The organism is Telluria sp. LT2P34 (genome assembly GCF_059685915.1).
Map to the genome: position 1 here is coordinate 167,686 of NZ_JCASIN010000001.1, position 54,911 is coordinate 222,596.

At 65.7% G+C, this 54,911-nt stretch carries 56 protein-coding genes and 1 pseudogene (2 of these 57 only partly in view); 33 read left to right on the top strand and 24 right to left on the bottom strand.

Translation table 11 applies throughout. The features are described from left to right. A protein-coding gene (locus AC56KZ_RS00780; protein ID WP_497160229.1) for a hydrolase 2, exosortase A system-associated crosses the window boundary here: on the bottom strand, nucleotides 1-753 show its 5' portion. The gene continues 114 nt to the left of window position 1, outside the view; 753 of the gene's 867 nt are visible here — the first part of the coding sequence; it begins with the start codon at nucleotides 751-753; its stop codon lies off the left edge, out of view. A 236-nt stretch (nucleotides 754-989) separates the two neighbouring features. Here AC56KZ_RS00780 and AC56KZ_RS00785 point away from each other — a divergent pair, with 236 nt between their 5' ends. Continuing rightward, nucleotides 990-2,570, top strand: coding sequence for an AMP-binding protein (locus tag AC56KZ_RS00785; RefSeq protein ID WP_497160230.1), 1,581 nt, complete (start codon nucleotides 990-992; stop codon nucleotides 2,568-2,570). Continuing rightward, the gene (locus AC56KZ_RS00790) at nucleotides 2,567-4,399 is read left to right on the top strand and encodes an asparagine synthase-related protein (RefSeq protein WP_497160231.1); all 1,833 of its coding nucleotides are present in this window, start codon (nucleotides 2,567-2,569) and stop codon (nucleotides 4,397-4,399) included. The genes AC56KZ_RS00785 and AC56KZ_RS00790 overlap by 4 nt, the downstream gene beginning before the upstream one ends. Nucleotides 4,400-4,416: 17 nt before the next feature. Here the strand turns inward: AC56KZ_RS00790 and AC56KZ_RS00795 are convergent, their stop codons facing one another. Further along, entirely contained in the window at nucleotides 4,417-5,619 is a 1,203-nt protein-coding gene (locus AC56KZ_RS00795; protein ID WP_497160232.1) for a glycosyltransferase, read from the bottom strand. 350 nt (nucleotides 5,620-5,969) lie between these two features. Here AC56KZ_RS00795 and AC56KZ_RS00800 point away from each other — a divergent pair, with 350 nt between their 5' ends. The 3 genes from AC56KZ_RS00800 (at nucleotide 5,970) to AC56KZ_RS00810 (ending at nucleotide 9,041) form a co-directional block, all read left to right on the top strand. Further along, entirely contained in the window at nucleotides 5,970-6,782 is an 813-nt protein-coding gene (locus AC56KZ_RS00800; RefSeq protein WP_497160233.1) for an N-acyl amino acid synthase FeeM domain-containing protein, read from the top strand. Continuing rightward, entirely contained in the window at nucleotides 6,779-8,437 is a 1,659-nt protein-coding gene (locus AC56KZ_RS00805) for an FAD-binding oxidoreductase (RefSeq protein WP_497160234.1), read from the top strand. The genes AC56KZ_RS00800 and AC56KZ_RS00805 overlap by 4 nt, the downstream gene beginning before the upstream one ends. A gap of 103 nt (nucleotides 8,438-8,540) precedes the next feature. Beyond that, nucleotides 8,541-9,041, top strand: a complete 501-nt coding sequence (locus AC56KZ_RS00810) for a pyridoxamine 5'-phosphate oxidase family protein (RefSeq protein ID WP_497160235.1) — start codon at nucleotides 8,541-8,543, stop codon at nucleotides 9,039-9,041. Between the two features lie 4 nt (nucleotides 9,042-9,045). Here AC56KZ_RS00810 and AC56KZ_RS00815 read toward each other — a convergent pair whose 3' ends face one another. Together AC56KZ_RS00815 and AC56KZ_RS00820 are read right to left on the bottom strand one after the other, a co-directional pair. Next, entirely contained in the window at nucleotides 9,046-9,399 is a 354-nt protein-coding gene (locus tag AC56KZ_RS00815; RefSeq protein WP_497160236.1) for a hypothetical protein, read from the bottom strand. A gap of 40 nt (nucleotides 9,400-9,439) precedes the next feature. After that, the gene (locus AC56KZ_RS00820) at nucleotides 9,440-9,883 is read right to left on the bottom strand and encodes a DUF411 domain-containing protein (protein ID WP_497160237.1); all 444 of its coding nucleotides are present in this window, start codon (nucleotides 9,881-9,883) and stop codon (nucleotides 9,440-9,442) included. Between the two features lie 49 nt (nucleotides 9,884-9,932). Here AC56KZ_RS00820 and AC56KZ_RS00825 point away from each other — a divergent pair, with 49 nt between their 5' ends. Both AC56KZ_RS00825 and bcaP read left to right on the top strand, forming a co-directional pair. After that, nucleotides 9,933-10,310: a DUF2784 domain-containing protein gene (locus AC56KZ_RS00825; RefSeq protein ID WP_497160238.1), complete on the top strand. Its 378-nt coding sequence runs from the start codon at nucleotides 9,933-9,935 to the stop codon at nucleotides 10,308-10,310. 255 nt (nucleotides 10,311-10,565) lie between these two features. Next, complete coding sequence (gene bcaP / locus AC56KZ_RS00830) at nucleotides 10,566-11,966, top strand: branched-chain amino acid transporter BcaP (RefSeq protein WP_497160239.1); 1,401 nt, start codon at nucleotides 10,566-10,568, stop codon at nucleotides 11,964-11,966. A 93-nt stretch (nucleotides 11,967-12,059) separates the two neighbouring features. On the opposite strand, the gene AC56KZ_RS00835 is transcribed toward bcaP, so the two are convergent. Then, on the bottom strand, nucleotides 12,060-12,653 hold the full coding sequence (locus AC56KZ_RS00835) for an isochorismatase family protein (RefSeq protein WP_497160240.1): 594 nt from the start codon (nucleotides 12,651-12,653) through the stop codon (nucleotides 12,060-12,062). 112 nt (nucleotides 12,654-12,765) lie between these two features. Between AC56KZ_RS00835 and AC56KZ_RS00840 the strand changes: the two genes are divergently transcribed. Continuing rightward, nucleotides 12,766-13,929, top strand: a complete 1,164-nt coding sequence (locus tag AC56KZ_RS00840; protein ID WP_497160241.1) for a tyrosine-type recombinase/integrase — start codon at nucleotides 12,766-12,768, stop codon at nucleotides 13,927-13,929. Between the two features lie 281 nt (nucleotides 13,930-14,210). Beyond that, on the top strand, nucleotides 14,211-14,810 hold the full coding sequence (gene wrbA, locus AC56KZ_RS00845; RefSeq protein ID WP_497160242.1) for an NAD(P)H:quinone oxidoreductase: 600 nt from the start codon (nucleotides 14,211-14,213) through the stop codon (nucleotides 14,808-14,810). Between the two features lie 6 nt (nucleotides 14,811-14,816). Here wrbA and AC56KZ_RS00850 read toward each other — a convergent pair whose 3' ends face one another. After that, nucleotides 14,817-16,091 carry an MFS transporter gene (locus tag AC56KZ_RS00850; protein WP_497160243.1) on the bottom strand — a complete coding sequence of 425 codons (1,275 nt, stop codon included), beginning with the start codon at nucleotides 16,089-16,091 and terminating at the stop codon, nucleotides 14,817-14,819. Nucleotides 16,092-17,268: 1,177 nt separating this feature from the next. Between AC56KZ_RS00850 and AC56KZ_RS00855 the strand changes: the two genes are divergently transcribed. The 11 genes from AC56KZ_RS00855 to AC56KZ_RS00905 all read left to right on the top strand — a co-directional run bounded on the left by AC56KZ_RS00855 (nucleotide 17,269) and on the right by AC56KZ_RS00905 (nucleotide 26,166). Then, the gene (locus tag AC56KZ_RS00855) at nucleotides 17,269-18,480 is read left to right on the top strand and encodes a cation:proton antiporter (RefSeq protein WP_497160244.1); all 1,212 of its coding nucleotides are present in this window, start codon (nucleotides 17,269-17,271) and stop codon (nucleotides 18,478-18,480) included. Between the two features lie 53 nt (nucleotides 18,481-18,533). Then, entirely contained in the window at nucleotides 18,534-18,956 is a 423-nt protein-coding gene (locus tag AC56KZ_RS00860) for a hypothetical protein (protein ID WP_497160245.1), read from the top strand. Between the two features lie 99 nt (nucleotides 18,957-19,055). Then, a complete protein-coding gene (locus tag AC56KZ_RS00865) occupies nucleotides 19,056-19,370 on the top strand; it encodes a hypothetical protein (RefSeq protein WP_497160246.1) in 315 nt (104 codons plus the stop codon). 12 nt (nucleotides 19,371-19,382) lie between these two features. Beyond that, on the top strand, nucleotides 19,383-20,792 hold the full coding sequence (locus tag AC56KZ_RS00870) for a TolC family protein (RefSeq protein WP_497160247.1): 1,410 nt from the start codon (nucleotides 19,383-19,385) through the stop codon (nucleotides 20,790-20,792). A gap of 16 nt (nucleotides 20,793-20,808) precedes the next feature. Further along, entirely contained in the window at nucleotides 20,809-22,200 is a 1,392-nt protein-coding gene (locus AC56KZ_RS00875; RefSeq protein ID WP_497160248.1) for a multicopper oxidase family protein, read from the top strand. A gap of 52 nt (nucleotides 22,201-22,252) precedes the next feature. Continuing rightward, entirely contained in the window at nucleotides 22,253-22,606 is a 354-nt protein-coding gene (locus AC56KZ_RS00880; RefSeq protein ID WP_497160249.1) for a copper-binding protein, read from the top strand. Nucleotides 22,607-22,631: 25 nt separating this feature from the next. Continuing rightward, nucleotides 22,632-22,997, top strand: a complete 366-nt coding sequence (locus tag AC56KZ_RS00885; protein ID WP_497160250.1) for a copper resistance protein CopC — start codon at nucleotides 22,632-22,634, stop codon at nucleotides 22,995-22,997. Nucleotide 22,998: 1 nt separating this feature from the next. Continuing rightward, nucleotides 22,999-23,940, top strand: a complete 942-nt coding sequence (locus AC56KZ_RS00890) for a CopD family protein (RefSeq protein ID WP_497160251.1) — start codon at nucleotides 22,999-23,001, stop codon at nucleotides 23,938-23,940. A gap of 26 nt (nucleotides 23,941-23,966) precedes the next feature. Continuing rightward, nucleotides 23,967-24,410: a YybH family protein gene (locus AC56KZ_RS00895; protein ID WP_497160252.1), complete on the top strand. Its 444-nt coding sequence runs from the start codon at nucleotides 23,967-23,969 to the stop codon at nucleotides 24,408-24,410. 206 nt (nucleotides 24,411-24,616) lie between these two features. Continuing rightward, nucleotides 24,617-25,609: a tyrosine-type recombinase/integrase gene (locus AC56KZ_RS00900; protein WP_497160253.1), complete on the top strand. Its 993-nt coding sequence runs from the start codon at nucleotides 24,617-24,619 to the stop codon at nucleotides 25,607-25,609. A 119-nt stretch (nucleotides 25,610-25,728) separates the two neighbouring features. Further along, a complete protein-coding gene (locus AC56KZ_RS00905; RefSeq protein ID WP_497160254.1) occupies nucleotides 25,729-26,166 on the top strand; it encodes a universal stress protein in 438 nt (145 codons plus the stop codon). 86 nt (nucleotides 26,167-26,252) lie between these two features. Here AC56KZ_RS00905 and AC56KZ_RS00910 read toward each other — a convergent pair whose 3' ends face one another. The 10 genes from AC56KZ_RS00910 to mltG form a co-directional block, all read right to left on the bottom strand. Next, on the bottom strand, nucleotides 26,253-26,477 hold the full coding sequence (locus AC56KZ_RS00910; RefSeq protein ID WP_497160255.1) for a DUF6139 family protein: 225 nt from the start codon (nucleotides 26,475-26,477) through the stop codon (nucleotides 26,253-26,255). Nucleotides 26,478-26,605: 128 nt separating this feature from the next. Further along, nucleotides 26,606-26,806: a hypothetical protein gene (locus tag AC56KZ_RS00915; protein WP_497160256.1), complete on the bottom strand. Its 201-nt coding sequence runs from the start codon at nucleotides 26,804-26,806 to the stop codon at nucleotides 26,606-26,608. Nucleotides 26,807-26,962: 156 nt separating this feature from the next. Continuing rightward, complete coding sequence (locus AC56KZ_RS00920) at nucleotides 26,963-27,901, bottom strand: class I SAM-dependent methyltransferase (RefSeq protein WP_497160257.1); 939 nt, start codon at nucleotides 27,899-27,901, stop codon at nucleotides 26,963-26,965. Nucleotides 27,902-28,050: 149 nt separating this feature from the next. Continuing rightward, on the bottom strand, nucleotides 28,051-28,767 hold the full coding sequence (locus AC56KZ_RS00925; RefSeq protein ID WP_497160258.1) for an ankyrin repeat domain-containing protein: 717 nt from the start codon (nucleotides 28,765-28,767) through the stop codon (nucleotides 28,051-28,053). Between the two features lies 1 nt (nucleotide 28,768). After that, a complete protein-coding gene (locus AC56KZ_RS00930; RefSeq protein WP_497160259.1) occupies nucleotides 28,769-29,551 on the bottom strand; it encodes a TatD family hydrolase in 783 nt (260 codons plus the stop codon). A gap of 36 nt (nucleotides 29,552-29,587) precedes the next feature. Continuing rightward, a complete protein-coding gene (locus AC56KZ_RS00935) occupies nucleotides 29,588-30,106 on the bottom strand; it encodes a GNAT family N-acetyltransferase (RefSeq protein ID WP_497160260.1) in 519 nt (172 codons plus the stop codon). Between the two features lie 22 nt (nucleotides 30,107-30,128). After that, entirely contained in the window at nucleotides 30,129-30,506 is a 378-nt protein-coding gene (locus AC56KZ_RS00940) for a PilZ domain-containing protein (protein ID WP_497160261.1), read from the bottom strand. A gap of 16 nt (nucleotides 30,507-30,522) precedes the next feature. Continuing rightward, complete coding sequence (locus tag AC56KZ_RS00945; protein WP_497160262.1) at nucleotides 30,523-31,575, bottom strand: DNA polymerase III subunit delta'; 1,053 nt, start codon at nucleotides 31,573-31,575, stop codon at nucleotides 30,523-30,525. After that, the gene (tmk, locus tag AC56KZ_RS00950) at nucleotides 31,575-32,189 is read right to left on the bottom strand and encodes a dTMP kinase (RefSeq protein WP_497161192.1); all 615 of its coding nucleotides are present in this window, start codon (nucleotides 32,187-32,189) and stop codon (nucleotides 31,575-31,577) included. The genes AC56KZ_RS00945 and tmk overlap by 1 nt, the downstream gene beginning before the upstream one ends. 5 nt (nucleotides 32,190-32,194) lie before the next feature. After that, a complete protein-coding gene (mltG, locus tag AC56KZ_RS00955) occupies nucleotides 32,195-33,208 on the bottom strand; it encodes an endolytic transglycosylase MltG (protein WP_497160263.1) in 1,014 nt (337 codons plus the stop codon). Nucleotides 33,209-33,307: 99 nt separating this feature from the next. Here mltG and ygfZ point away from each other — a divergent pair, with 99 nt between their 5' ends. The 4 genes from ygfZ (at nucleotide 33,308) to AC56KZ_RS00975 (ending at nucleotide 35,638) form a co-directional block, all read left to right on the top strand. Continuing rightward, a complete protein-coding gene (ygfZ, locus tag AC56KZ_RS00960) occupies nucleotides 33,308-34,378 on the top strand; it encodes a CAF17-like 4Fe-4S cluster assembly/insertion protein YgfZ (RefSeq protein WP_497160264.1) in 1,071 nt (356 codons plus the stop codon). Nucleotide 34,379: 1 nt separating this feature from the next. Further along, the gene (locus tag AC56KZ_RS00965; protein ID WP_497160265.1) at nucleotides 34,380-34,682 is read left to right on the top strand and encodes a DUF4936 family protein; all 303 of its coding nucleotides are present in this window, start codon (nucleotides 34,380-34,382) and stop codon (nucleotides 34,680-34,682) included. Further along, nucleotides 34,673-35,416: an NRDE family protein gene (locus tag AC56KZ_RS00970; RefSeq protein WP_497160266.1), complete on the top strand. Its 744-nt coding sequence runs from the start codon at nucleotides 34,673-34,675 to the stop codon at nucleotides 35,414-35,416. The genes AC56KZ_RS00965 and AC56KZ_RS00970 overlap by 10 nt, the downstream gene beginning before the upstream one ends. 78 nt (nucleotides 35,417-35,494) lie before the next feature. Then, entirely contained in the window at nucleotides 35,495-35,638 is a 144-nt protein-coding gene (locus AC56KZ_RS00975) for a hypothetical protein (RefSeq protein ID WP_497160267.1), read from the top strand. A 14-nt stretch (nucleotides 35,639-35,652) separates the two neighbouring features. Here AC56KZ_RS00975 and AC56KZ_RS00980 read toward each other — a convergent pair whose 3' ends face one another. The 3 genes from AC56KZ_RS00980 to AC56KZ_RS00990 are packed head-to-tail and all read right to left on the bottom strand — an operon-like array spanning nucleotide 35,653 to nucleotide 37,679. Continuing rightward, nucleotides 35,653-36,549: an SDR family oxidoreductase gene (locus tag AC56KZ_RS00980; RefSeq protein WP_497160268.1), complete on the bottom strand. Its 897-nt coding sequence runs from the start codon at nucleotides 36,547-36,549 to the stop codon at nucleotides 35,653-35,655. Between the two features lie 19 nt (nucleotides 36,550-36,568). Next, nucleotides 36,569-37,351, bottom strand: coding sequence for an SDR family oxidoreductase (locus AC56KZ_RS00985; RefSeq protein ID WP_497160269.1), 783 nt, complete (start codon nucleotides 37,349-37,351; stop codon nucleotides 36,569-36,571). A 25-nt stretch (nucleotides 37,352-37,376) separates the two neighbouring features. Beyond that, complete coding sequence (locus AC56KZ_RS00990) at nucleotides 37,377-37,679, bottom strand: Dabb family protein (RefSeq protein WP_497160270.1); 303 nt, start codon at nucleotides 37,677-37,679, stop codon at nucleotides 37,377-37,379. Between the two features lie 271 nt (nucleotides 37,680-37,950). Here AC56KZ_RS00990 and AC56KZ_RS00995 point away from each other — a divergent pair, with 271 nt between their 5' ends. Continuing rightward, nucleotides 37,951-39,651, top strand: coding sequence for an MFS transporter (locus tag AC56KZ_RS00995; RefSeq protein WP_497160271.1), 1,701 nt, complete (start codon nucleotides 37,951-37,953; stop codon nucleotides 39,649-39,651). A 313-nt stretch (nucleotides 39,652-39,964) separates the two neighbouring features. Next, complete coding sequence (locus AC56KZ_RS01000) at nucleotides 39,965-40,696, top strand: phosphatase PAP2 family protein (protein ID WP_497160272.1); 732 nt, start codon at nucleotides 39,965-39,967, stop codon at nucleotides 40,694-40,696. A gap of 18 nt (nucleotides 40,697-40,714) precedes the next feature. Here the strand turns inward: AC56KZ_RS01000 and AC56KZ_RS01005 are convergent, their stop codons facing one another. Continuing rightward, the gene (locus AC56KZ_RS01005) at nucleotides 40,715-41,338 is read right to left on the bottom strand and encodes a helix-turn-helix transcriptional regulator (RefSeq protein WP_497160273.1); all 624 of its coding nucleotides are present in this window, start codon (nucleotides 41,336-41,338) and stop codon (nucleotides 40,715-40,717) included. Between the two features lie 250 nt (nucleotides 41,339-41,588). Then, on the bottom strand, nucleotides 41,589-43,676 hold the full coding sequence (locus AC56KZ_RS01010; RefSeq protein ID WP_497160274.1) for a 3-hydroxyacyl-CoA dehydrogenase NAD-binding domain-containing protein: 2,088 nt from the start codon (nucleotides 43,674-43,676) through the stop codon (nucleotides 41,589-41,591). A 124-nt stretch (nucleotides 43,677-43,800) separates the two neighbouring features. Between AC56KZ_RS01010 and AC56KZ_RS01015 the strand changes: the two genes are divergently transcribed. Then, the gene (locus AC56KZ_RS01015; RefSeq protein WP_497160275.1) at nucleotides 43,801-44,559 is read left to right on the top strand and encodes a hypothetical protein; all 759 of its coding nucleotides are present in this window, start codon (nucleotides 43,801-43,803) and stop codon (nucleotides 44,557-44,559) included. On the opposite strand, the pseudogene AC56KZ_RS01020 reads toward AC56KZ_RS01015, so the two are convergent. Beyond that, nucleotides 44,556-46,208 (bottom strand): annotated as a pseudogene (locus AC56KZ_RS01020) (3-(methylthio)propionyl-CoA ligase). The gene AC56KZ_RS01015 and the pseudogene AC56KZ_RS01020 sit on opposite strands and share 4 nt — an antisense overlap. Before the next feature lie 209 nt (nucleotides 46,209-46,417). Between AC56KZ_RS01020 and AC56KZ_RS01025 the strand changes: the two are divergent. The 6 genes from AC56KZ_RS01025 (at nucleotide 46,418) to AC56KZ_RS01050 (ending at nucleotide 51,164) form a co-directional block, all read left to right on the top strand. After that, nucleotides 46,418-47,908, top strand: a complete 1,491-nt coding sequence (locus tag AC56KZ_RS01025) for a protein adenylyltransferase SelO (protein WP_497160276.1) — start codon at nucleotides 46,418-46,420, stop codon at nucleotides 47,906-47,908. A gap of 21 nt (nucleotides 47,909-47,929) precedes the next feature. After that, entirely contained in the window at nucleotides 47,930-48,331 is a 402-nt protein-coding gene (gene msrB / locus AC56KZ_RS01030) for a peptide-methionine (R)-S-oxide reductase MsrB (RefSeq protein ID WP_497160277.1), read from the top strand. A 128-nt stretch (nucleotides 48,332-48,459) separates the two neighbouring features. After that, a complete protein-coding gene (locus tag AC56KZ_RS01035; RefSeq protein WP_497160278.1) occupies nucleotides 48,460-49,092 on the top strand; it encodes a septation protein A in 633 nt (210 codons plus the stop codon). After that, entirely contained in the window at nucleotides 49,089-49,391 is a 303-nt protein-coding gene (locus AC56KZ_RS01040) for a BolA family protein (RefSeq protein ID WP_497160279.1), read from the top strand. The genes AC56KZ_RS01035 and AC56KZ_RS01040 overlap by 4 nt, the downstream gene beginning before the upstream one ends. Before the next feature lie 108 nt (nucleotides 49,392-49,499). After that, nucleotides 49,500-50,291, top strand: a complete 792-nt coding sequence (locus AC56KZ_RS01045) for a peptidylprolyl isomerase (RefSeq protein ID WP_497160280.1) — start codon at nucleotides 49,500-49,502, stop codon at nucleotides 50,289-50,291. Nucleotides 50,292-50,384: 93 nt separating this feature from the next. After that, complete coding sequence (locus AC56KZ_RS01050) at nucleotides 50,385-51,164, top strand: peptidylprolyl isomerase (RefSeq protein WP_497160281.1); 780 nt, start codon at nucleotides 50,385-50,387, stop codon at nucleotides 51,162-51,164. Nucleotides 51,165-51,235: 71 nt separating this feature from the next. On the opposite strand, the gene AC56KZ_RS01055 is transcribed toward AC56KZ_RS01050, so the two are convergent. Together AC56KZ_RS01055 and purL are read right to left on the bottom strand one after the other, a co-directional pair. Then, nucleotides 51,236-52,090 (bottom strand): hypothetical protein, encoded by an 855-nt coding sequence (locus tag AC56KZ_RS01055; protein WP_497160282.1) that lies wholly within the window; start codon nucleotides 52,088-52,090, stop codon nucleotides 51,236-51,238. Nucleotides 52,091-52,264: 174 nt separating this feature from the next. Further along, on the bottom strand, nucleotides 52,265-54,911 hold the 3' portion of the coding sequence (gene purL, locus AC56KZ_RS01060; protein ID WP_497160283.1) for a phosphoribosylformylglycinamidine synthase. 1,382 nt of this gene lie beyond the right edge of the window; 2,647 of the gene's 4,029 nt are visible here — the last part of the coding sequence; its start codon lies off the right edge, out of view; its stop codon occupies nucleotides 52,265-52,267.

Here is a 54,911-nt window from a genome sequence, read left to right on the forward strand (position 1 = left end):
GACCTTCGATGCGGCCCAGTGCCCGGCCAGGCGCGCCGCGGTCGCCGCCGCCTTCGATGGCAAGGCCTGGCCGTGCGCGCTTGGTTGGGGAGCCGCGTGCGCGAACCAGTGCACGCTGCAGGGCGGCAGCACCAGGCTGGCGGCGTCGCAGGCATCGACCGCCTTGACCAGCGGCACCGCCACTTCATAGCCGCCGACCTCGATGACGCCGTGCACCGCCAGCTGGGCGCGCAGGGCGGCGGTGCTGCGCGGCGCGCCCGGCGCCGGGTCGCGCAACTGCGGCGACATGCGCAGGAATTCGTTGATGCAGGCGCGCCCGCTCATGAACGGCTGCCACAGCAGCACCGAGCGCGGACGCAGGCGGGCGGCGACGTCGAGCGCCAGCAGGCCGCCCAGGCGCATGCCCCACAGCGTCAAGGGGCCGCTGTCGCGTTCGGCCAGCCAGTCGGCGGCCTGCTGCAGGTCGTCGTGCCAGATCTGCCAGCGCCCGGCGTTGAATTCGCCGCAACTGTCGCCGCAACCGAACAGGTCGATCTGCAGCACGGCATAGCCGAGCGCTGCAAAGGCGCGCGACTGCTGCGCCGCCATGCGCCGCGTGCGCTTGAGTTCTTCCGCGAAAGGGTGGACGTAGAGGATGGCGCCACGCGGGGCGACCTGGGGATTCGGCGCATGGTACAGGCTGAAGCGCGTGCCTGGCCTGGCGTCGAAGAAGAAGGGCTCCACGCGGGGCGTGGTCAGCAGCGGCGCATTCATGGACTGGCGTCTCCTGCACTCGTGTGGCTCGTCGCAACGGACTTTGCGAATCGAAGCCGGGGTGGGGCGGGGTGTCTCTGCGAAGATCGTGCATTCATGTCAATTTGACACGCGCACCTGTGCCGGACCTTGCGCACTGACAGGGCGAACGACCGGATAGTTATTGAGCAGGATCAATAGCCCGCTTGCAGTTTTTCTGAATCATAGATTTCTTTTGAGCATGATCGGAGAAAGCCATGGCCCAGTTGACCCACGAATTGGTGGACGAAGCGGCGGCGCGCACGCCCGCGGCCCTTGCCCTGCGCTATGGCGACGAACGCATCAGCTATGCTGGCCTGGCCAGCGCCGCGTCCAGGGTCGCCTCGGCCCTGCGCGGATTCGGCGCCGGCACCGGCGAGCGCGTGGCGCTGCTTCTCGACAACGGCCCGGCCTTCGTGACGGCGCTGCTGGGTGCGTCCGCCGCCGGCTGCGCGGTCGTGCCGATCGACCCGGCCACCAGTCCCGAGCGCTGCGCGGCGATCCTGCGCGACGCCGGCGCCGGCTTGCTGATCACCGGGGCCGCCGGCTTCGACGCCCTGCACCCCGTGATCAACGCTTGCCCGATGCTGCGCACTGTCGTCGTTCATGGGGCAGCGGTGCGCGCCGACGGGCCGCCGCGCACCCTCGCATGGGAAGCCTTTCTTTCTGTCCCGGGCCCGCAGGCCGCGGCCCCGGCGGCGGCCGCGCTGGCCGCGCTGTTGTACCCTGACGACGCCGGCGGCGCAGTGCGCGGCATGGCTTTGTCGCACCGCAATCTCGTGGCAGGTGCCCAGTCGACCGCCCGCTGCGCCGGCATAGTCAGCGGGGACCGCGTCCTCGCCGCGCTGGCGCTGCAGGGCGACTATGGCCTGAACGCCTTGCTCGCGGCCCTGGCCGCCGGTGCAACCGTCGTGCTCGACACTTGCGGCAGCGCCGGGCTGCCGGAGCGCCTGCTCGGGGACGGCGACGCGAGCGGCATCTTCGCGTCCCCGGCGAGCCTCGGGCAGCTCGCCGGCCTGCCGCCGCAATCGGCGCGCGTGCTCTCCTGCCTGCGCTACCTGGTCTGCGCCGGCGGCGCCCTGGAACGCCGGGCGCTCGAACGCCTGCGGAATAACTTGCCGCGCACCCGGATCCACCTGCTATACGACATCGGCGACGCCTGCCGTTCGACCAGCCTGATGCCGGCGATGCTGGACGAACGTCCCGGCTCGATCGGACGCGCCCTGCCGTATTCCGAGTGGCGCGTGCTGCGTCCGGACGGACGCGACTGCGCCGCCGGCGAAACGGGCGAGCTGGTGCGCTGCGGCGCCCTCGTCACGCTCGGCTACTGGAACGACCAGCAAGCCAATACCGAACATTTCCGCGCGCTGCCGGCCATGCCCGGGCTGGCGCAGCGCGAGACCGGCTATTATCCCGGCGTCGCCGCACGCAAGGATGCGGACGGCTTCCTGTACCTGGCCGACAACCGCGCCGACATCGTTACCCAGGGCCGCCGCGTCAGTCCGCGCGAAGTGGAAAAGATCGTGGTCGGCACCGGATTGGTGGCCGAAGCGGCGGCGGTCGGCGTCGCCCATCCGGTGCTGGGCCAGGTGATCGCCGTGCTGGCGACGCCGCGTCCGGGTGCACGGCTCGATTCGTCGATCCTGTTCGGCGCCTGCCAGGCGCGCCTGCCCCAGCACATGCTGCCGGCCATGGTCGACGTGCGCCGCGCGCCGCTGCCGCGTGCGCGCGACGGCCAGATCGACCGTGCGCTGCTGGCCGGCGAACTGGCGCCCCTGTTCGCCGAGGCGAGGCCATGACTGGCCTGTGCGGATGGTTCTCCAGCGAGCCGCCGGCCTTGCCGCTGGCGGAGATGGCGGCCCCGCTCAAGGGCGCCGGGCCACTCCTCACGGGCATGCACGGCCTGGGCGCGGCCGCCGTCTCGGCCACCATCGCCGGCGCCGCCAGCGACGCTTCCCTGTATGCGCGCGATGGTCTCTTGATCGCGCACTGGGGCGAGCGCACTGAGCTAACCGCGGAACTTGCGCGCTTGTGGCGCCTGCACGGCGCCCAGGCCTGTGCCGCGCTGTCCGGCCATTTTGCCTTCGCCATCCTCGACGAGCGGCGCGCCGAAGCGCTGCTGGCGGTCGACCGCTGCGCCACCCGGCCCCTGTTCTACCAGGCGGTCGGCCGTAGCATGGTGTTCGCCAGCAGGGTGGAAGTGCTGGCGCGCCACCCCGGCGCTGGACAGGACCCTGACCCCCAGGCCGTCTTCGACTATCTGTATTCAAATGCGATTCACGGCCCGCGCAGCATGCATGCCGGCGTACGCCGCCTGGCGCCGGGCGAATCCCTGCACCTGCGCGGCGCGCGCACCGAAAGAACCCACTACTGGCGCATGCGCTATACCGAGCATGCGTCGAGCAATGCGCCGCACAGCGCATTGCTCGACGCGCTGTCGTGCGCGGCCGACGCCGGCCCGAATCAGCACCAGAGCGGCCTGCTGCTCGCCGGCGGGGCCGCTAGTGCCTTGCTTGCCGCCCAGCTGGGGCAGGCGGACCAGGGGCCGGTCGCCACTTTTACGGTCGGCTTCGGCGTTGGAGCGGGCGCCATGCTCAAGCGGGCGCGCGCAACCGCCGCCCGGCTCGGCAGCCGGCACCGCGACACCGTGATCGATGCCGACGATGTCGCCGACGCGCTCGCTCCGCTGGCGCTGGCCTGCGACGCGCCCTGCGGCGATCCGGGAGCGGTGGCGATGCTGTTCGCGGCCCGCATGGCGCGCGAGGATGGGGTACGGCGGCTGGCCTGCGCCATCGGCGCGGCCCAGTTGTTCGGCCGCGGCCGCCATGCCGGCCTGGCGCGCCCCGGTCGCTACGAACGCCTGCCCGGCGCGCTGCGCCAGCTGCTGATCGAGCCGCTCCTGTTCGGCGCCGGCGCCAGGCTGCCGGGCGCTTTCGAACGCCTGCGCGGGCGCATCGAACTGTCGATGGCGGCGGCGCCCCAGCGTCTGCGCCGCGGCAATGCGCTGCTGGCGCACGGCGCGGCGGCCGTTTTCGAGCCGGGCTTCCTGGCCCAGGTCGACCCCGAGGCGCCGGCTGCCGTGCAGGAGCGCAGCTGGTGGCTGGCGCAGGCGCGCAGCAGCGTGAACCGCGCGATTGACCTGGAGCTGCAAGGAGACTTGCCCTGTCGGCTGCTGCCCGCCTTCACCGCCGCCTGCGCCGCCAACGGGGTCGCCGCAAGCTTTCCTTACCTGCACGATGCGGTGGTGGCGATGTCGGCGCGCCTGGCGCCGCGCTGCAAGACCGAAAAGGGCGTGCGCGAACTGTTCGGGCGCGCCATGCGCGAGCTGGGCTGCAAGCTGCCGCTGTCTTCTCAGACTGCGCCGCCGCTGCCCTTTGGCGCCTGGCTGCAGGGCGATGCCCGCCTGCGCGCGCTCGCCTACGACAGCCTGGCCGCGTTTGCCGGGCGCGGCATCGTGCGCCGCGAATTCATCGACCTGCTGCTGGCGCGCCGCCTGCCCGAAGACCCGGCCCTGCACGGCCAGCTCGTCTGGCAGCTGATGATGCTCGAGGCATGGTTCGCGCGGCGCCGCCGCGCGAACGCTTGCGCCCTCGAAGGCGCGGCGCGGGAAGCGGTGCTGCCGGTTTAGGGCGGCGTGATCTGCATTCAGCTGGCGGCGAGCGCGTCGTAGACCGCCAGATGGCTGCGCGCCATTGCCGGCAGACTGTGGTGGGCGATCACCTGGCCGCGTGCGCGGGCGCCGTGGCGCGCGCCCATCTCGGGAATCCGGCAGTAGTCGGCAATCGCGGCGGCCATGACGTCGGGCGACATCGGCGGCACCAGGATGCCCGTCAGCCCGGGCTGCACCAGTTCCTTGTGCACTCCGACCGAGGTGGCCACCACGGGCAGCCCGGTGGCCATCGCTTCGAGCAGCACATTGCCGCTGCCTTCGGCCAGGGCCGGCAGCACCATCAGGTCCATTGCGCGCAGCAGCCGCGCGCTGTCGGCGCGCTCGCCCGGCAGCCAGGCCCGGTGCGCGGCCCCGGCGCGGTCCAGCATGGCCTGGCATTCGGCGCGCATCGGGCCGTCGCCGATGATCATCAGGCGCAGGCGGGCGTGCGCCGGGTGCTGCGAGGAGATCAGGCGCAGGAAGGATTCAACCAGGGTCATGTCGTTGTTGGCGTCGTCCATGCGGCCGACGCAACCGATCACGAAGGCGTCGTCGCGCATGAAGCCGTCCGGGCCGACCGCCGCGTGGGGCCCGAGACGCGGGTGGAACTCCAGGCTGTCCACGCCATGCGCGATGTGCGACACGCGCGAAGGTTCGGCGCCGACCTGCTCGATCAGCCAGCGCTCCCGTTCGGCGCTGGAAGCGATGTAGTGGCCCACCAGCGGGCGCAGCAGGCGGCGCCAGTCAGGCCGCAGCAGGCCATCGGCGCCCGGCCGCTGCGCACGAGGCGGGTTCGGCGGCTCGTGCGGATCGCGCCCGTACTCGCCATGCACGCGCAGCCTGATTCCGGCCAGCGCCGCCGCCAGTTGCCCCGCGAGTCCGCCGAAATTGCGGGTATGGACCAGGTCCGGGCGCAGGCTGCGCAGCGCGCTCACCATGCGCAGGAAGTGGCCGGGATCGGCGCCCTCGCGCTTGTGCAGGTCGATTACTTCGACCCCGCGCTCGCGCAAGTGCGCGTGATAGATGCTGTGCTCGCGCAGGCAAAGCACGGCATGCCGATAGCGCGCCGCCGGCGTATGGTCGATCAGGTCGAGCAGGGCCGAGCCGGTGCCGGCCGCGTCGAGCCGGGTGACCACGTGGGCCACGAGCCGCGCTTCGTCGGGCGACGCCTTGAGGGGGGGAGGGGGGCGATTACCCATGGCTGCTGGAGCGAAGGAACAGCATTGCAGGGTCTCCGGTAAAAGCCTGGCCGCGGCCCGCTTGAAACGGCCGTGCGGAGATTATATGGCTGCAAGGCTGCCGGTCTCGGCAACACGATTGGACCCTTGATACCTGTCAAACGGGGCATTTTTGCGCGGGGCGATACGGGCCGGCCCGCTTTTCCGAATCGCTCAATGCTTGTGACAAATTTCTCTACAGCTTGATCCAGATCCAGATCGACCACATCTGCGCGCCGGGCAGGGAACCCTGCTACTGCTGACCTTGTCTGACTGCCAGCTTGACCGTTTTCGCCAATGACGGCGGGACGCCATCGAAGAAGGAGACAAGTATGCTGGTAGACGACATGCCGATCGCAAGCTTCCGAACCCCGCCCGGACAGGGCGCCGGCGAGGGGCGCCCGCTTTTCCAGCCCGGCCCGGCCGTGGCGCGGGCCGCCCTTGCGGTCGAATCCCCATCGCAGCTGTTCAATGTCCGCCTGGCGATCTCGGCCGAGCGGCATGCGGACGCCGGGGTGCTGTTGCGGCGCATGTACGCCTGGCGCGGCTATGCGGTGGAGGCCAATGCGCGCGAAGAAGACGACAAGGTCACCCTGTACGCCGAAACCGGCGGCAAGCTGGTCGGCACCATGAGCCTCTGCCTCGACCGTCACGGCCTGCTGCCGGCCGACGAACATTTCGGCGACCGCCTGGACATCCTGCGCCGCGAAGGCCGCCGCCTGTGCGAGCCTTCGCGCCTGGCGATCGACAAGGGCATGTCGAAACGCGTCTTCGCCTCGCTGATCCATATCTCCTACCTGTACGCGCACAAGCTGCATGGCTTCACAGACTACGTCATCGAAGTCAATCCGCGCCACGTGGGCTTCTACCGCCACATGCTGGGCTTTGCCGATTTCGGCGGCGAGCGCGAGTGCAGCCGGGTCGGCGCCCCGGCCGTGCTGCTGCGCCTGCCGCTCGACCACATGGGCGCGCAAATCGCGCGCTGGGGCGGCAGGCACGAGGACAGCGCTGACAGGCAGGGCAGCCAGCTGGGTGAACAGCCGGGCGGCGAGCGCTCGTTCTACCCGTATTTCTTCCCGCTGTGCGAGGAGCCCGCCATCACCGCGCGCCTGGCCGCGCTGTGCACGACGGGAGGACGGGCATGAGCAGCCTGAACGACTTGCAGCAGCCGGCACGTGCGGGCGAGGCGCTGGCGGCGATGGCGGCGGTGGTCGGCCCCGACTGGTTCGCAGGCGACGCCGCCACCCTCGAACGCTATGCCCGCAGCACCGCCGCGCGCCCGGTCCTGCCCCTGGCCGTTGTGCGTCCCGGGAATGCCGACGAAGTGGCGCAGCTGGCCCGGATCGCATCGAAGCACGCGCTGGCCATCTATCCGATCAGCACCGGCAAGAACTGGGGCTATGGCGACGCCTGCGCGGTCGGCGCCGGCCAGGTCATCCTCGACCTCTCGCGCATGAACCGGATCATCCAGGTCGATGCGGAACTGGCCTATGCCGTGATCGAACCGGGCGTGACCCAGGCCCAGCTCTCGGGCTACCTGCGCGAGCGCGGCTTCCCGCTCTGGGCCGACTGCACCGGCGCCGGCCCCGACACCAGCTATGTCGGCAACATCATGGAACGCGGCTTCGGCCATTCGCCCTACGGCAACCGGCTGCAGCATGTGGCCGGCATGGACATCGTGCTCGCCAGCGGCGAGCTGCTCAAGACCGGCTTCGGCCACTACCGCAACGCACGCACGGCCCACCTGTTTCCCTACGGGGTAGGACCCTTCCTCGACGGCCTGTTTACCCAGTCGAACATGGGCATCGTGGTCCGGCTCGGCATCTGGCTGATGCCGCAAGCGGAATGCACCAATCACTTCCTGTGCAGCGTGCCGCGCCACGCCGACATCGCCGCCGTCGTCGACGCATTGCGGCCGCTGCGGCTGGACGGCACGCTGCGCAGCATCCTGCATATCGGGAACGACTTGCGCGTCCTGTCCGGCGGCGGCGTCTTCCCGCGCGCCGAGGTCCCTGCCGGCGCCCGCCTGCCCGAAGCGCTGCGCGCAAGGATGTGCAGGCAGGCCGGGATAGCTCCCTGGACCGTGTCCGGCGCCTTGTCCGGCAGCCACGCCCAGGTGGCGGCCGCGCGCGCCGCCCTGCGCCGGGCGCTGCGCGGCAGCCCGGCCCGCGCCAGCTTCATCACCGAACGCAAGCTGCGCATCGGCGCGATCCTTGCGCGCGCCTGTGGCGAGAGCGGCATCAGCCGCCGCCTGCGCGCCAGGGTGGCGCTGGGCGAATCGCTGTTCGCGATGAACCGCGGCAGCCCCAGTGGGCGCTTTCTCGCCGGCGCTTACTGGCGCCGCCGCGGCGGACTGCCGCCGGACTTTGCGGCAGGCGCCGATCCGGCGCGCGACAATTGCGGCCTGCTGTGGGTGTCGCCGGTGCTGCCGCTGCGCGGCGCCGACCTGCTGGCGGTGCATGACCTGGCCCAGGGCGTGTTCTGGAAACACGGCTTCGACCTGTTCGCCACGTTCAGCATGGTCAACGAACGCGCGCTCGGCGGCGTGCTGACGGTCGCCTACGACAAGGACGATCCTGAGGAAACGGCGCGCGCCCGCGCCTGTCATGACGAGACCTTCGAGCGGACGCTGGAAGCCGGCTACATCCCTTACCGCGCCGGCAACCACGCGATGGGGCGGCTCGATCCCGATGGCGATACCTACTGGCGCACGGTGGCGCGCATCAAGGCGGCGCTCGATCCGGCCGGGATCCTGGCGCCGGGGCGCTACCAGCCAGAGGCCGCCGGGCGCGCGGAGTAATATGCCGGCGGGGAGGGCAGAGCGGAGTCAAGGTTCGTCCGCGCACGGAGCGGCGGGCCAATTCCCACTAGGATGGGGGCTTCATTGATTAAAAGGAAAACCCATGTCCACGAACGCTTCCGCACAAGTTACTGCACTGGCCGACAAGATCAGCTCAATGCGCTTCGCCATGTTCACCACCATCGACGAGCACGGCCACCTGATCAGCCATCCGATGACCAAGCAGGAAACGGACGAGCAGGGCGCGCTGTGGTTCTATACCTCGACCCACACTGCCTTGTGGCAGAACATCGTCGCCCAGCCCGAAGTCAACGTCAGCTTCGCCCAGCCCGACGACAGCCTGTGGGTGTCGATCAGCGGGCGGGCCGAGCGCGTGGTCGACCGCGCGCGTATCCGCGCCCTGTGGAACCCGATGGTGCAGGCCTGGTTCCCGCACGGCCCGGAAGACGAGCACGTGGTGCTGGTGCGCGTGATGCCGCACAGCGCCGAATACTGGGACTCGAACGACAGCAAGATGGTGCGCCTGTTCCAGATGGCCAAGGCGGCGGTGACCGGCACCACCCCGGACGTCGATCCGGGCGAGCACGGCCTGATCAAGCTGTAAACCCTCAGCGCGGCGGCAGGTCGCCTGTGGACTGGTTGGCGCCGCTCTCGCGGCTGCCGATGCCGGTTCCGGTGCCGCCGCCCTGTTCCTGCCGGGTATCCTGCGCACCCCTGGCGCCGGATTGGACGTCGCTGTCCGTATCGCCGGCCGGTCCGCTGGCGCTTTCATCCCCGTGCGCCGCTTCGAGGCCGTCCGGATTGTCGCCATGGCTGTGCGTCAGCTGGGCCCCGCCGTTGCCGCCGGTCTCGGCGAAGCTCTCGTGCGCCGGGGTAGCGCCGGCCTGGCCGCTGGTCGTGCCGCCGATCGCCGTTGCGCCAGGATCCTGCGCGCTACCTGGATTGTTCGTCGCTGCTGTCATGCTGTTCTCCCGAGGCGCACATCGCGTCCTTGTCAAATGTTCATTCGTAGCGCTTGAATACCGTCGTCTTGCCGCCCTTGTTCACCAGCAGCACCTCGTAGGTGTCCTTGCGCGGCCCCTCCATGCCGGGCGAGCCGGCCGGCATGGCCGGCACTGCCAGCCCGATGGCCTTGGGTTTGCTGGCCAGCAGGCGCTTGATGTCGGCCGCCGGCACATGGCCCTCCAGCGCATAGCCGCCGACGCGCGCGCTGTGGCAGGAACCGAGCTCCTTCGGTATGCCGAACTTTTGCCGATAGTCGCCAGGATCGGCCACGTCATGGGCCCTGACCGCGAAACCGCTTTCCTCGAGGTGCTTGACCCATCCCTTGCAACAGCCGCAACTGGCGGTCTTGTAGACATCGACGACCGGTTTGGCCGCCAAGGCGATGGCCGGCAATCCGATCAGACCGGCGGCGAGCAGGCTTAGAATACGTGGCTTGGACATGCGGGTTCCTCCCTCATTCGATCATCCATCTTACACCGGAGCGCCAAACATGCTCTACGCGCTGGCGTCCTCGCTGGTCTTGCTGGTCCACCTGGCCTTCGTCCTGTTCGTCGTCGCCGGCGCACTCCTGTCAGCGCGCTGGCCGCGCCTGGCGTGGCTGCACCTGCCCGCTGCCGCCTGGGGTGTCTATGTCGAATTGAGCGGGCGCGGCTGCCCGCTGACGGCGCTCGAAAACCTGCTGCGGCTGCGCGCAGGGCAGGGCGGGTATGCAGAGAGCTTCATCGAGCATTACATCCTGTGGCTGCTGTATCCGGGCGGGCTGACGCGCGATACCCAGTTCGTGCTGGCCGCTGTCGTCGTGGCGGTCAATCTGCTTCTCTACGCCTGGATATTCCTGCGGGCATCGCGGCGCCGCGCGAAGAGCTAAGACCCCTGGAAAGGCAGCGCTGGCAATCTTGCCCTACGGCGAGCTTGCTCAACCGGGGTTGACGGAGCAATAATGCGGATGTGCTGGCTTATTGTTACGATTTTTTTTGCGCCTGCGTAAATACGAGGGTGTCAATTCGAGGTAGCGATCGGCGCGGCGTTTGGACGGGAAAAGACAGCAAAGCGGGGAAAGTCGCCACCGAGACGCGGCGCCTTTCCTGGAGGAGAACGATAATGAAAAACAGGAGAACACGCAGTGAGTATTTTTAGGACGAAAAATCTCGATTCCATGGTCGCGGATGCCCGCGCGCCAGGCGGGTTGAAAAAGGTCCTCGGACCCATGGACCTGATCCTGATGGGTATCGGGGCAATTGTCGGCACGGGTATTTTCGTGCTGACCGGTACGGGTGCGGTCACCGCCGGCCCCGCGCTGACCCTTTCCTTCATCGTCGCTGCCGTGGCCTGTGGCTTCGCCGCGCTGTGCTACGCGGAATTCGCCTCGAGCGTGCCGGTGGCCGGCTCGATCTACACCTATTCCTACCTGACCTTGGGCGAACTGGTCGCCTGGATGATCGGCTGGGACCTGCTGCTCGAATACGGTCTCGCGACCTCGACGGTTGCGGTCGGCTGGTCCGGCTATTTCCAGTCGCTGCTCAAGGGCATCGGCGTGGTGCTGCCGGAAGCCCTGCGCGCAGCCCCGGGCGCCATCCCCGGCGTCAATTCGCTGTTCAACCTGCCGGCCTTTTTGATCATGATGGTCCTGACCTTCATGCTCTCGCTCGGCGTGCGCGAATCGGCCCGCATCAACAACATCATGGTGCTGATCAAGACCGGCGTCGTGCTGCTGTTCATCGCCGTCGGCGTCAACTACGTCAAGCCGGAAAACTGGCAGCCCTTCATGCCTTTCGGCGCCGGTAGCGTGATGAGCGCGGCCGCCCTGGTGTTCTTCGCCTTCATCGGTTTCGACGCCGTGACCTCGGCCGCGGAAGAAGTCAAGAATCCGGCAAAAGACCTGCCAATCGGTATCATCGGCTCGCTGGCCGTCTGCACCGTGCTGTATGTGGCGGTCTCGGCCATCATGACCGGCATCGTCCCGTTCATGAACTTCAAGGGCGTCGACCACCCGGTCTCGCTGGCGCTGCAGTATGCCGGCCAGGACTGGGTTGCCGCTTTTGTCGACATCGCCGCGATCCTCGGCATGAGCACCGTGATGCTGGTGATGGCCTACGGCCAGACCCGTATCCTGTACGCCATGTCGCGCGACGGCCTGCTGCCGGCCAAGCTCTCGACCATCCACCCGAAATACGGCACCCCGTACTTCGCGACCTGGCTGGTCGGCATCGTCTTCGGCCTGATCGCCGCCGTCGTGCCGCTTGGCGTGCTGGCCGAACTGGTCAACATCGGTACCCTGGCAGCGTTCTCGCTGGTCTCGGTCGCCGTGATCATCCTGCGCAAGACCCGTCCCGACCTGCCGCGCGCCTTCCGTTGCCCTGGCGTGCCGCTGGTGCCGATCCTGGCGATCATCTTCTGCCTGGCGCTGATGTCCTTCCTGAGCGCCACCACCTGGATCGCCTTCATCATCTGGCTGCTGCTCGGCCTGGTGATCTACTTCGTCTACGCACGCCACCATTCGAAACTGAACGGCACCAAAGCGTAATACCGATGCAAGCGTCCCGGCCGCGGCCGGGGCCTGCCCTGGTGCGAACCTGATCGACGGCATCCGCCGCGATCAGGTTTTTTTATGCGTGCTTCAGATGCCGGCGGCCAGCGCGTACAAGGATACGGAAACGGCGCCGCGCTCGGCCATCGCGGCCATTGCCCGTGCGCCGTCGCCCGGCTTCACTTCCACTGCGCGCATCGCTTCCGGAACGATCAGCACCTCGAAACCGTTCGCGCGCGCGTCCAGCACCGTGTTGAGCACACAGTAATCGGTCGCCAGCCCGCACACGGCCAGGCGTTGGATGCCGCGTGCGCGCAGCCGGCCGGCCAGTTCGGTCCCGTTGAAAGCGGAATAGGCGTCGACATCTGCCGTGTCCGCCTTGGAAACGACGACCGTATCCGGCGGCAGCCGCAGCGCTGCGGAAAACGCCGCCCCCTCGGTGCCGGCCACGCAATGCGGGAGCCAGGGACCGCTGCGCGCCGCGAACGAGCAGTGATCCACAGGATGCCAGTCGCGCGAAGCGTAGACCGGCAAGCCTTGCGCGGTAAACAGAGCGATCAAGCGGTTGATGGGTTCGAGAACCTCGTCACCGCCCGGCACACCGAGGCTGCCGCCAGGGAGGAAATCATTCTGAAGGTCGACGATGAGGAGGGCGTCGGACGGCGCCAGGGACAGGGAAGGCATGGGTGATCCTTGTGATGGAGCGCATAGCTTAGCATGGCGCAAAAGTGTTACCGCTCTGACCATGGTGCACATGCTATACTGTATAAACATACAGTAGTTCGCACCCTGGCCCATGACAAAATTCCTTCCCCTCGACCTCACGCCGGCGCTTCCGGACAGCGGCGCTGGCGCGCCGAGCGCGCGGCTCGACGTCAAGATGTTCCGCGTTGCCGACGATCCGATTACCGAAGCCCAGACCGACGTCGAAATCGCCCGCGAATTCATCGCCAATGGCGCCCTGAGCGCCAAGTCGATCGCCAATACGGAAAAGGAACTGTATCGCTTCCTTACCTGGTGCCGCGAAGAAGCCAAAAAATCGCTGGCCCAGCTGAACGTGGCCGACCTCAACGCCTACAAGGAATTCCTGCGCGACCCGCCGCCGGACTGGATCTCGAAAACCAAGTGGCCGCGCAGCGACGCCCGCTACCGTCCGTTCAGCGGCCCCTTGTCGGACCCGAGCCGGCGCCAGTCGATGATCGCCGTCAAGGGCCTGCTGGCCTTTGCCGAACAGACCGGCTACCTGCGCCGCAACCCGGGCGCGCTGGTGCGCAATGTGCGCGCGCCGCTGGCCAGCCGCATCACGCGCTACCTCACGCCGGAGGCCATCGCGCTGGCGGTCGCAACCGTCTCGCGCCGGCTGACCGACTCGCCGGCCTCGCTGCGGCGGCGCGAGCGCGACCGCTTCCTGCTGCTCGCTTTTGCCCACACCGGAGCGCGGCTCAACGAAATTGTCGGCGCCAGCATGGGATCGATCTATACGGAAGGGAATGGACGCTGGTGGATCGACGTGCTGGGGAAGGGCAACAAGCCGCGCCGTTTGCCGGTGCCCGACGAGATGCTCGACGCCTTCAAGCGCTACCGGCAAGCCTTTGGCCTGCCGGCGCAGTCAGTGCGTGCCGACCGCATGCCCCTCGTCCTGTCGAGCCGCAGCCGCAGCGTCAAGCGCCTGACCGACGAGGCCGCCGCGGAAGCCCTGAAAGGGGTCTTTGCCGAGGCGGCGTCCGCGGCCGCGGCGGCAGGGGAGGCCGACATCGCCGCCAGCCTGCGCCATGCGTCGGCGCACTGGCTACGCCACAGCATGCTCACCAACCATGCCAACAACGGCGTGCAGCTCAAGACACTCCAGGACACGGCGGGGCACGCCAACATTGCCACCACCGCAGCCTACCTGCACAAGACCGACCATGAACGGCACGACGAGATCATCGCCTCGGTCGACAAGAAGCGCGACAAATGAGGGATTTCAATCTTGCCCCCGAGGGTAGCGGGTTCGACACCCGGCACCCATAGTAAATCGTAACTAACCAACGCGGATTTTCACCAAACCAGACTGATTTGGAGCCGCCAACTACGGACAAGCTATCGCTATTCAAACCAGGCTTGCAGGAAAGAGGGCGCAAAGCGAATCTGTCCCGGACGAGTCGCCTGCCGGCTTGGGGGTAGGATAGTCACAGGCGCAAACGCACTGCCACCGCAGGCGGCTGCCTGTTGTTCATTTTCTTTTTCAAGGAGCGTCGCATGGCGAAGGTATTGGTGTTGTATTACTCAACCTATGGTCACGTCGAGCAGATGGCAAATGCCATCGCCGAGGGTGCAAGGACGGGCGGGGCGGAAGTAGTGGTCAAGCGGGTGCCGGAAACGGTGCCCGAGGCAATCGCCAGCAAGGCGCACTTCAAGCTGGACCAGCAGGCGCCGATCGCCACCGTCGACGAGTTGCCTGGCTACGACGCCATCGTCATCGGCGCGCCTACCCGCTACGGCCGCATGCCGTCGCAAATGGCGGCTTTCCTTGACCAGACCGGCGGCCTGTGGGCGAGCGGGGCCCTGAACGGCAAGGTCGGCGCCGCCTTTACCTCGACCGCCACCCAGCACGGCGGCCAGGAAACGACGCTGTTCTCGATCATCACGAATCTGCTGCACTTCGGCATGGTCGTGGTCGGCCTGCCGTACAGCTTCGCCGGCCAGATGACGCTCGATGAAATCACCGGCGCCAGTCCTTACGGCGCCAGCACGATTGCCGGCGGCAAGGGCGAACGCCAGCCCAGCCAGAACGAACTCGAGGGCGCCCGCCACCAGGGCCGGCTGGTCGCGGCGACGGCAGTCAAGCTGTTCGGTTGAATTTGTCTAGCGGTTCCCCGGTGACGGCTTCGCTGCCGTTCGACTCCGCAGTTCCCGGTCGACCTGCCTGACCAGGAAAATGCCGGCAATCGTGGTCGCCACCAGCACCCAGCCAACCCGGTCGAATCCCTCCAGCCTGCCGTCCGCACCGATGTGCACGAGCTGACCGGCGACGATCGCGGCCACGCCGCCGGACAGCTGCTGGATCGACGCGCTGATCGCATTGAAGGAGCCGCGCATCTGGGCTTCGGGGACGGAAGCGGACATCGCCTGATAGGGAATCATGCGCGAGAAGATACCGGCGAACATGACGACATTGACCAGGACCAGCACCGGCAGCGGTACCGGTCCCAGGTTGGTGTATACCAGGACCATGACGATGGTGATCGCGCTGCCGACTACAAAAACTTTCATTCGACCGAAGGCGTCGACCGCTTTGCCGATCAGCGGACCTGCCACGATCGTGCAGAGGCCGGTGAGCAGGTAAATCGTCGGCAGGTCGGTATTCGCCAGTCCCAGGTTGTTGACGATGAAAACGGTACTGAAGGGCATGATCATGAAGCCGCCCGTCGACAGCAGCACGGTTGCGGCAAACGCGGGCAGGTGACGGCGCGCCGTGATCGTGGCGACCAGGTGCCGTACCGGATGCACTTCGCTCGCCTGGTCGAGGTGGGCCGTCACCGGTTTCAGGCGCCAGGCCACCAGCAGGCCGCCGACGCCCCCCAGGGCCACCAGCAGGAAAAACGGGGCGTGCCAGTCCCAGCGGTTCGATGCGAACAGGGCGACGGGCAGGCCCAGCACCTGGCTGGCGGCAAACGCCGTCTGGATGATGCCCATCACACGGCCGCGCAAACCGGGGGCGTACAGGTCGGTGGCGATGGCCAGCACGACCGAGCCGATCACCCCGCCGAACAGTCCGGTGACGATCCGGGCGCAGAGGAGGGCGGTGAACGACTGGGCCAGCCCACACCACAAGGTGGCCGCAAGGAAGCCGACATAGAAGAACAGCAGCAGTTTCTTGCGGTCGAAGCGGTCGGCGAAACCGGCGGCGAGCAGGCCGCTCAGGCCAGCGCTGAACGCATAGGCCGAGACGATCAGGCCGAAGCGGGCGGGGGTGATGTCCAGTGCAGGAATGATCAGCGCACCAAGTGGCGCCATGATCATAAAGTCGAGGATCACGGCGAATTGCAGGAAGGCGAGCAGGCCGGCAACGACTTTCTGGTAGCCGCTGAAGTCCTTTGCCTCTGCCGGCTCGATCGTCAGTTTCTGTGAATCGGACATTCTTTTCCTTGATGAGTTACCGTTGAGCGCCTGGAACAGTGTTTGCAACAAATATGCAGTGTAGCCGCAGGGGAGCGCGCGGACAGTTCAAGACGACATTCGCGGCGCCGGTTGCCACGCCCGGACTGTGAACTCGACATTATGGTTACTATTGTCGAGTTGCTTTCGTACTGGCGGCGGCGGGGGTGGTGGGGGTCTGTCCAGGTCTCTTTCGGGACTTGTACGGTGATTTCTCGCTAGATGGTCGCGTACAAGCGTAATAGATCCGGAAATTGCGACGATTGCGGGCAGACCCTTGCTGCGCCTGTGGTCGGTTTCCGGAAACGGGTTCGAGCGCCCGTCCCTTTGCCTCAGATCGCGTCGGCGTCGATGACGGTGTCTCCCGAAACATCCTGGCGCCAGGCGCCGTTTCGAGGGCGAACCGACACACTGTACATGCTGCTGAGCGCGGGCAGTTGCCCACTGTGTGGTGCCCGAAGTCGCTCGGGTGCGTTGCAGAGCCTCATCGCGCCTTACAAGACAGCCTGCAGGCAGCCTGCGGCGAACGCCTGCGTCCTTGACGATGGGTCTGCATGGGGCGGCCGTTCCGGCCAGGCTTCTTCTGGAATCCCGGTCGGCGCGCCTTGCGGTGAACCGGCTCCCAACCCGAACGACCGGGCATTTCATTTAATCGACTTCCACCGAGAACAGTGCTTCTGGTCCGCTGATCCGTCGCAGTAGCGCGTACTGCGGACAAACTGCTGGATCCTGCCGGGCAGGTCCGGCAGCTGCCGCAACGGCCAATACGGCCAGGCGACTTCTGATGCGTTCGGGTGGCGCAGCGTAGGCGACGCCTGGACGATGCGGGACGCCTGGACCCGCTGGCGGCAGCCGTCTGGCGGGGCAGCCTGAGTTACCACAGAAGCTTTCATGAGCTAGCTAGAAAAATCGAGCGTCCTCACATACCGGCAGGGAAGCGCTGTTCCCGTCCAGAGCATACTAATTCAAATAGCGCATTTGACATAATATAGATTATGCGAAGTTATGGTTGTCGTGTACCAAGCGCCCTCACACTTTCTTTTTACTCCTAGATAAACACACTGGGCAACAAAAAGATCCGCCGAACGGGTAAAGTGGCGCCTGCCGGGACGGCATGCGAGCGCCTGGAAGATTGATACAGCAACAAGAGAAAGGCATCATGCATACTGCAATGGGAACGACGGAGATCTTTTTGATCGCCATGCTCGTCATTTTTACGCTTCCCTACCTGATCTGGCGGCTCGGGAATACCGATTACTGGGCGCCGCTGGTGGTGGTGCAGATCATTACCGGCGTGCTGCTCGGCCCCGGCATCCTCGGGCGCGCCTATCCCGAATACTATGACTTCGTGTTCAATCCACAGGTGATGGGCGCCCTGAACGGCATCGCCTGGTGGGCGGTGATGCTGTTCGTGATGATCGCCGGGATCGAACTCGATCTCAGGAAAGCCTGGGAGCACCGGCGCGAGAGCACGATCACCGCTTCGCTCGCGCTGGGCGTGCCGCTGCTGTTCGGCTGCGTCGCCGCGGTCGGGATGCTTGGCTACGCCGGCTGGAAAGGCGCCGACGCCGACAACTGGCAGTTCGTCCTGGGCGTCGGCATGGCCTGCGCCGTGACCGCCCTGCCGATCCTGATCCTCCTCATGGAAAAACTCGAGATCCTGCGCGAGCCGATCGGCCAGCGCGTGCTGCGCTATGCAAGCCTGGACGATATCGCGATCTGGGGCGTGCTGGCGCTGATCCTGCTGGACTGGACCCGCGTCGGGCGCCAGCTCGCCTTCATGCTGCTGTTCGTGGTGACCACGTTCGGCATGCGCCGGCTGATGCAGTGGCTCGAGGAGCGCGACCGCTGGTTCGTGGCGCCGATCTGGCTCGCCGCCTGCGCGCTGGCGGCCGATTGGGCCGGGCTGCACTTCATGGTCGGCGCCTTCCTGGCCGGCGCCGTCATGGATGCACACTGGTTCGACCAGAAGAAGCTCGACGGGCTACGCCACAACGTGCTGCTGGTGATGATGCCGGTGTACTTCCTGAGCACCGGCCTGCGTACCAACTGGGCGGTGGGGGGCGCGGCGGTATTCGTCGCGGCGGCGCTGCTGCTGGCGGCTTCGGTGGCGGGCAAGCTGGCCGGCGCCCATCTGGCGGGGCGCATCCTCGGCTGGGGCAAGGGCGAAGCGACCATCATCGGCTGGCTGTTGCAGACCAAGGCGCTCATCATGATCATCTTCGCCAACATCCTGCTCGACAAGGCCATCATTACCAGCGAGACCTTCACCGCCCTGCTCCTGATGGCGATCGGCAGCACGATGCTGACGGTGCCGGTGGTCTACCCCAAGCTGCGGCGCGCGGGGGAGCTGGTCTTCAAATCGAGTTAGCCGATTCGCCCGAATTACCGGGCGAAAAGCCTCATGATATACTCGCGCCGACCATGAACCGATCCCTCAAGACCTTCCTGCTCTGGCTGTTGATCGCCGTGCCGCCGCTGCATGCGGTCGCGGGCAGCCTCGGCATGGGTTGTGCACCGGTTCATCACCAGTTGCAGGCGCCGGCTTCCATGGCCGCTTCGCATCACGAACCCGTGGCTGACGCGCATGCGCACCATGCCGCCGAACATGCGGGCCATTCTGCCGAGCCGGCGTCCGACACGACGCCTGCCGACGCCGATCTCGACAAGCCCGGCTCCTGCAGCGCCTGCTCGTCCTTCTGCCTCGGCGCGGCCGCACCGCCGTCCACCGATCTCGCCCTTCCTTCATTCGACGGTTCCGATGCCGTCCTTGCTTCGCCTGCATTTTTCCTCGAGGGCTTCATCCAGGAGGGCCCCAAGCGCCCTCCCCGGCACCCATCCGCTTGATCGAAACCAGCGCTGACCCGGCTGATTGCAGCCGTTCGCCTTGCGCTGCATGAGCATCAGTGCGTACGCACGCCCGTTTCCGATTTTGAGGAATTGACAATGATAATCAAGCTTTGGGTCGCCACCTTTGGCGTCCTGCTCGCCATGCCCGCTTGCGCACTGGCCCAGCAATACCCTGCGCCCGACCCGGCCGATCCACGCGTCTCCGTGCCGGCGGCACGCTACGAATCCGTGTTCGCCAGCGAGTCCCAGGCCCGTCCGGAAGAAACCGCTCCCACGCCCGACAAGGCCTGGAAGAGCGCCAACGCCACCGTTGCCGCCGTTCCCGCGCATGCCGGACACGCGATGCAGGCAGCGGCGCCCGCTCCGAAGCCGGCTTCGACGCCGGCTGCCGACCACAGCAAGCATCATTAAGCCAGGGCACCCATGACAATCAAGCCATCCATTCCATCGCGGCGTGCCGTGGCGGCGGGCCTCGCGGTCCTGGCCCTGAGCGGCTGCGCCAGCTTCTCGAACGACGGCGGCCTCGATGCGGTCTCCGCCTTGACGGCCGAGAGAACCGGGCAGGACATCCGTTTCCTGAAGGGTCAGAGCGAACTGGCGCAGGCCGAGCTCGGCTCCATGCTGAAGCAGCCGCTCACGGCCGACCAGGCGGTGCGCATCGCCCTGCTCAACAACCGCGGCCTGCGCGCCGGGTTCGCGCAACTGGGCGTGGCGGAAGCTGACCTGGTGCAGGCTGGCCGCATGGCCAATCCCGGCTTCAGCTTCGGCCGCCTCTCGGGCGGCGGCGAAACCGAGATCGAGCGCAGCGTCATGTTCGACCTGGTCGGCCTGCTGACGATTCCCCTGCGCCGCGATATCGAAACGCGCCGTTTCGAGGGCGCCAAGCTCGCCGCGGCGACGCAAGCGGTTGGCCTGGCCGCCGACACCCGCAAGGCCTGGTTCACTGCCGTGGCGGCCGTGCAATCGGCGCGCTATGCCGAGCAAGTGCGCGACGCGGCCCAGGCCAGCGCCGAGCTGGCGCAGCGCATGGCCCGGGTCGGCAACCTCAGCGCCCTCGACCAGGCACGCGAGCAGGCTTTTTCGGCAGAATCGACGGCGCAGCTGGCACGCGCACGCCACAATGCGACGGCGGCGCGCGAGCAGCTGACCCGGCTGATGGGCGTGTGGGGAGCCAGTACGGCCTTCCAGCTGCCGGACAAGCTGCCGGAGCTGCCGGCCGCGCCGCGCGATGCGGCCGATATCGAGTCCACCGCGATGCAGCAGCGTCTCGACCTGCGCCTGGCCAAGCTCAATACCGAGGCCACCGCCCGGGCCCTGGGACTGACCAGGGCGACCGGCTTCGTCAACGTCCTCGACGCCGGCTATGCCAACGCGAGCAAGTCGGGCGCCCCGCGCGAGAACGGTTACGAGATCGAGCTGGTCCTGCCCATGTTTGATTGGGGCGGCGCCCGCACCGCAAAGGCCGAAGCGCTCTACATGCATTCGGTGCACCGCACCCATGACACCGCCATCAATGCCCGCTCGCAGGTGCGCGAAGCCTACTCCAGCTACCGCACCACCTATGACCTCGCCCGGCACTATCGCGACACAGTCGTGCCGATCCGCAAAAAGATCTCCGACGAGACCCTGTTGCGCTACAACGGCATGCTGATGAGCGTCTTCGAGCTGCTGGCCGACGCCCGCGCCCAGGTCACCAGCGTGAACGCTGCGATTGAAGCTCAGCGCGACTTCTGGATCGCTGAAACGGGCCTGCAGGCCGCCATCAGCGGCAGCGGAGGGTCGCCGGCCGTGCTCGCCCCGGCCTCGTCCGCCGAAGCGGCTCCCGAACATTAAGAATGAGGAATCAAGGATGAACACGCGTCGAAGTTTCGTAACAGGCGCCGCTGCACTGGTCGGCGCCTCCCTGGTGAGCCGTGCCGGCGCCGCCACGCTGCCCGAGGCGCCGATGACGGGCAGCGCGGCCACGCAGCCACCGCCGCCGCCGCCCAACGGCCGCCCGTACAACCCGGTCGTCACCCTGAACGGCTGGTCCCTGCCCTGGCGCATGAAGGATGGCATCAAGGAGTTTCACCTGGTCGCCGAGCCGGTGGTGCGCGAAATCGCGCCCGGCATGAAGGCCAACCTGTGGGGCTACAACGGCCAGAGCCCCGGCCCGACCATCGAAGTGGTCGAGGGCGACCGCGTCCGCATTTTCGTCACCAACCGCCTGCCCGAGCACACCAGCATCCACTGGCACGGCCAGCGCCTGCCGAACGGCATGGACGGCGTCACCGGCCTGACCCAGCCCGGCATCCAGCCCGGCAAGACCTTCGTGTATGAATTCGTGGCGCGGCGCCCCGGCACCTTCATGTACCACCCGCATGCCGACGAGATGGTGCAGATGGCGATGGGGATGATGGGCTTCTGGGTGACCCACCCGAAAAATCCGAAGCACCACGCGGTAGACCGCGACTTCGTGTTCCTGCTGAACGCCTATAACATCGAGCCCGGCAGCTACACGCCGAAGGTCAACGAAATGCTCGACTTTAATATCTGGACCTTCAACAGCCGCGTCTTCCCGGGGATCGACACGATGAACGTGCGCCAGGGCGACCGCGTGCGTATCCGCACCGGCAACCTGACGATGACCAACCACCCGATCCACCTGCACGGGCACGAGTTCGAAGTGACCGGTACCGACGGCGGCTGGACCCGGCCCGAATCGCGCTGGCCCGAAGTCACGACCGACGTCGCCGTGGGCCAGATGCGGGCGATCGAGTTCGTCGCCGACGAACCGGGCGACTGGGCTTTCCACTGCCACAAGTCGCACCACACCATGAACGCCATGGGCCACGAGGTCCCGACCCTGATCGGGGTCGATCATCGGGGCGTCGCCGAAAAAATCACCAAACTGATTCCGGACTATATGGTGATGGGCGACAAAGGCGGCTCGATGGGCGACATGGAAATGCCGCTCCCGGAAAACACCTTGCCGATGATGACCGGCCAGGGCCCCTTCGGCGGCGTCGAAATGGGCGGAATGTTCACGATCCTGAAGGTACGCAAGGACCAGAAACGCGGCGACTACACCGATCCCGGCTGGTACAAGCATCCACCAGGCAGCGTTGCCTGGGAGTGGAAGGGCGAAGCACCGCCTGCCGTGCGCAGCCAGGCAGCCGGCGGCCAGGCCATGCCCGCAGTGAAGCCTGCCGACATCGAGGTCACCGTCCGCAAGCCGACTGGCCACCAGGGTCATCATTAACTATAGTTACTGGTCAAAACCAGAATCAACACCAACCAAGGAAAACATCAGCATGAAGATATTGTCGACACTGGCCATTGGCATCGCACTGGCCGCCACCGCCTCGATTGCCAGCGCCCAGCAAGGGGCACACGATGCCCATTCAACACACGCCGCGCACGCCGCTCACCAGGCCACCGCGCCGGCCGAGCTGACCGAGGGCGAAGTCAAGAAGATCGACAAGGAAACCGGGAAGATCACGCTGCGTCACGGCGAACTGAAAAACCTCAACATGGCGGCGATGACGATGGTATTCCGGGTCAGGGACCCGGCCATGCTCGAGCAGGTACAGGTTGGCAGCAAGGTCAGGTTTGCAGCCGACCGCGTGGGCGGGGCCATCACGATCGTGCAGCTCCAGGCGCCCTGACACCCAGCTCCAACCGGAAAATCACATGAAAGCAAAAAACCTTGTTGCGGCCATCGTGGCCGCAGCCGCATGCCTGGCCGGCGCCCCGGTGCTGGCGCATACGAAGCTCGAGTCCTCGCTGCCGCAAGCAAATGCCGTGCTTGCCACGGCGCCGGCCCAGCTGCGCCTGCAGTTCAGCGATCCGCTCGAGCTGCCCTTCAGCAAGGTAAAACTGGTCGACGACAAGGGCGGCATCATTGCAGCGTCGAAGATCGCGGTGGACGCCGCCAATCCGAAAGTGCTCGTGGCCAGCGTCCCTGCCCTGCGCCCGGGAGCCTACCGCGTCCAGTGGAGCACGGTCACGCGCGATGGCCACAAGGTCAAGGGCGAGTTCGCCTTCCGGGTAAGGTGAGGTGGAGCCGGATCTCGCAGTCGCCCAGCGGGTCGCCGTCGTCGTCCTGAACCTGTCGGTGTCGGTGCTGGTCGGCGCCGGCGCCGCCACGCTCTGGCTGCGCGGGGCAGCTTCGCCCTGGGCGGCCGCCATGCTGCCGCGCCTGCGCCAGGCGATGCTGCTCTGCTTCTGGGCCGCGATGCCGGCCTATGCCGCGGTGCTCTGGCTCGAGGCGGCGTCGATGGCGGAAGTGCCCGTGGCCGAGGCCTTCCCCGCGGTCGCGTCGGTCATCACGGCAACCCACTACGGCAGCGCATGGATGCTCGGCGCCTGCGCCCTGCTCCTGGCCTGGGCCGCGACGGCGCTACGCGCGCGCGCGGCCGTCGGCAAACCGGCCGCGCTGCTGCCGCTGTTGGCGCTCGGTCTCTTCCTGTACAGCCGCAGCATCGTCAGCCACGCCGGCGCCGCGGGCAACTTCACCTGGATGGTTGCCGTCGATTGGCTGCACCTGGTACTGGTCAGCGTCTGGATCGGCGGCGTGCTCGTCGCCGGCCTGATCGTCCTGCGCATCATCCCCGCGGACCGGCAGCAGGACCAGGCCGACTGCGCGCGCTATGTCGCCGCGCTGTCAGGCTCGGCAACCGTCGCCCTGGCGGGCATCTTCGCTACCGGCGTCCTCAGCGCATGGCGCGCACTGGGCAGCCCGGACCAGGTGCTTGGCAACCCCTACGGAACGGTGTTGCTCGTCAAGATTGCCCTGGTGCTTTGCGCGGCGGCGCTTGGCGGCATCAACCGCTTCATGCTCATGCCTGCGCTGCTTGCCCGGCTGCGCGGAAGCGGGCAACACGAACAGGGCGCACCCACCCGGTTTGCGCTCGTACTGCAGCTGGAAGCGATCATCCTGGTCACCGTGATGATCGCCGCCGCCATCCTCAGCTCCACCCCACCCCCAACGGCGTACTGAGACACGTCAAACCAAAAGGAACAGCAATGAGAATCCAGTCGACCACGGCAGTCCTGCTCGCAACAGCGCTCTTCGCAACGTCGGGCGAGAGCCTTGCGGCCTCGCCGAAAGAAACCCTGGCAGCCTTCCATGCGGCGCTCGCCAGTGGCGACAAGGCCAGGGCAACGAGCCTGCTCGCCCCCGAGGTCGCGATCTACGAGGCGGGTCATGTGGAACGTTCGCGTGAGGAATACGCGGGACACCACCTCGGCGGCGACATCGAGTTTGCGAAGACCGCGACCCGCAAGGTCTTGAAGCAGACCGAGCGCATCGACGGCAAGACGGCCATCCTGTGGGAAGAAACCGAAACCACGGGTAGCGCGCGCGGAAAGCCGGTGCATGCCTTTGGAACCGAGACGGCGGTGCTGGAGAAGAACGGCGACAACTGGACGATCGTGCACGTGCACTGGTCCTCGCGCAAGGCGAAGTAATCCGGCCCCTGCCCTGTGGGCTGGCGCAAGCACGCGAGGGGGTTTGCCCCTTCGCGGGTGTCAGGCTTCGCTCTCTTTCCTGTCAGCCTGCTTGAGCATCGTTTGCCGTATCGAAGTCGTCGGCGTTTCATTTTTACTGTTGAATTAAACTTCGCGTTGGTTAGTTACGGTTTATAGTGGTGGCAAGGATCACAATGGAGTCCTTCATGAGCGAACTGACTGCGTGGGATGCCGACCCGGTTCAGGCATTCAAGCAATTCATCTTCACCACGGCCTTCGCGGAAACGGGACGGCGCTTGCGCGCCGATGGCTCGCTGCGCGTGCTCTCACCCGCATCGGCGAAGATCTATCTCTTCATGTGGGGAAACCTGGCGAGCTGGCTCAGGGAACAGGGACTCACCTTCTCCCGGGTCACCCAGGCCGACCTGGTGCGCTTCGTCAACCGCACCCACAAGGGCAAGCGTGTCCTGAACAGCAAGATCGCCCTGCGTTACCTGCGCCTGCTGGAGCGTTGCTACGAGCATCTGGAGGTGGCGCCGAATCCGGCGCAGCAGGCGATCCTGAACATCGACCGCGCTCACATGGCAAAAGACGATGCCGGGCGCAGCCTGTCCGAGGACCAGCTGGAGCGCTTTTTTGCCGCCCTGCCTGGGGAAGCTCCCGGGCGCCAGGGGAATATGCCATTCACCGGCTGGAAGCGCCGGCGGGATCGGGCCATGCAGGTCGTCATTGCGCTGGCCGGCCTGCGCGTCTCGGAAGCGGTTGGATTGCTGCTTGGCGAAGTCGGCCGGCAAGTCGGCATCGATGGTTCCGTGGTGCTGACGATCACCCCCGACGAGAAGCTCGACACCAGCCATGAGCACACGGTCACCCTGCCCCGCGAGGGTGTCGATGAGCTGTTCCCGTGGCTGCGGGAGCGCGCGAGCCTGGCGATTCCCGGCCAGTTCGTTTTCCCCGCCAACCTGGCCGGCGCCCGGATGACCCGGAAAACCGTCTATGTGCAGATGCGCGCCACCTTCGAGCGCGCCGGAATGGACCTGGCGCGTTCCGGCGGGCGCACCCTGCGCAACACCTTCGCGCGCCGCCAGCTCGACAGTGGCGCGAGTGCCGACGAGCTGAAAGACGTGCTGGGCCTGGCGCTTGAACGTTCGGCCGCCGACTACCAGGCCACCCGCGTCAAGCCAGACCCGACGAACTGAGCAGCTCCCGCGCGCGCCACTTTGACACGGATCAAACCTCCCTCAAGCTCGCGCCGCAGACTAAGCGCATGGATGACCATGCGCCGACACTGCTCGCGCGACGGACTGGAGGAGCCATCATGTTCAAACAGATTCTATTGCCCACTGACGGGTCGGAACTGTCGACCCGCGCAGTGCTCGCCGGCGTGAGTTTTGCAAAGGAAATCGGCGCCCAGGTGGTCGGCATGACCGCCCTGCCCGACTTCCACACCTTCAGCGCGAACGCCGACATGATCGAAAGCACCGAAGACGAGTATCTCGCGGACAGCGAAGCGCGCGGCAACAAGCAACTGGCAATCGTGGCCGATGCCGCCAGATCGGCCGGCGTCACCGCCACGACGGTCCTGGTACGTTCCGACCAGCCCTATGAAGCGATTCTCAGGGCGGCGCGCGAGCGCGGCTGCGATCTGATCATCATGGCCTCGCACGGCCGGCGCGGCGTCGCGGGCATGCTGCTGGGCAGCGAGACACAGAAGGTGCTGGTGCACAGTGCGATCCCGGTGCTGGTGTACCGCTGAGGCGATGTTCCGGACATGACAAGGCGCCAGAGCCCCTGGGGGCTCCAGCGACGAACAGACGCATGCGGGACGGAAATCCTGCGCTATTAATGCAGTGCCGTCATTGCATAGCCTTTTTCGGCCAGCTGTCCGTTCAGGTTGGCGATCTCGTAGTCGGGCAGCTGGTCGGCGCCGTCGTCGATCTCGAAGGCGCGCGCCTCCACTTCCCAATCGGTGTTGGTTGCTTCTTCGGGGATGTTGCGGGTTTCCGGAACGGCCAGGTAGGAGACCTTGCCGTCGCTTTCGGCCCTGCGGTAAATGTCCAGGCGCATAATCTTTTCCTTACAGTGAAAGGCATGTGAAGCCTCGCTTCCGGATGAAGCGGACCGCTCCACAGTAGGCGGTTCCACCAGGTGCGTCTGTTAATTGCCCCACACTCTGCCGCGCAGACCCGGCGCTGCTAGCGTCCCGGGGCCTGGCCGAGCACACGGGCCGGCAGCATCAGGACCGAGCGCAGCAGCGCAAAGACGGCGTCCACGCCGATGCCCAGCAGGCGCAGCGGCAAGAGCAAGAGCCAGACCAGCGGGTACAGCACCAGGGCCAGCAGGGCAAGCGGCCAGCACAGCATCAAGACCAGCAGCCACAACAGGAAACCGAACATCGCATGCTCCGAAAATGATCGTGGAGCACCAGTGTAAGGCCGCCAGCCGGCCTGGCTTGCCGCCTTGCGACGAACGGCAGGCCGGCGCGACGGAGCCGCCGGATCGCACGATAAGCGGGATCGAGCGAATGGACGAACTACGCGCGCGGCGCGCCCTTACGCGAATTCGACGGCGCGCGCCGTGGGCGGCGCCACCTGCGCCGCGCCTGGCAGCGCGGACACCAGGCTGGCGCGCAGCGATGCCTGCAGGCTCGGGATCGACGCCCCGGCGCGGTATTCCAGGGCGAGCTCGACCGTGTCGCCCGCCACCACCTCGAGCGGGCGCCCCAGCGGCACGCTCATGTAGTGGTTCAGCCAGTCGATGGTGCCGCCCTGCTCCTGCACCACCGACAGCAGGTTCTTGGTGACGAAACGCAGGGCGTTGAGCGTGCCGCCGCGGGCGATCTGGAAACTGCCGCGCCAGGCGATCAGGCTGTCCACCGGGCCGGCGAAGTCGAGCACGCTGTAGACGGCGGGCGCCGCCAGTTCCTCGGTGCCGGGATAGGCCACGTTCGTCTCGTGGAACTGCACGATCGGCGCGTAAAAACCATTGAACGCATAATCCTGCTGCAGGGGCTGGACCGCCATCACCACGGCTTCAGGCATGAACAGCGGCAGCGGCCCGCCGAATTTGGCCAGGTAACGCGCCTTGAAGGCCTCGATCACGGCGACCTGTTTTTCGCGCAGCATGGCCACGTGGATCATTTCGCAGATGACGACGTCGACCGGCTCCGGCGGCAGGTACTCGAAAGCATCCGCGTGGATCACCTCGACCTTGTGGCCGTTCGGATTCATCGCCAGGAAGCGGCGCGCCTCGCGCACCAGGTCCGGATTGAACTCGACGCAGTAGACCTGCGAGGCCGCCTGGGCCGCGAAATACGAGAGCACGCCGGTGCCGCCGCCCAGCTCGAGCACCTTCATGCCGGGGCGCACCGCGTAGGCAATCGCCGCCTGGAAAGCATTCATGCGGTTCTTGTCCATCAACATATTGTGATGATAATGGACGGGGATGAATTGCCCGAGGTAGCAGCTTTCGATTTCGCGTTCGTTCAGCATAAGGTTCCTTATGGTCCGCGCCCATATTACTGTGGCGCATTTATTTTCTCAGTGGGAACATTATGCGGGGCGCTTGCTGTCGGCAATTTTCCGAGCTGGGGCAGGAATACCTGCCAGTTCGCGAGAAGCCCGAGACCCGGGGGCGCCCCTCAGCGCAGGCCGCGGGCGATGCTCCTGGCCACCATCGGCTTGCCCGCGCGTTCGGCGATCTCGACGGCGGTGAGGCCTTCGCTGTTGGTGCGCTTGCGGTCGGCGCCGTGGGCGATCAGCAGCAGCGCGGTGGCGTCGTGGCCTTCGCGCGCGGCCATCATCATCGGCGTGTAGGCCCCGCTTTTGGGGGGCGATACCGCATCGACCCGGGCGCCGCGCGCAAGCAGCAGGCGCACGATGGCGTCGTCGCCACTGGCGGCGGCGTAATGCAGCGCCGTCCAGCCGGGCTGGTCAACGGGTTGGTCGACGGGTCGGTTGACCCTGGCGCCCCTGGCCAGCAGCGCTTCGACCGCCGGGCGGTTGCGTTTGTAGGCTGCCATCATCAGCGCGGTATTCCCGTTCGACGCTTGCGCTTCGAGGTCGGTGCCCGGATGGGCGAGGAAGGCGCGGAATACCTGCATCGCGTCTTCGCGCACCGCCTGCACCAGGCCGGGCTCCGCCCCCAGCGGATTGAGCTGGTTCGCGTTCACCCTGCTGCCCAGCATGGACTGGACGGTCCGCAGGTCGTCGAGCTGGACGGCGCGGAAAAAGGCGGTGAGCTCGCGCGCGCTCGGGGCGGCCGGCGCATCCGGCGCCGCCCGGGCCGGGCCGAGACCAAAGCCAAGGCTGAACGCGAGGACAAGATTCAACAGGCCGGTGCGGCGCGAACGGTTCATATCAGCCCTTTGCGTGCTGGAACAGCGTAAAGAAATTGTCGGAGGTGCGCTGCGCCACCTCGCGCAGCGGCAGTTCCTTGAGGGTGGCGATGTACTCGGCCACGTGCGCCACATAGCCCGGCTCGTTCACCCGGCCGCGGAAAGGCACCGGCGCCAGGTAGGGCGAGTCGGTTTCGATCAGCATGCGCTCGATCGGCACGGCGCGCGCGACCGCCTGCAGGTCTTTCGCGCTCTTGAAGGTGACGATCCCGGAAAACGAAATATAGAAGCCCATCTCGATCGCCGCCTCCGCCACCTCGAGCGACTCGGTGAAGCAATGCATGACGCCGGCCACGCCGCCCTCGCTCACGCCGGCGCCCTCTTCGCGCATGATGCGGATGGTGTCGAGGCTGGCGGCGCGGGTGTGGATGATCAGTGGTTTGCGCGTCTCGCGCGAGGCGCGGATATGGGTGCGGAAGCGCTCGCGCTGCCATTCCAGGTCGCCCTCGAGGCGGTAATAATCGAGGCCGGTCTCGCCGATGGCGACGACCTTCGGATGCCGCGCCAGCTCGACCAGCTGTTGCACGGTCGGTTCAGGCGTGTCTTCGTAGTCGGGATGGACGCCGACCGAGGCATAGATGTTCGGGTATTGCTCGGCCAGCGCCAGCACCGAGGGGAAATCCGGCAGGTCGACCGACACGCACAGGGCGTGCGTGACCCGGTTCTCGTCCATCTTGGCGAGGATCTCGGGCATCCGGGCGGCCAGCTCGGGGAAATTGATATGGCAGTGGGAATCGATGTACATGCCCATATTGTACCGGGTAGGCCCGGCGTCCGAATTTCAGGCTACCCGTTTGCCCAGAATGATCAGATCGCGCTCGACCCCGTCCAGGTTCGCCACGCGCGGAAAATGCGCCCAGGTGTCGAAGCCGAACTTGCCGAACAGGGCCAGGCTCGGCGCGTTATGCCCGAAGATAAAGCCGAGCAGCGTGTGCACCCTGATTTGCGGGGCAAAGGCGATCGCCTGCTCCAGGCAATATTTGCCGATGCCCTTGCCGCGCCAGGCTTCGTCGATATAGATCGACAGTTCGGCCGTGCCCGAATAGGCCGGTCGGCCGTAGAAATTCGAGTAAGACATCCAGCCGATCACAGGCGGATCCTCGGAAGTATCAAGCCCGTCGTGGATGGTCCAGAGCGGGCGCCGCTCGGGCGTATGCTCGTTGAACCAGGCTTCGCGCGAGGCGACGCTGACGGGCTCGGTATCGGCCGTGACTTCGCGCGAGGCGACCGTCGAATTATAGATGTCGACGATGACGGGCAGGTCGTCGCGGCGGGCAAGACGGTGGACGTAGGACGGCATGGAGGGAAACGAGAGAAAAAGATTACAGGGTATGGGTCGCGCGCGAGGAACGCAGGGCGGCGCCCAGGATTTCCTCGATGCGCATCCTGGCGCGCTGGCCGCTTTCATCCTGGGGAAAATGCACGCCGATGCCCTGCGCCTTGCTATTGTTGGCGCCGGCCGGCGTGATCCAGGCGACCTTGCCGGCGATCGGGTATTTGTTCGGATCGTCCATCAGCGACAGGATCAGGTAGACCTCGTCGCCGATCTTGTAGGCCTTCGGTGTCGGCACGAACATGCCGCCATTCTTCAGGAAAGGCATGTAGGCTGCGTACAGCGCCGCTTTTTCCTTGATGGCAAGCGAGAGCACCGACGGCCGCGGCACGAGCGAGGCGTTTGGGTCGGTTGTATTGCCGGTCATCTCGATTTCTCCGAATTCAAACTGCAGGCCGGGCCACGCCGGCCGGGCCGCAGCACGCTGTATAGTCCAGCAACAAATCCTCGACAAACAGCTTGGGCGACAGCGGATGGTCGGCGGTCGCGCGGCGCTCGTTCGCAGACTTGATTGCACGTAACAGCTTCCCAGTGTGCACGCTGGCGGCCAAGGCTGCAAGTTCCTTCTGGTAGCGCGGATAGTAGCGCACCCTGCCGGAAAGCTTACACGCCAGCAGGTCGTAGAGCCAGCGTTGTTGCCATGACACGAGCGCCGCCAGCGGGGCCTTGCTGAGCTTTTCGGCCTGGCGCAAGGCCGCTTCCAGATTCGGGCGGGCCAGGAAGCCCAGCAGGGCGTCGAGTTCCTCGCGCGAGCCGCCCGCCGATTTTTCCAGTGCGGCCAGCGGCGATCCGCTCTCCTCGCTCAGCCAGCTGTCGGCATCCTGCACGCCCTGGGCTTGCAGCCAGGCGCTGGCCGCGGCATGGTCCGGCGTGGGCAGCGCGAACTTGCGGCAGCGCGACAGGATGGTCGGCAGCAGGCGGTCGATGCCGTTCGAGGCCAGCAGGAACACGGTGCCCGGCGGCGGCTCTTCCAGGGTTTTCAGGAGCGCGTTCGAAGCCGGCGTGTTGAGCGCCTCGGCCGGATACAGCACCACCACGCGCAGGCCCTGGCGGTGGGTCGAGATGTTCATGAAGTCGGCCAGCGCCCGGATCTGCTCGATCTTGATCTCTTTCGACGGCGCCTTGGTCGATTTCGATTTCTTGTCGCCCTCCCCGGCATCGGCCTCGGCATCGAAGCCCGGCTCGTCCTCGAGCGCTTCCGGGCGCACGCGCCGGTAATCGGGATGGTTGTGCTGGACGAACCAGCCGCAGGACGCGCAAGCCTCGCAGGCGCGCCCGTCGGCACGTACGTTTTCGCACAGCAGCGACTGGGCAAAGCTTTCGATGAAGCCGGCCTTGCCGATGCCGGCCGGGCCATGGAACAGGATTGCGTGCGGCAGCCGCGCGCGCATCGCCTGCAATGCGTCCCAGGAGGCCTGCTGCCAGGGGTAGATCATCACAGCAGCCGCTCCAGCGCCTCGCTGATTGTCCGCTGGGTCGCCTCGATGCTGCGCGTGGAGTCGATCACGGCGAAACGCTGCGGGAACTGCGCGGCGCGCCGCAGGTATTCGGCGCGGCAGCGGGCAAAGAAGGCCTCCTGTTCGCGCTCGAACTTGTCGAGCGTGCGCGTGGCGTCGAGGCGTTCGCGCGCAACTTCCAGCGGGACGTCGAACAGCAGGGTTAGATCCGGCTGCAAGTGCGGGTGCACCCACGCTTCCAGCGCTTCCATCTTGCTGCGGTCCATGCCGCGCCCGCCGCTCTGGTAGGCGAAGCTGGCGTCGCTGAAGCGGTCCGACAGCACCCAGCTGCCGGCGGCCAGGGCCGGCTCGATGACTTGCGCCATGTGCTCGCGGCGGCTGGCGAACATCAGCAGCGCTTCGGTTTCCAGGTGCATTTTTTCGTGCAGCAGCAAGTCGCGCAGTTTTTCGCCCAGGGGCGTACCGCCCGGCTCGCGCGAGGAGACGATGGTCTTGCCGCGCGCACCCAGAAAATCGTTGACGAAGCCGATATGGGTCGACTTGCCGGCGCCGTCGATGCCTTCGAAGGTGATGAACCTGCCGCGGTCGCTCATGGTGTTCACGGTTTGCTGGCGCTGCTCGACGCACCGCGCTGGTACTGGTTCACGGCGCGGTTATGGTCGTTCAGGTTCTCGGAGAACTGGCTGGTGCCGTCGTTACGCGAAACGAAATACAGGGCCTCGGTCGTGGCCGGCGCCAGCGCCGCGCCCAGCGATTGCACGCCCGGCAGCGCGATCGGGGTCGGCGGCAGGCCATAGCGGGTATAGGTGTTGTACGGCGTATCGGTCTGCAAGTCCTTCTTGGCGATCTTGCCGTCGTAGCGCGCACCCATGCCGTAGATCACGCTGGGATCGGTCTGCAGCATCATGCCGACCCGCAGCCGGTTCACGAAGACGCCGGCGATCATTGCCCGCTCGCTCTTCTGGCCGGTTTCCTTCTCGACGATCGAGGCCATGATCAGCGCCTCGTAGGGCGATTTGTAGGGCAGGTTCGGGTCGCGCTTTTCCCAGGCCGCCTTCAGGCGGTCGAGCATCATCTGGTGCGCCTGCTTGTAGATCTGCAGGTCGCTGGCGCCCTTGGCGAACAGGTAGGTGTCCGGGAAGAACAAGCCTTCCGGCTGTTTGTAGTCCTTGGTCACCTTCGCCATCAATTCGGCGTCGCTCAGTTTTGCCGTTTCCTGGCGCAGCGCCTTGCTGTCCCGGATCGCCTCGCGCATCTGGCGGAAGGTCCAGCCTTCGATGATGGTGAGCGATTCCTGGGCGAACTCGCCGCGCACCAGCTGGGTCAGCAAGCCGCGCGGCGAGGTATTCGGTTTCAACTCGTAGCTGCCGGCCTTGATGCGCGCGCTCTGGCCCGTGACACGGGCCAGCACCTGGAACAAGGCCGGGTTCAGCGGCACGCCGGCCTTTGCCATTTGCTGGGCCGCGGCGCCGACGCTGCTGCCCGGTGCAATCGCGAAATCGATGGCCGGCTCGGCCGTGGTCAGGGGCTGTTTGGCCCACCATGCAAAGCCTCCCACCGCCGCGACCGACACGATCACGCCGGTGACAATCAATTTTTTTATCAATGCCATTCTGTTTTTTCTGGGTTTAAGCAGCCTTCGGCGCGAAATGCCGGGCAACTCTATAATGAGGCCGTAATGATAGCCTAATCGGAAAACATTTCTGGATTTATGAGCAACTGGACAGAACACCTGGCGTCCCAAGGCGCCCGCTTCCATATCGACGAAGCCACGGCCATCGAAGACTTCGGCCGCACGCTCGGCGCCGCCGATCTCGCGGCCGGGTTTGTCGCCCCCGTCACCGACCTCGGCCTGATCGCAGTCAGCGGCGAGGACGCCACTTCCTTCCTGCACAAGCAGCTCACCAACGACGTCGAGCACCTGGGCGACCTGGAGGCGCGCCTGGCCGGTTTCTGCACGCCGAAGGGCCGCCTGCAGGCCAGCTTCCTGATGTGGCGCAGTCAGGCCGATGAAGCCGACACCGTCTGGCTGCAATTGCCCCGTGCAATCCAGGCGCCGCTGCAAAAGCGCCTGTCAATGTTCGTGATGCGCGCCAAGGCGAAGCTGCGCGACGCCACCGAAGAAGAGCATGTCGGCGCCGTACTCGGCATCGGCGGCGCCGCCGGCGACAGGGCGCTGCGCGCCATCCTGCCCGAGCTGCCGGGCGCGCCCTATGGCAAGGTCGAGGGCGCCTATGGCACCGTGGTCCGGCTGGCGGACGCCTTTGGCGCGCCGCGCTATTTATGGCTGAGCTCGTTTGAAACGGCGCAGGCGGCTTTGTCCGCGATGCGCAGCGCTCTGGCCGTCGGCGGCAACGCCGCCTGGCGCCTGTCGAACATCCACGCCGGCGTGCCGCAGATTACGGCAGCCACCCAGGAGCAGTTCGTGCCGCAGATGATCAACTTCGAGCTGCTGGGCGGCGTGAATTTCAAGAAAGGCTGCTACCCGGGCCAGGAAATCGTCGCCCGCAGCCAGTATCTCGGCAAGCTCAAGCGCCGCACCAGCCTCGCCTCGGTCGAGAATGCCGCCGCCCGCGCCGGCGACGAAGTATTTTCGACGGCGGATCCGGACCAGCCCTGCGGCATGGTGGTGAACGCCGCGCCGAACGGCCTGGGCGGCGCCGACCTGCTCGTCGAAACCAAACTCGGCGCCCTGCAGGAAGACGTACGCCTGGGTTCGGCCGCCGGTCCGGCGCTGCGCTTCCTGCCCATGCCCTATGCGCTGGACGCGCTCGACCTCTAGCATGGTCGACCTTTACGTGTACTACAAGGTGCGCAGCGAGGACGCCGCCCGCCTCGAGCCGCTCGTGCGCGCCATGCAGGCCCGTGTTGCCGCGTCGCTTCCCGCGCAGTTTTGCGGAAACGTGCAGCTCAAGCGCCGCCCGGGCAGCGGCGACGGCCTCCAGACCTGGATGGAAGTCTATCCGGACGTCCCCGGCTCCTTCGCCGACGTTCTCGCAGCGGTGGCGGCAGATGCCGGCCTGGACGGCCTGACTGTCGGCCCGCGCCGCGCCGAAGTATTTGAGGAGCTGCCTCCATGTGCCTGATTGTCTTTGCCTGGCGCGTCTTTCCCGGCGTGCCCGTGATCGCCGCCGCCAACCGCGACGAATTCTACGATCGCCCCGCCGCGCCGGCCGCACCCTGGCCGGAGAACCCGAACGTCATCGCCGGCCGCGACCTCGAACACGGCGGCAGCTGGATGGGCATCACCCGCGAGGGCGCGAACGGGCCGAAATTCGCGGCGCTGACGAATATCCGCGCGCCCGGGAATGTCCGGCTGGATGCCCCGTCGCGCGGGGAACTGGTCGCCGATTTCCTGAAGGGTTCGCTGTCGGCGGGCGACTACCTGGACCTGATTGCCGCGCGCGGCGACGTCTACAACGGCTTCAACCTGGTGCTCGGCGACCGCAGCGCGCTCTACTGGTATTCGAACCGCGCCGGCGCCGACGAGCGCAATGGCCGCCCGCTCGAGCCCGGCCGCATCTACGGGATCTCGAACGGCCTGCTCGACGACGCCTGGCCGAAAGTCACGCGCACCAAGGCCCAGTTCGCCAGCCTGCTGTGCCAGGGGGCGCCGGAAGACGCCTATTTCGAGATGCTCGCCGACACCACCCGCGCGCCGGACATGCGCCTGCCGGAAACCGGCGTGCCGCTCGACCTGGAGCGCGTGCTGTCGGCGGTGTGCATCGAAACGCCGGGATACGGCACCCGTACGTCGACGGTGGTGAAGCTGTATGACGATGCGCCGGCGGAGTTGCATGAGCGGATTCTGAGGCCGTAAACTTATGCGATTGAGGTAGATCAAACTTCCCTCCATCCGGCGGCCTAAGGTGGGTGTTTTCACCGAACGGAGGCTGCCATGCGCAAACCTTCACTGCTCGTCGCCCTTGGCGTCGCCGCCCTGCTGCTGGGCTGCCAGACCCCGGCGCAGAACGGCTCGATCAACGATCTGCCGCAAAGCAATCCGACCACGACCAGTACCGATCTGGCGACCGGTTCCTGAGGCCGGAGGCGCGCTCAGAGTCGCGAGCGCAGCATCTCGCGCACCTGCGGCGTGGCCGCGTAGGGATCGGGCGGATTCTTGCCGTGCACGATGGCGTCCAGCCGCTCGGCCACGCCGCCGAGCGCCTGCGGGTGCGAAAAGATATAAAACTGCCCCTCGCGGATCGCCTCGAAAGTCATGCGCGCGACGTCGCTCGCCGATACCTTGCCCGACTCGACCGCTTTCACGGTCAAGGCCTGCGCCGCCATCTGGCTGGCGGTCGGCGCCGCGTCCGGCTTGAGTTCTTCGGGCCGGTTGCGGTGGGAGTGGGAGATGCCGGTCGGCACGAAGTACGGGCACAGCACCGAGGCGCCGATCGGCGCCCCCACCAGCTGCAAGTCGTGGTACAGGGTTTCCGACAGCGACACCACCGCGTGCTTGGAGACGTTGTAGACCCCCATCGCCGGCGCGTTCAAGAGGCCCGCCATCGAGGCCGTGTTGACGATATGCCCCTCGTAGCCGGGATCGCGTTTCGCGCACTCGAGCATCGCCCGGGTGAACACGCGCACGCCATGGATCACGCCCCACAGGTTGACGCCCAGCACCCACTCCCAGTCGGCCTCGGTACTCTCCCAGATCAGGCCGCCCGAACCTACACCGGCATTATTGAATACCAGGTGCATGCCGTGAAAGCGCGCCATTGCCGCGTCCGCAAGCTCCTGGACATGGGCGCCGCGGCTGACGTCGCACACCATGGCCAGCACTTCGGCGTCCTGCGCCAGCAATTCGTCGGTGGCGCGTTCCAGCGCATCGGCCTGGACGTCGGCGATCACCAGCTTCATGCCCAGTCCGGCAGCCACGCCGGCAAATTCACGGCCCAGGCCGCTGCCGGCGCCGGTGATGACGGCGACCTTGCCCTCGAAACTTTTCATACCCCTTCTCCCTGTTTCCTTACACGGCGGAGACGCCGCCGTCGACGGCCAGGATCTGGCCGGTAATGTGCTTGCCGGCATCGGAGGCGAACAGCACCACCGCGCCCTTCAGGTCTTCGTCGTCGCCCAGGCGCCCGAGCGGCGCGTCTTTCGCCAGCGCGTCGGCGCCGATCGTCGCCAGCACCCCCTTCGTCATTTTAGACGGGAAGAAGCCGGGCGCGATTGAATTGACGGTGATCCCGTAGCGGCCCCACTCGCCGGCCAGCGCCCGCGTAAAATTCACGAGGGCGCCCTTCGAGGTGTTGTAGGCGATCGTGTTCATGGTGCCCGGCGGGTTGCCGGCCAACCCGGCGATTGATGAAATGTTGACGATGCGCCCGTAACGGCGCGGGATCATCGACAGCTTGCCGACCGCCTGCGACACCAGGAAAATGCTGCGCACGTTCAGGTTCATGACCTTGTCCCAGGCTTCGAGCGGGTGTTCCTCGGCCGGCGCGCCCCAGCTGGCGCCGGCATTGTTGACCAGGATGTCGACCTGGCCGAGACGGCGCAGCGCTTCTTCGACAAACGGCAGCACGTTCGCCTGCGCGGAGAGGTCGACGGCAATGCTGGAAGCGTCGATGCCGCGCGCGGCCAGGTGGGCGCAGGCGGCGTCGAGCTCGTCCTGCCTGCGCGAGGAAATCACGATCCGCGCGCCCTGCTCGCCGAGCGCTTCGGCCATCTGCAGCCCGAGGCCGCGCGAGCCGCCGGTCACCAGCGCAGTCTTGCCTTGCAATGAAAACAGTTCCTGGGTAGTGCGCATGCGCTCTCCGTGATGATGGTTGGGTTCAGGCTTCGTAATCCATGCACTGGCGCTCGTCGCGCACGGCCTTGAAGAAGGGCATCAGGGCCTGGTGGTCCGGATGGGCCGCATAGGCGTCGAGGGCCGCGCGGCTCTCGAAGGCCGAATACAGCACAATGTCGTAGGTCGCTTCCAGTCCCGGCTGGGCCAGGGCGACCTCGAAGGCCAGGATGCCGGGCACGATGCTCGAGCAGGCATCGAGGCGGCGCTTCATCTCGAGCGCGTTGGCGCGGCGGTCGGCGCCTTCGGCCTGTTCCTTCAACTTCCACATGACGATGTGCTTGATCATTTTCTTCCATTCGCTTGAGTTCGTGGCGACCCAGAATATCACTTCAGTACGGTCGTTCGCAAAAAAATCCTGCGTTAAACCCTGCGTGTTCGGGATCTTCCGGACGGGGACGCTGTCGAATAAATCACAGCAAATCAATCGTAAGTTTGGAGTAAGTTTGAAGCAAGCATGACGTAAGTTTAACGGTCCACACTCCGTCCCAGCTGACCGAGTATCGGCTATCCGGTGACGTACATCCGATTACTTACATTACTATACGGAGACACATAAAATGGCTATCACACCCGGCATGGCTGCGGGCGGGAAGGCAGTACCTTCCTCCCAGGGGATGACCAAGGAAGAACGCAAGGTGATCTTTGCGTCCTCGCTTGGGACGGTTTTCGAATGGTACGACTTCTACCTCTACGGTGCGCTTGCCGCCATCATCGGCAAGCAGTTCTTCCTCGGTGATCCCACCACCTCCTTCATCTTCGCGCTGCTTACTTTCGCGGCCGGCTTCATCGTGCGTCCATTCGGCGCGCTGGTGTTCGGCCGCCTCGGCGACATGATCGGCCGCAAGTACACCTTCCTGGTCACCATCCTGATCATGGGCGCCTCGACCTTCCTGGTGGGCCTGCTGCCGGGCTATGCCACGATCGGCATCGCGGCGCCGATCCTGCTCGTCACCCTGCGCGTGCTGCAGGGCCTGGCGCTCGGCGGCGAATACGGCGGCGCTGCAACCTATGTCGCCGAGCATGCGCCAGAAGGCAAGCGCGGCTTCTTCACCGCCTGGATCCAGTGCACCGCGACCATGGGCCTGTTCCTGTCGCTGCTGGTCATCCTCGGCACCCGCACCGCCATCGGCGAAGCCGAGTTCACGGCCTGGGGCTGGCGCATTCCCTTCCTGGTGTCGGTGCTCCTGCTGGGCGTGTCGGTCTGGATCCGTCTTTCGATGTCCGAATCGCCCGCCTTCACCAAGATGAAATCCGAAGGCAAGACCTCGAAGGCGCCACTGTCGGAAGCCTTCCTCAACTGGCCTAACGCCAAGATCGCGCTCCTGGCCCTGTTCGGACTGACGATGGGCCAGGCAGTGGTCTGGTACACCGGCCAGTTCTACGCCCTGTTCTTCCTGACCCAGACCCTGAAGATCGACGGCCCGACCGCCAACATCCTGATCGCCGTCGCCCTGGTGCTGGGAACGCCGTTCTTCCTCTTCTTCGGCTGGTTGTCGGATAAAGTCGGCCGCAAGTGGATCATCCTCGGCGGCATGGCCATCGCCGCGGCGACCTACTTCCCGATCTTCAAGGCCATGACCCACTACGGCAACCCGGCACTTGCCCAGGCCATCGCAACCTCGCCAGTCAAGGTCGTCGCCGACCCGGCTACCTGTAACTTCCAGGTCGATCCGACCGGCACCGCCAAGTTCCCGTCGTCCTGCGATATCGCATCCCGCATGCTGACCAACGCATCGGTTAACTACGAGATCGTCGGCGCGCCGGCCGGTTCGGTGGCGACGATCATGGTGGGCGACAAGATCATTCAGTCGTTCAATGCGGTAATGACGCCTGACAACCTGAACTTCGACGCAGCAAGCAAGGCGCGCGAAGCGGCACTCAAGACCGAAGTGGTCGGCACGCTGAAAGCCGCCGGCTATCCGGAAAAGGCCGATTCGACGACGATCAACAAGCCGATGCTGGTGTTGCTCTTGTTCATCCTGATGATCTACGTGACGATGGTCTACGGCCCGATCGCGGCGATGCTGGTCGAGATGTTCCCGACCCGTATCCGCTACACCTCGATGTCCCTGCCTTACCACATCGGTAACGGCTGGTTCGGCGGCCTGCTGCCAACCATCTCCTTCGCCCTGGTGGCGGCCAATGGCAACATCTACTACGGCCTCTGGTATCCGATCATCATCGCCCTGATTTCCCTGGTGATCGGCGCCCTCTTCGTGCGCGAAACGAAGGACAACAACATCTACGCCAACGACTGACGCGCAAGCCCAGGTCGATCAGCCACCCGGCTGATGAACGAAGAATGCCGCTGGAAACAGCGGCATTTTTTTTGTCCTATCACGACTGCTGGCACCGATTTACAAGAATCTAACCTTGCCGTAACGCCGATTTCACCCGCCGAACTGTAGTCTCTGCCAACAAGGGTCATGCCGCTCACCCGAGTGGCGCCTGAAACTGCAATTCTTCGAACCCTTACATATGCTCAGTCATTGGCGATTTTCCTCCCGGCTAACCGCACATCTTCAACTCACCGGCCTCGAGTCCGACGCCTGGAGACGAGCCAGAATTCGCATGGCCTGGGTGCTGCTTGCCCTGCCACTAGTTTTATCCTTGGTCGCCCTGCTGACCGACTGGGACCTGGTCCTGGCCGACGCCATGTTCGATCGCAGCCTGAACGTTTTTCCCTGGCGTCATCGCTGGTTGACCGAACAGTTTAGTCACGTCATCCTGAAGCGGCTGTTCATGGCAACCGGACTGGGATTCGTCGCGATCGGCTTGTGGGATCTGCTTGCACCGCGGCGCTGGACCTGGCTGCTGCGCTACCAGGTCAGGGTCGTCGCCCTGTCGGCGATCCTCGTTCCGGCAATGGTCAGCATCCTGAAGCACATGAGCGCTAGCCACTGTCCTTGGGACTTGGCACGCTATGGCGGAAGCGAGCCCTACGTAGGCCTGTTCGCATTTCATTCGGCGGGCATGCTCCCGGGCCAGTGCATGCCGGCGGGTCATGCCTCCAGCGCACTCTGGATGATATCGATCGGGATTTTCTTTGTCCCACACCGGCTGAACGCGGCGGCCCTTACCCTGGGGGGCTTTCTCGCCCTGGGTTGCGCGGTAGGATGGCTACAGCAACTGCGGGGAGCCCATTTCTTGACGCACACCCTCTGGTCGGTATGGGTGGCGCTGGCCAGCGTTTCCTTGATTGCGATATGCCTGGACAGCTGGCCGGTGCGGCGACGCGCCGCGCAAGCCGCCGGACCTGCGCTGGCGAGCATGGCGAAACTCGATGCCGCGCCGATCGCCTGAATGGCATCGCGGTCAAGCTCATGCAGCCTGGCTGACCAGGTAAGCACAGCGCCGCGCGCCTTCCAGCTGATGTTCGATGCGCACCACTGCCACGCCTGGCCCGAGCACGCGCCGGAACACCTCCAGCTCGGAGCGGCAGAACTGCTGGCAGGCACGCGCCGCCGAGCAGATCGGGCAATGGTTTTCGATCAAGAGCAGGCTGCCATCGACCCGGGGCTGTACTTCGGCCATGTAGCCGTCTGCTGAACGCGCTTCGGCCAGGGCGGCGACCCGATCGTCGAGCGTCACGCAGCCGGCCATCCGCTCGCGGTAGACACGCTCGCCCGCCTCCTCGCGTGCGGCGATCAGTCGCTCCAGCCCGGTTTCCCCGAACAGGGTGCGCACCCCGGTGATCAGGTCGAGCGTCAATTCTTCGTGGCGGTCCGGAAAGCGCGCATGGCCCAGCTCGGTGAGCAGCCAGCGCCGCACCGGGCGGCCGACCCTGCCGGCGGTGTCGGTATGGGTGGCCAGCCCTTCCCTTTCGGCGGCCTCGAGCTGGCGCCGCACCCCCATCGGCGTCAATCCGATCAGGCCGGCCAGGGCTTGCGCGGTCTGGGCGCCGCGTGTTTTCAGCAGCAGCAGGAGCTGGTCGTTGGTATTCATGTGATCTCCAGTTTCGTGTCTCGAGCGGCGGGCGTGGCCTGCGTTCTTCAGTTGCGCAGCCAGCAGGCAGGCACTGGCGACCAGGAGCGCGGTCTTCACGAAAGGGGCCATTACCTTGCAATACAGGCATCGTATGCATGAGCTAGCGATAAGTAAACGATTTTGTTTACTTATTCAAAAAAGCCGCTGTAGCCCCGTAAAAAAGGCAGACTCGCGTCTGCCTCGGTCCTGCATCGATCACATGAATCGCTTAGCCGTTGAATCCCTTGCCCTCGCCGGCCAGGCGCTCGAGCAGCGGCGCCGGCGTCCAGGCCTCGCCATGGCGCCCGCGCGCGAAACCGCGCATCCCGTCCAGCACCGTATCGAGGCCCACCGTGTCGGCGTACAGCATCGGCCCTCCGCGGTGCAGCGGGAAGCCATAGCCGCTCAGGTAGACCATGTCGATATCCGAAGCGCGCAGCGCGATGCCCTCTTCCAGGATGCGCGCGCCTTCGTTCACGAGGGCGAACGCCAGGCGCTGCACGATTTCTTCATCGCCAATCGTCCGGCGCTCGACGCCCTCGGCCTGCGATTGCGCCAGGATCATGTCGGTGACGAGCTGCGATGGATGGGCGCTGCGGTCGCCCGCCTGATAGTCGTACCACCCGGCGCCGGTCTTCTGGCCGAATCGTCCCGCTTCGCAGAGCAGGTCCGGCACCTTCGAGTAGACCAGGCCGGGGGACTCGACGGCGCGGCGCTTGCGCACATACCAGCCGACGTCGTTGCCAGCCAGGTCGCTCATGCGGAAAGGTCCCATCGCAAAGCCGAATCCTTCGATCGCCTTGTCGACCTGCTCCGGCAGCGCGCCTTCTTCCAGCAGGAAGAAAGCCTGACGCAGGTATTGTTCGAGCATGCGGTTGCCGATGAAGCCGTCGCAGACGCCTGACACGACGCCCGTCTTCCTGATCTTCTTGGAGAGCGCCAGTGCGGTGGCCAGCACGTCCTTGCCGGTCTGTTTGCCGCGCACGATTTCGAGCAGCTTCATCACATTGGCCGGGCTGAAGAAATGCAGGCCGATCACGTCCTGCGGACGGCTGGTGAATCCGGCGATGCGGTCCAGATCGAGCGTCGAGGTGTTCGAGGCCAGGATCGCGCCCGGTTTCATGTGCGCATCGAGCTGGCGGAATACGGCTTCCTTGACCTGCATGTCTTCGAACACGGCTTCGATCACGATGTCGGCCTGGGCGATGTCCGCGTAAGAGAGCGTACCGCCGATCAGCGCCACCCGCTCCTGCGCCTGCTCCGGCGTCAGCTTGCCCTTTTTCACCGTGTTCTCGTAGTTCTTGCGGATCGTCGCCAGGCCCTTGTCGAGTGCCTCCTGCTGCGTCTCGAGCATGGTGACCGGAATGCCGGCGTTGGCGAAGTTCATCGCAATGCCGCCGCCCATGGTGCCGGCGCCGACCACCGCGGCGCTCTGGATGCTGCGGGTCGGGGTATCGGCCGGCACGTCGGGCACCTTGCTGGCGGCGCGCTCGGCGAAGAAGGCGTGGCGCAGGGCTTTCGATTCGCTCGTCTGCGCCAGCGCCAGGAACTGCTCGCGCTCGAACTTCAGGCCCTCTTCGATCGGCATGCGCACGGTGGCGCCCACGCACTCGACGCAGGCCAGCGGCGCCGGGAAGGCGCCGGCCGCCGCCTTCACCTTTTCGCGCGTCGCGTCCAGGAAAGCTTCATGGCCAGGATAGTCGACGTTCAGTTCGCGCACCTTCGGCAGCGGACGCAGCTCGGCGATGCCGGCCGCGAATTCCACGCTGGCCGCCAGCAGGTCGACCCCGGCATCGAACACGCGGTCGAACAGCCGTGTGGCGACCAGCTTTTCCGACAGCACCGGGTTGCCCGACACGATCATCTGCATGCCCTGCTCCAGGCCGACCACGCGCGGCAGGCGCTGGGTGCCGCCGGCGCCCGGCACCAGCCCGATTTTTACTTCCGGCAGGCCGATCTGGGCGCCGCGCGCGGCGACGCGGTAATGGCAGCCCAGCGACAGTTCGAGGCCGCCGCCCATGCAGACGCCGTGAATGGCGGCGACGACCGGTTTGCGCAGGTTCTCGGCGGTGGCGATCAGCGTGTGCAGGGTCGGCTCGGTCAGCGCTTTCGGCGAATTGAACTCGCGGATGTCGGCACCGCCCGAAAACACCTTGCCGCCACCGATGATGACGACGGCACTCACCGCCTCGTCGACCTCGGCCCGGCACAGCGCCTCGACCGCCGCCGTGCGCGTGGCCAGGCCCAGGCCATTGACCGGTGGATTATTCAGGGTGATGACGGCAACGCTGCCGTGCACGGCGTAGTCTGCACTCATGTCTCTTCCTCGTATTTGTGAAAACGGATCCCACAACTATAACCGAAAAAGTACGGTCGTCTTATTCCATCGATGGCGATTCCGGGTATGTCACAATCCGTGCGGATTCGTCACGGGAAAGAATATGGAAAAACTGATTTCGCAATGGCTGCGCCTGTATCTTGATCCTTCGCGGCAGCAGGAAGCGCTGGGTGAGCAGCTCGCCGCGCACCTGCGTGGCGAAGCGACGCTCGGCACCGGCGCGGAAAACGGCATGACCCGCGTCATCGTCCTTCCCTTCGACAAGCAGAACGATGGCAGCGACGGGCACTGGACCGCCTTGTGCGAGCTGGCCAGCATCCTGCAGGTCCACTATGGTTTTCCAGCGCCGGCCGTGAGCGTGTCCGGCGCCGATGGCTATCGACTCTGGCTGTCGCTGGAAGCACCGGTAGCGCTGGCCGAGGCCCGGCAATTCATCGAACAGCTGCACCGGGTGCATGGTTTCGGCATGGCGCCCCTGGCCGAAGCCGCCGGTGAAGCGCACCCGTTGCCGCCTTGCCTGAACCCGCGCAGCAGCAAGTGGGCCGCATTCATCAACCCCGGCATGGGCGCATCCTTCGCCGACGAGCCGGGCCTGGAAGTCGCGCCGCCACTCGCTGCGCAGGCCGCTTTCCTCGAGGGCCTGGAGAGTATCGGCCTCGCGCAGTTCAGGCACGCCCTGGCGGCGCTGGAGCCGGCCGCGCGACCGATCACCCAGCAAGCGCCGCCGGCAAGCTTCGCGCCAGCTGCGGATGCGCCGGCAGGCCTGCTGCTGCGCGATGCCACACTCGAGGACATCGTGCGCCACCTGCACGCGCGCGGTATCGAGCCGACCTTGCGCCACCTGCTGCCTGGCGCCGCTTAGCTGGCGGGGAGCTGGTGCTCCCGATACTGATCGCGCAATTTGTTCTTCTGGACCTTGCCGGTCGCTCCCATCGGCAGCGCCTCGGTAAACACCACGTCGTCGGGCAGCCACCATTTGGCGATCTTGCCTTCGAAGAAGCCGAGCAGCTCCTCGCGCCCCACTTCCTGTCCGGGCCGCTTGACCACCACCAGCATCGGCCGCTCGTCCCACTTCGGATGGGCGACGCCGATGCAGGCCGCCTGCAGCACCGCCGGATGCGCCATGGCGATGTTTTCGATGTCGATCGTGCCGATCCACTCGCCGCCGGACTTGATTACGTCCTTGCTGCGGTCGGTGATCTGCATGTAGCCGTCGCCGTCGATCGTGGCCACGTCGCCGGTCGGGAACCAGCCATCCTTCAGCACATCGCCGCCTTCGCCGCGGAAATAGCTCGAAATGATCCATGGCCCCTTTACGTACAGGTGGCCGTAGGTCTGCCCGTCCCAGGGCAATTCCTCGCCGTCGTCGTTGACGATCTTCATGTCGACGCCGAAGATGGCATGGCCCTGCTTTTGCAAGATCTTGCGCTGAGCCTCTTTCGGGAGCGCCAGGTGCTTCGCCTGCAGGCCGCCGGTGGTGCCGAGCGGCGACATTTCGGTCATGCCCCAGCCGTGGATGACGTGCACGTCGAGCTTGTCGATCAGGGTGTCCATCATCGCCGGCGGGCAGGCCGAGCCCCCGATCACGGTGCGGCGGAAGGTCGAGAACTGCAAACCGTTTTGCAGCGCATGGTTGATCAGGCCGAGCCAGACGGTCGGCACGCCCGCCGAGAAGGTCACGCCTTCGGACTCGAACAGTTCGTACAGGGACTTGCCGTCGAGCGCGGCGCCCGGAAACACCATCTTCGCGCCGGACAGCGGCACCGAGTAAGGCAGTCCCCAGGCATTCACGTGGAACATCGGCACGACCGGCACGACCACATCTTTTGAGGAGACGTTGAGCGCGCCCGGCATCGCCGAGGCATAGGCATGCAGCAGGGTCGAGCGGTGCGAATACAGCGCGCCCTTCGGGTTGCCGGTCGTGCCCTAGGTATAGCAGAGCGAGGCGGCGGAGTTTTCGTCGAACTGCGGCCATACGTAATCGTCGCTGCTGGTGGCGATGATGTCTTCGTAGCACAGCAGGCTGGGTATCCTGGTTTCCTGGGGCATATGCGCGCGGTCGCTCATCAAGACGAAACTCTTGACCGTCTTGCAGTGCGCGGCCACCGCCTCGATCAGCGGCAGGAACGTCAGGTCGAAAAACAGGTACTGGTCTTCGGCATGGTTGACGATGTAGGCGATCTGCTCGGGATGCAGGCGCGGATTGATGGTGTGCAGCACCGCACCCGAGCCCGACACCGCATAGTAGAGCTCCATGTGGCGGTACCCATTCCAGGCCAGGGTGGCGACGCGTTCGCCCATGCCTACCCCGAGCCCTTGCAAGGCATGCGCCATGCGCCGCGAACGCGCCGCGCATTCTTTATAGGTATACCGGTGCAGGTCGCCCTCCACCCTGCGCGACACGATCTCGTTGGCCCCGTAATGGCGGGCGGCAAATTCGATAATGCTCGAAATCAGCAGGGGCTGGTCCATCATCTGGCCCATGACCGGGCTCTTCGGATACGGCGTCATCGTGGTCTCCTGTGGCGGGTTTGGCAACTGCGCACGAGTGTGGTTCCGCCCGTTTGATCTCGTCAACAGGTTTCGATGCTGCGCCGCACCAGCCGATGCGCGCCGGGTATGCGCCCTGGTTACCGGGTGTAAAAGACCTTGCCCGCGCAGTGTGCCAATGAGAATCTGCCCCGTACGGTAAAATTCCGTAGTCCTCACGACTATCTTGCATGGGAGCTGCCATTACACCTGACGATCTTGCTTTCGGTAACGGCTTTGCCGCACTGCCGCCCGCGTTTTATACGCGGCTGATGCCTACGCCCCTGCCCGCTCCCTATTTCGTGGCCGCCAGCGCCCGCGCGGCCGCGCTGGTCGGGATCGACCCGCAGGCGCTGCAACAGGACGATTTCGTGGCCGCCCTGACCGGCAACCAGCTGTTCCAGGGTTCGCAGCCGCTGTCGGCCGTCTACTCCGGGCACCAGTTCGGCGTCTGGGCCGGCCAGCTGGGCGACGGCCGCGCCATCCTGCTGGGCGACCTGCCGGGACCGCAAGGCCGCATGGAGCTGCAGGTGAAGGGCGCCGGCAAGACCCCGTATTCGCGCATGGGCGACGGTCGCGCCGTGCTGCGCTCGTCGATCCGCGAATTCCTGTGTTCCGAAGCGATGGCCGCGCTCGGCATCCCGACCACGCGCGCGCTCGCCATCACCGGTTCCAACCAGCGCGTGATGCGCGAAACCATCGAGACGGCATCGGTCGTCACCCGCATGGCGCCCTCTTTCGTGCGCTTCGGCTCCTTCGAGCACTGGCACTACCGCAACCAGCCGGACGAACTGCGCCTCCTGGCCGACTATGTGATCGATGGCTTCTATCCCGAGCTGAAGGGCGAGGCCAAGCCCTATGCGGCTTTGTTGGCCGAGGTCACGCGGCGTACCGCGCGCATGATCGCCGGCTGGCAATCGGTCGGCTTCATGCATGGCGTGATGAACACGGACAACATGTCGATTCTCGGCCTGACACTCGATTACGGCCCCTTCGGCTTCATGGAAGCCTTCGATGTCGACCACATCTGCAACCATACCGACCAGGGCGGGCGCTATTCGTATGGCAACCAGGTGCCCGTCGGCCACTGGAATTGCTATGCGCTGGGCAATGCCCTGATGCCCTTGATCGATTCGGTCGACGCCGCCCAGGAGGCGCTCGACGTCTACATGCCCGAATTCGAACGCGAGCTGGACCGGCTGCTGCACGCCAAGCTGGGACTGGCGACGGCGCAGGAAGGCGACCGCGCACTGATCGACGGGCTGTTTACCATCATGCAAGCCGGCCACGTCGACGTCACGCTGCTGTTCAGGCGCCTTGGCGATTTTCAAGGCGCAGCCGCACAGGACGAGACCGCGGCGCTCGATGCACCGCTGCGCGACCTGTTCCTGGACCGCGCCGCGTTCGACGAATGGGCCCTGCGCTACCGCGCGCGCCTTGCGCTGGAGACAAGGGACGACGAGGCGCGCCGCAGCGCCATGAACCGCGTCAATCCGAAGTACATATTGCGAAACTATCTGGCCCAGCAGGTGATCGAACAGGCGCACAAGGGCGATTATTCCGGCGTGCGCGATCTGCTGGCCGTCCTCGAGCAGCCCTTCGACGAGCATCCCGCCCGTGAAGCCTGGGCCGCCTTGCCGCCGGACTGGGCAGCGCAGCTCGAAGTAAGCTGTTCTTCGTAGCATTCAATCCGAAAGACCACCATGACCGACAAAGTAATCAAGACCGACGCCGAATGGCGCGCCCAGCTCGACGCGATGGAATACCAGGTCACGCGCCATGCCGCCACCGAGCGCGCCTTCACCGGCAAGTTCTGGGACCACCACGACCACGGCATCTATCATTGCGTCTGCTGCAATACGCCACTCTTCGAGTCCGACGCGAAATTCGAGAGCGGCTGCGGCTGGCCCAGCTACTTCAAGGCGCTCGACCCGAAGAACGTCATCGAGAAGGTCGACCGCGCCCATGGTATGGTGCGTACCGAAATCATTTGCGCCGTCTGCGACGCCCACCTCGGCCACGTATTCCCGGACGGCCCGCCGCCGACCGGCCTGCGCTACTGCATTAACTCCGCCTCCCTGCGGTTTGATGCGCTCCCAGGATAAGCCCCATGGCTGCGTTGCATTCGTCTCGCCGTACTAGCGTACTGTTCTCGCCCTTGGGCTTCGACGATGCGCCTTGCCCTGGGGCCTATCCTGGGCGCTTGATTTAGGAAACATTTTTTTGGAGCATCATGAAATTCCTGTTCGACTTTTTCCCGCTGATCCTGTTCTTCGTCGTCTATAAACTCGGAACCGGCAACGAAGCGGCAGCCAGCGCCATGGCCGACCAGTATCTCGGCGCTTTCGTCTCGGGCGGCAAGATCATCGCCTCGCAGGCGCCGATCATGCTGGCTACGGTCGTGGCGATCCTGGCGACCTTCCTCCAGGTCGGCTACCTGATGGTGCGCCGGCGTAAGGTCGACACGATGCTGTGGGTCTCCTTCTTTGTCATCGTCGTGTTCGGCGGCGCGACGATCTATTTCCACGACGAGACCTTCATCAAGTGGAAGCCGACCATGCTGTACTGGCTGTTCGCCGCCGCCCTTTTTGTGAGCCAGGTGTTCTTCGGCAAGAACATGATGCGGTCGGTGATGAAAGAAGCACTGCCGCTGCCTGAAGCGATCTGGCCGCGCGTTGGTTATACCTGGATGGTGTTCATGTTCCTGATCGGCGCCCTGAACCTGTTCATGGCCTTCGTCGTGTTTCGCGACAACACGCCGGCCTGGGTCAACTTCAAGGTCTTCGGCATGACCGCGATCTTCTTTATCTTCAGCATGGGACAAGCGATGATGCTGATGAAACACGTCCCGCAGGAGGAAGCATGACCACGATGGCGAACACGATGGAAGAAAAAGGCACGCGCCTGGAGCGTATCCGTACGGCGCTGCAGGCGGCCCTGGCGCCCACCCTGCTCGAGCTCAGCGACGACTCGGCGCTGCACGCCGGACATGCCGGCGCAGCCTCGGGCGGCGGCCATTACAGCGTCAAAATCGTGTCGGATCGCTTCACGGGACTAAGACTCGTCATGCGTCATCGACTGGTGTATGATGCCGTGCACGATATGATGCGGGCCGAGATCCATGCCCTTGCGATCACGGCTTTGGCGCCTTCCGAACTCGACTGAGGCCGGTTCAGGATGGCTTAAGAAATCTATCGCACAATTTGTTGAACTGCTTCGCAAAAGAACGAATCTAATCACGTCCTAGCAACTCCCTCCACAGGAAATTCAATAATGACTTTTAAGCCAGCTCGGCTGCTGTTAGCCCTGATCGCCGCATTCGCTACCTTTGCAGTGCCCGCATTCGCCCAGAATCTCGCCGTCGTCAACGGCAAGGCAATCCCGACATCGCGCGTCGATGCGGTCGTGAAGCAGGTTGTCGCCGCCGGCCAGGGCCAGGACAGCGCGCAACTGCGTGAGCAGGTCAAGAAGAGCCTGATCGAACGTGAAGTACTGATGCAGGAAGCGATCCGCCAGGGCTACGACAAGAAGCCGGAGGTGCGCCAGGCGCTCGACAGCGCGCGCCAGGCCATCGTCGTCAACCAGCTCGCCCGCGACTACATCGCCAAGAACCCGGTGACCGATGCCGAGGTCAAGGCAGAGTACGACCGTTTCGCCAAGACCCAGTCCGGCGAGAAGGAATACCACCTCCGCCATATTCTGCTGGAAAATGAAGCCGACGCGAAAGCGGTCATCACCAAGCTCAAGGGCGGCGCAAAGTTCGAAGAACTGGCCAAGCAGAGCAAGGACACCGGCACCGCCAACAGCGGCGGCGATCTGGACTGGGCCAGCCCGTCGGCCTTCCCACCTGAATTCGCGGCCGGCTTCACCAAGCTGCAAAAAGGCGGCGTGACCGACACCCCGGTCAAGACCCAGGCCGGTTTCCACGTCATCAAGGTCGACGACACGCGCGCCGTCAAGGTGCCGCCGATGGCCGAGATCAAGACCCAGATCGCCGAAAGCCTGACCCAGAGTAAGCTCGCCGCTTACCAAGAGGAAATGGTCAAGAAGGCGAAGGTACAGTAAGATGTTCTGCTTCCGGCGTCGGGATCGATTCGCGATCCACGCCGGGTTCCGTCGCCAGCGGGCGATATGTCGAGTTTTTATAGGATCTGAACAATGATTTTGAAGCCAACCCGCCTGTTGATCGCCATGGCCGCTATGGTCGCACTGCCTGCGCTCGCCCAGAACGTCGCGACCGTGAACGGCAAGGCCATCCCGGCGTCGCGTGTCGACCAGATGGTCAAGCAAGTCGTAGCCCAGGGCCGTGCGCCCGACTCGCCGCAACTGCGCGAAATGATCAAGAAAGAACTCGTCGGCCGCGAAGTCCTGATCCAGGAAGCCGACAAGCAGGGCGTGGGCAACCGCGCCGACGTCAAGGCCGCGATCGACAACGCACGCCAGAGCATCATCATCAATGCCATGCTGGCCGACTATGTCAAGAAGAACCCGGTGAAGGATGCCGAAGTCAAGGCCGAGTACGACAAAGCCAAGGCCGGTGCACCGGACAAGGAATACAAGGCGCGCCACATCCTGGTCGAGAAAGAGGAAGACGCGAAAGCGATCATCACCAAGCTCAAGGGCGGCGCCAAGTTCGACGAGCTGGCCAAGCAGAGCAAGGACCCGGGTTCGGCTGCCCAGGGCGGCGACCTCGGCTGGACCGATCCGAGCCGTTTCGTGCCCGAGTTCTCGAAAGCGATGACCTCGCTGCAAAAAGGCGCGATCACCGATACGCCGGTGAAGACCCAGTTCGGCTTCCACGTAATCAAGCTGGAAGACACCCGTCCAGTGCAGATTCCGCCGCTCGAGCAGGTCAAGCAGCAGGTGTCGGAACAGATCCAGCAAAAGAAACTGGCGGAATACCGCGAGTCGCTGATGAAGAAGGCCAAGGTCCAGTAATTTCGGACCGGTGGCTGATAGAAAGGCGCTTCCTCGGAAGCGCCTTTTTTATTGCCGGCGTAACCCTTCCCTCAGGGGCAATGCTTGGGCGAACCAGGATAACGGCCGTTGTTATACGCATCGAGCGTCGCCGCCCAGGTTTTCTGCAAGGCGCACTGCCCCGGCCCGCAAGTGGCCGGCGTGGTGCCGCTATTGAACCAGGCGGTGGCGGCAGTGATCACCGACACCAGGCCGGCCGGCGCCGATGCGCCCGCGGCCCGGTTGAGCACCGCGGCGATGTACTGGTGCGCCAGGATGATGTAGGCGCTGCCGCGTGGCGGCGTGTCGAGAATCTGCTGCCACTTCAGGCCGGACGAAAAGAAGGTTTTGGTCCTGCTGTAGGGGTAAGGCCAGACCACGCCCGGCTTGCTCTTCCAGTAGCCCTGGGTGCGCACGCAGCCCTTCGGCTGGCAACCGGTCACGGTGTCGGCGGTCATGGTTCCGCTTTGCGCAAGCAGGGTGCGCTCGCCGGTCCCGGGTTGGCCATTGAGCTGTACCTGGCTTTGGGTCCGCACCTCCCCCAGCGTCAGCGGTGCGCCCTCGAACACATAGGGCAGGACGACCGTGTCCCCGGCGCGCACGCTTGAAGCCGCCGGCGCGGACGCCCCTCCCGCGGCATCGCGAAAGCCGGCGCGCGAGGTCTGGTTCTGGACGCGGCTGTCGGTGGCGACGCTGCCGCCCTCGGCATCGAGGACGGCGACCACGCCCGAATAGCGCCATCGTTCGGTGCCCTCGATGGCGCAGACGTCCAGCGTCGAGCTGGCCGTCGCGGAGGCGGCTGAGCGCCCGTCTTGCGCCGTCGCGTTCGATGCGGACAGGCCCAGCACGAGTCCGATGGCAGGCAGGACCCGGGCGCAGGGGCGGGCAAGGAAGGAGCTGAGGATCATGGCAATCTCCTGAGGGTGTGTGATCCGGTATGACCCTCGCGCCACCACCATGTCAGCGGGTTCCCAACAAGGATTGCGCCAGCTCACAACATCCGGCGATTGAATTTTCCACCGGCACTGGCGCGAAAAAAAAGCGTTTCCGAAGAAACGCTTTTTGAACCCGGTTCAGACCGCTCAGCCGACCCACTTGCGCGCGTTGCGGAACATGCGCATCCAGGGCGCGTCCTCGCCCCAGGCCGGCGGCGCCCACGAATGCACCACGGTGCGGAAGACCCGCTCGGCGTGCGGCATCATGGCGGTGAAGCGGCCGTCCGGCGTGGTGACGGCCGTCAGGCCGCCGGGCGAGCCGTTGGGGTTGAACGGGTATTGTTCGGTGGCGGCGCCGCGGTTGTCGACGTAGCGCAGCGACTGCACCGCCGCGTCCAGGCTGCCGGTCAGCGAGAAGTCGGCAAAACCCTCGCCGTGGGCGATCGCGATCGGCGCCTGGGTGCCGGCCATGCCCTCGAAAAAGATCGATGGCGAAGCCAGCACTTCGACCATGCCGAAGCGCGCCTCGAACTGCTCCGACTTGTTGCGCGTGAACTTCGGCCAGGCTTGCGCGCCAGGAATCATCGACTTCAGGTTGGAGAGCATCTGGCAGCCGTTGCACACGCCCAGGCCGAAGGTATCCTGACGCGCGAAGAAGCTTGCAAACTGGTCGGACAGTGCGCTGTTGAACAGGATGGTCTTGGCCCAGCCCTCGCCGGCGCCCAGGACGTCGCCATACGAGAAGCCGCCGACCGCGATCACGCCGTGGAAATCGGCCAGGCTGGCGCGTCCGGCAATCAGGTCGCTCATGTGCACATCGATGGCGGCGAAACCGGCCTGGTGCATCGCCCATGCCGTTTCGATATGCGAGTTGACGCCCTGCTCGCGCAGGATGGCCACGCGCGGCCGCACGCCGGTGGCGATGAAGGGCGCGGCCACGTCCAGGCTCGGGTCGAAGGTGAGCGTCGGCGACATGCCGGGATCCGCCACGTCGAGCAGGCGCTCGTATTCCTGGTCGGCGCAATCCGGGTTGTCGCGCAGACGCGCGATGCGCCAGCTGGTTTCCGACCAGAGCCGGTGCAGGTCGCTGCGGCGCGCGTTGTAGATCACCTTCGCGTCGCGCGTGAATTCGATCGCGCCGCGCTCATTGAGCTTGCCGATGATGTGGCTGCAGGCGCCCAGGTTCAGTTCGCGCAGTACCGACATGACGGCGCTTTTCTCGTCCGCCCGCACTTGCAGCACGGCGCCGAGTTCTTCCGAGAACAGCGCACGCAGCGTCATTTCGTTGCGGCGCTCGCCGACCTGGCTGGCCCAGTTCTTGGCGTCGCCCCAGTCCGAGGAATGCTCGCCTTCCATGGTCAGGATGTCGAGGTTCACCGACACCCCGGCGCGGCCGGCGAAGGCCATCTCGCACAGCGTCGCGAACAGGCCGCCGTCGGAGCGGTCGTGGTAGGCCAGCAGCTTGCCCTCGACATTCAGGCGCTGGATCGCCGCAAAGAAGGCTTTCAGGTCCTCGGCGGAGTCGACGTCCGGCGCCACGTCGCCCAGTTGCTGGGTGACCTGGGCCAGCGCGGAGGCACCGAGACGGTTCTTGCCGCGTCCGAGGTCGACCAGGATCAGGGCGGTCTCGCCCAGGTCCGTGCGCAGCTGGGGCGTCAGCACGCGGCGCGCATCCGTCACCGGTGCGAAGCTGGAAACGATCAGCGACACCGGCGAGATCACCGACTTGTCGCGGCCCTCGTCGTTCCAGGTGGTACGCATCGACAGCGAATCCTTGCCAACGGGGATACTGATGCCGAGCGCCGGGCACAATTCCATGCCGACCGCGCGCACCGTGTCGAACAAGGCTGCGTCCTGGCCCGGCTGGCCGCAGGCCGCCATCCAGTTGGCCGACAATTTGATGTCTTCGATGCTGGCAATCGGGGCGGCGGCAATGTTGGTGATCGCTTCGCCGACGGCCATGCGGCCCGAAGCGGCGGCGTTGATCACGGCCAGCGGCGTGCGCTCGCCCATCGCCATCGCTTCGCCCAGGTAGCCCTCTAAACTCATGGCGGTGACGGCGCAGTCGGCGACCGGCACCTGCCAGGGGCCGACCATCTGGTCGCGCACCGTCATGGCGCCGACCGAGCGGTCGCCGATGGTGATCAGGAAGGATTTGTCGGCCACGGTGGGCAGCAGCAGCACGCGGCGCGCAGCTTCTTCCAACGCGATGCCGGTCAGGTCGATGGCGGGCAGCGTGCGCGCCACGTGTTCGACGTCGCGCGTCATTTTGGGAGGCTTGCCGAGCAGGACGTCCATCGGCATGTCGACAGGATTGTTTCCCAGCTCGGGATCGACCACGCGCAACTGCCGCTCTTCGGTGGCGACGCCGATCACGGCAAACGGGCTGCGCTCGCGCTCGCACAGCGCGGCGAACAAAGGCAGGCTCTCGGGCGCGATCGCCAACACATAGCGTTCCTGCGACTCGTTCGACCAGATTTCTTTCGGCGCCATGCCGCTTTCTTCCAGCTGGATCTTGCGCAGATCGAAGATCGCGCCGCGTTTGGCGTCGTTGACGATTTCCGGGAAAGCGTTCGACAGGCCGCCGGCGCCGACGTCGTGGATCGAAATGATCGGATTGTTCGCGCCCATCTGCCAGCAGCCGTTGATGACTTCCTGGGCGCGCCGCTCCATTTCCGGGTTACCGCGCTGGACCGAATCGAAATCGAGATCCGCCGTATTCGTGCCGGTCGCCATCGACGAGGCCGCCGAGCCGCCCATGCCGATGCGCATGCCCGGGCCGCCGAGCTGGATC

Coding starts and splice junctions, on each gene's coding strand:
- AC56KZ_RS00785 (WP_497160230.1), top strand. CDS start 990: ATGGCCCAGTTGACCCACGAATTGGTGGACGAAGCGGCGGCGCGCACG.
- AC56KZ_RS00790 (WP_497160231.1), top strand. CDS start 2,567: ATGACTGGCCTGTGCGGATGGTTCTCCAGCGAGCCGCCGGCCTTGCCG.
- AC56KZ_RS00795 (WP_497160232.1), bottom strand. CDS start 5,619: ATGGGTAATCGCCCCCCTCCCCCCCTCAAGGCGTCGCCCGACGAAGCG.
- AC56KZ_RS00800 (WP_497160233.1), top strand. CDS start 5,970: ATGCTGGTAGACGACATGCCGATCGCAAGCTTCCGAACCCCGCCCGGA.
- AC56KZ_RS00805 (WP_497160234.1), top strand. CDS start 6,779: ATGAGCAGCCTGAACGACTTGCAGCAGCCGGCACGTGCGGGCGAGGCG.
- AC56KZ_RS00810 (WP_497160235.1), top strand. CDS start 8,541: ATGTCCACGAACGCTTCCGCACAAGTTACTGCACTGGCCGACAAGATC.
- AC56KZ_RS00815 (WP_497160236.1), bottom strand. CDS start 9,399: ATGACAGCAGCGACGAACAATCCAGGTAGCGCGCAGGATCCTGGCGCA.
- AC56KZ_RS00820 (WP_497160237.1), bottom strand. CDS start 9,883: ATGTCCAAGCCACGTATTCTAAGCCTGCTCGCCGCCGGTCTGATCGGA.
- AC56KZ_RS00825 (WP_497160238.1), top strand. CDS start 9,933: ATGCTCTACGCGCTGGCGTCCTCGCTGGTCTTGCTGGTCCACCTGGCC.
- AC56KZ_RS00835 (WP_497160240.1), bottom strand. CDS start 12,653: ATGCCTTCCCTGTCCCTGGCGCCGTCCGACGCCCTCCTCATCGTCGAC.
- AC56KZ_RS00840 (WP_497160241.1), top strand. CDS start 12,766: ATGACAAAATTCCTTCCCCTCGACCTCACGCCGGCGCTTCCGGACAGC.
- wrbA (WP_497160242.1), top strand. CDS start 14,211: ATGGCGAAGGTATTGGTGTTGTATTACTCAACCTATGGTCACGTCGAG.
- AC56KZ_RS00850 (WP_497160243.1), bottom strand. CDS start 16,091: ATGTCCGATTCACAGAAACTGACGATCGAGCCGGCAGAGGCAAAGGAC.
- AC56KZ_RS00855 (WP_497160244.1), top strand. CDS start 17,269: ATGCATACTGCAATGGGAACGACGGAGATCTTTTTGATCGCCATGCTC.
- AC56KZ_RS00860 (WP_497160245.1), top strand. CDS start 18,534: ATGAACCGATCCCTCAAGACCTTCCTGCTCTGGCTGTTGATCGCCGTG.
- AC56KZ_RS00865 (WP_497160246.1), top strand. CDS start 19,056: ATGATAATCAAGCTTTGGGTCGCCACCTTTGGCGTCCTGCTCGCCATG.
- AC56KZ_RS00870 (WP_497160247.1), top strand. CDS start 19,383: ATGACAATCAAGCCATCCATTCCATCGCGGCGTGCCGTGGCGGCGGGC.
- AC56KZ_RS00875 (WP_497160248.1), top strand. CDS start 20,809: ATGAACACGCGTCGAAGTTTCGTAACAGGCGCCGCTGCACTGGTCGGC.
- AC56KZ_RS00880 (WP_497160249.1), top strand. CDS start 22,253: ATGAAGATATTGTCGACACTGGCCATTGGCATCGCACTGGCCGCCACC.
- AC56KZ_RS00885 (WP_497160250.1), top strand. CDS start 22,632: ATGAAAGCAAAAAACCTTGTTGCGGCCATCGTGGCCGCAGCCGCATGC.
- AC56KZ_RS00895 (WP_497160252.1), top strand. CDS start 23,967: ATGAGAATCCAGTCGACCACGGCAGTCCTGCTCGCAACAGCGCTCTTC.
- AC56KZ_RS00900 (WP_497160253.1), top strand. CDS start 24,617: ATGAGCGAACTGACTGCGTGGGATGCCGACCCGGTTCAGGCATTCAAG.
- AC56KZ_RS00905 (WP_497160254.1), top strand. CDS start 25,729: ATGTTCAAACAGATTCTATTGCCCACTGACGGGTCGGAACTGTCGACC.
- AC56KZ_RS00910 (WP_497160255.1), bottom strand. CDS start 26,477: ATGCGCCTGGACATTTACCGCAGGGCCGAAAGCGACGGCAAGGTCTCC.
- AC56KZ_RS00915 (WP_497160256.1), bottom strand. CDS start 26,806: ATGTTCGGTTTCCTGTTGTGGCTGCTGGTCTTGATGCTGTGCTGGCCG.
- AC56KZ_RS00920 (WP_497160257.1), bottom strand. CDS start 27,901: ATGCTGAACGAACGCGAAATCGAAAGCTGCTACCTCGGGCAATTCATC.
- AC56KZ_RS00925 (WP_497160258.1), bottom strand. CDS start 28,767: ATGAACCGTTCGCGCCGCACCGGCCTGTTGAATCTTGTCCTCGCGTTC.
- AC56KZ_RS00930 (WP_497160259.1), bottom strand. CDS start 29,551: ATGTACATCGATTCCCACTGCCATATCAATTTCCCCGAGCTGGCCGCC.
- AC56KZ_RS00935 (WP_497160260.1), bottom strand. CDS start 30,106: ATGCCGTCCTACGTCCACCGTCTTGCCCGCCGCGACGACCTGCCCGTC.
- AC56KZ_RS00940 (WP_497160261.1), bottom strand. CDS start 30,506: ATGACCGGCAATACAACCGACCCAAACGCCTCGCTCGTGCCGCGGCCG.
- AC56KZ_RS00945 (WP_497160262.1), bottom strand. CDS start 31,575: ATGATCTACCCCTGGCAGCAGGCCTCCTGGGACGCATTGCAGGCGATG.
- tmk (WP_497161192.1), bottom strand. CDS start 32,189: ATGAGCGACCGCGGCAGGTTCATCACCTTCGAAGGCATCGACGGCGCC.
- mltG (WP_497160263.1), bottom strand. CDS start 33,208: ATGGCATTGATAAAAAAATTGATTGTCACCGGCGTGATCGTGTCGGTC.
- ygfZ (WP_497160264.1), top strand. CDS start 33,308: ATGAGCAACTGGACAGAACACCTGGCGTCCCAAGGCGCCCGCTTCCAT.
- AC56KZ_RS00965 (WP_497160265.1), top strand. CDS start 34,380: ATGGTCGACCTTTACGTGTACTACAAGGTGCGCAGCGAGGACGCCGCC.
- AC56KZ_RS00970 (WP_497160266.1), top strand. CDS start 34,673: ATGTGCCTGATTGTCTTTGCCTGGCGCGTCTTTCCCGGCGTGCCCGTG.
- AC56KZ_RS00975 (WP_497160267.1), top strand. CDS start 35,495: ATGCGCAAACCTTCACTGCTCGTCGCCCTTGGCGTCGCCGCCCTGCTG.
- AC56KZ_RS00980 (WP_497160268.1), bottom strand. CDS start 36,549: ATGAAAAGTTTCGAGGGCAAGGTCGCCGTCATCACCGGCGCCGGCAGC.
- AC56KZ_RS00985 (WP_497160269.1), bottom strand. CDS start 37,351: ATGCGCACTACCCAGGAACTGTTTTCATTGCAAGGCAAGACTGCGCTG.
- AC56KZ_RS00990 (WP_497160270.1), bottom strand. CDS start 37,679: ATGATCAAGCACATCGTCATGTGGAAGTTGAAGGAACAGGCCGAAGGC.
- AC56KZ_RS00995 (WP_497160271.1), top strand. CDS start 37,951: ATGGCTATCACACCCGGCATGGCTGCGGGCGGGAAGGCAGTACCTTCC.
- AC56KZ_RS01000 (WP_497160272.1), top strand. CDS start 39,965: ATGGCCTGGGTGCTGCTTGCCCTGCCACTAGTTTTATCCTTGGTCGCC.
- AC56KZ_RS01005 (WP_497160273.1), bottom strand. CDS start 41,338: ATGAATACCAACGACCAGCTCCTGCTGCTGCTGAAAACACGCGGCGCC.
- AC56KZ_RS01010 (WP_497160274.1), bottom strand. CDS start 43,676: ATGAGTGCAGACTACGCCGTGCACGGCAGCGTTGCCGTCATCACCCTG.
- AC56KZ_RS01015 (WP_497160275.1), top strand. CDS start 43,801: ATGGAAAAACTGATTTCGCAATGGCTGCGCCTGTATCTTGATCCTTCG.
- AC56KZ_RS01025 (WP_497160276.1), top strand. CDS start 46,418: ATGGGAGCTGCCATTACACCTGACGATCTTGCTTTCGGTAACGGCTTT.
- msrB (WP_497160277.1), top strand. CDS start 47,930: ATGACCGACAAAGTAATCAAGACCGACGCCGAATGGCGCGCCCAGCTC.
- AC56KZ_RS01035 (WP_497160278.1), top strand. CDS start 48,460: ATGAAATTCCTGTTCGACTTTTTCCCGCTGATCCTGTTCTTCGTCGTC.
- AC56KZ_RS01040 (WP_497160279.1), top strand. CDS start 49,089: ATGACCACGATGGCGAACACGATGGAAGAAAAAGGCACGCGCCTGGAG.
- AC56KZ_RS01045 (WP_497160280.1), top strand. CDS start 49,500: ATGACTTTTAAGCCAGCTCGGCTGCTGTTAGCCCTGATCGCCGCATTC.
- AC56KZ_RS01050 (WP_497160281.1), top strand. CDS start 50,385: ATGATTTTGAAGCCAACCCGCCTGTTGATCGCCATGGCCGCTATGGTC.
- AC56KZ_RS01055 (WP_497160282.1), bottom strand. CDS start 52,090: ATGATCCTCAGCTCCTTCCTTGCCCGCCCCTGCGCCCGGGTCCTGCCT.